At 45.5% G+C, this 57,671-nt stretch carries 59 protein-coding genes and 1 riboswitch (1 of these 60 running past the window's edge); of the genes, 3 read left to right on the top strand and 56 right to left on the bottom strand.

The window, feature by feature from the left end:
- From folK to pth, 32 genes are all read right to left on the bottom strand, one after another.
- Window positions 1-290: the 5' portion of a 2-amino-4-hydroxy-6-hydroxymethyldihydropteridine diphosphokinase gene (gene folK / locus CA598_RS16985; RefSeq protein ID WP_094871974.1), read on the bottom strand. 262 nt of this gene lie to the left of the window's left edge; the window shows 290 of its 552 coding nt (coding positions 1-290); the start codon lies at window positions 288-290; its stop codon lies off the left edge, out of view.
- 11 nt (window positions 291-301) lie between these two features.
- Window positions 302-664, bottom strand: coding sequence for a dihydroneopterin aldolase (gene folB, locus CA598_RS16980; protein ID WP_094877235.1), 363 nt, complete (start codon window positions 662-664; stop codon window positions 302-304).
- A gap of 30 nt (window positions 665-694) precedes the next feature.
- On the bottom strand, window positions 695-1,552 hold the full coding sequence (gene folP, locus CA598_RS16975) for a dihydropteroate synthase (protein WP_094871976.1): 858 nt from the start codon (window positions 1,550-1,552) through the stop codon (window positions 695-697).
- The gene (locus CA598_RS16970; RefSeq protein ID WP_094877234.1) at window positions 1,549-2,430 is read right to left on the bottom strand and encodes an aminotransferase class IV; all 882 of its coding nucleotides are present in this window, start codon (window positions 2,428-2,430) and stop codon (window positions 1,549-1,551) included. The genes folP and CA598_RS16970 overlap by 4 nt, the downstream gene beginning before the upstream one ends.
- Entirely contained in the window at window positions 2,427-3,008 is a 582-nt protein-coding gene (gene pabA / locus CA598_RS16965) for an aminodeoxychorismate/anthranilate synthase component II (protein ID WP_042123170.1), read from the bottom strand. Before pabA ends, CA598_RS16970 begins: the two co-directional genes overlap by 4 nt.
- Entirely contained in the window at window positions 3,005-4,612 is a 1,608-nt protein-coding gene (locus CA598_RS16960; protein WP_094877233.1) for an anthranilate synthase component I family protein, read from the bottom strand. Before CA598_RS16960 ends, pabA begins: the two co-directional genes overlap by 4 nt.
- Before the next feature lie 388 nt (window positions 4,613-5,000).
- Complete coding sequence (gene cysK / locus CA598_RS16955; RefSeq protein ID WP_042123166.1) at window positions 5,001-5,939, bottom strand: cysteine synthase A; 939 nt, start codon at window positions 5,937-5,939, stop codon at window positions 5,001-5,003.
- Window positions 5,940-6,112: 173 nt separating this feature from the next.
- Window positions 6,113-7,057, bottom strand: coding sequence for a peptidylprolyl isomerase (locus CA598_RS16950; protein ID WP_094871982.1), 945 nt, complete (start codon window positions 7,055-7,057; stop codon window positions 6,113-6,115).
- 8 nt (window positions 7,058-7,065) lie between these two features.
- Window positions 7,066-7,950 carry an Hsp33 family molecular chaperone HslO gene (hslO, locus tag CA598_RS16945; RefSeq protein WP_094877232.1) on the bottom strand — a complete coding sequence of 295 codons (885 nt, stop codon included), beginning with the start codon at window positions 7,948-7,950 and terminating at the stop codon, window positions 7,066-7,068.
- A gap of 47 nt (window positions 7,951-7,997) precedes the next feature.
- On the bottom strand, window positions 7,998-8,765 hold the full coding sequence (locus tag CA598_RS16940; RefSeq protein ID WP_094871986.1) for a type III pantothenate kinase: 768 nt from the start codon (window positions 8,763-8,765) through the stop codon (window positions 7,998-8,000).
- Entirely contained in the window at window positions 8,762-9,637 is an 876-nt protein-coding gene (gene nadC / locus CA598_RS16935) for a carboxylating nicotinate-nucleotide diphosphorylase (RefSeq protein WP_094877231.1), read from the bottom strand. Before nadC ends, CA598_RS16940 begins: the two co-directional genes overlap by 4 nt.
- Window positions 9,627-11,243 carry an L-aspartate oxidase gene (gene nadB / locus CA598_RS16930; RefSeq protein WP_094877230.1) on the bottom strand — a complete coding sequence of 539 codons (1,617 nt, stop codon included), beginning with the start codon at window positions 11,241-11,243 and terminating at the stop codon, window positions 9,627-9,629. The genes nadC and nadB overlap by 11 nt, the downstream gene beginning before the upstream one ends.
- Before the next feature lie 39 nt (window positions 11,244-11,282).
- The gene (gene nadA / locus CA598_RS16925) at window positions 11,283-12,221 is read right to left on the bottom strand and encodes a quinolinate synthase NadA (RefSeq protein WP_094877229.1); all 939 of its coding nucleotides are present in this window, start codon (window positions 12,219-12,221) and stop codon (window positions 11,283-11,285) included.
- 259 nt (window positions 12,222-12,480) lie between these two features.
- Window positions 12,481-14,535 (bottom strand): ATP-dependent zinc metalloprotease FtsH, encoded by a 2,055-nt coding sequence (ftsH, locus tag CA598_RS16920; protein ID WP_094877228.1) that lies wholly within the window; start codon window positions 14,533-14,535, stop codon window positions 12,481-12,483.
- A 108-nt stretch (window positions 14,536-14,643) separates the two neighbouring features.
- Window positions 14,644-15,183 carry a hypoxanthine phosphoribosyltransferase gene (hpt, locus tag CA598_RS16915; protein ID WP_094871993.1) on the bottom strand — a complete coding sequence of 180 codons (540 nt, stop codon included), beginning with the start codon at window positions 15,181-15,183 and terminating at the stop codon, window positions 14,644-14,646.
- Window positions 15,184-15,229: 46 nt separating this feature from the next.
- Window positions 15,230-16,672, bottom strand: coding sequence for a tRNA lysidine(34) synthetase TilS (tilS, locus tag CA598_RS16910; RefSeq protein WP_094877227.1), 1,443 nt, complete (start codon window positions 16,670-16,672; stop codon window positions 15,230-15,232).
- Window positions 16,673-16,707: 35 nt separating this feature from the next.
- Window positions 16,708-17,646, bottom strand: coding sequence for a serine/threonine protein kinase (locus CA598_RS16905; RefSeq protein WP_179283689.1), 939 nt, complete (start codon window positions 17,644-17,646; stop codon window positions 16,708-16,710).
- Complete coding sequence (locus CA598_RS16900) at window positions 17,636-18,382, bottom strand: vWA domain-containing protein (RefSeq protein WP_042183866.1); 747 nt, start codon at window positions 18,380-18,382, stop codon at window positions 17,636-17,638. The genes CA598_RS16905 and CA598_RS16900 overlap by 11 nt, the downstream gene beginning before the upstream one ends.
- Window positions 18,383-18,924: 542 nt before the next feature.
- Window positions 18,925-21,432, bottom strand: coding sequence for a stage II sporulation protein E (gene spoIIE, locus CA598_RS16895; RefSeq protein WP_094871997.1), 2,508 nt, complete (start codon window positions 21,430-21,432; stop codon window positions 18,925-18,927).
- 343 nt (window positions 21,433-21,775) lie between these two features.
- Window positions 21,776-22,279 (bottom strand): S1 domain-containing RNA-binding protein, encoded by a 504-nt coding sequence (locus CA598_RS16890; protein WP_094871998.1) that lies wholly within the window; start codon window positions 22,277-22,279, stop codon window positions 21,776-21,778.
- A gap of 124 nt (window positions 22,280-22,403) precedes the next feature.
- Window positions 22,404-22,739, bottom strand: coding sequence for an FtsB family cell division protein (locus CA598_RS16885; RefSeq protein ID WP_094872000.1), 336 nt, complete (start codon window positions 22,737-22,739; stop codon window positions 22,404-22,406).
- 23 nt (window positions 22,740-22,762) lie between these two features.
- Complete coding sequence (yabQ, locus tag CA598_RS16880) at window positions 22,763-23,326, bottom strand: spore cortex biosynthesis protein YabQ (RefSeq protein WP_094877225.1); 564 nt, start codon at window positions 23,324-23,326, stop codon at window positions 22,763-22,765.
- Complete coding sequence (yabP, locus tag CA598_RS16875) at window positions 23,323-23,607, bottom strand: sporulation protein YabP (protein WP_042123140.1); 285 nt, start codon at window positions 23,605-23,607, stop codon at window positions 23,323-23,325. Before yabP ends, yabQ begins: the two co-directional genes overlap by 4 nt.
- A gap of 136 nt (window positions 23,608-23,743) precedes the next feature.
- Window positions 23,744-24,022 (bottom strand): RNA-binding S4 domain-containing protein, encoded by a 279-nt coding sequence (locus CA598_RS16870; RefSeq protein ID WP_042183857.1) that lies wholly within the window; start codon window positions 24,020-24,022, stop codon window positions 23,744-23,746.
- On the bottom strand, window positions 24,022-24,294 hold the full coding sequence (locus CA598_RS16865; protein WP_036678778.1) for an HU family DNA-binding protein: 273 nt from the start codon (window positions 24,292-24,294) through the stop codon (window positions 24,022-24,024). The genes CA598_RS16870 and CA598_RS16865 overlap by 1 nt, the downstream gene beginning before the upstream one ends.
- A 287-nt stretch (window positions 24,295-24,581) precedes the next feature.
- Window positions 24,582-26,081, bottom strand: coding sequence for a bifunctional methyltransferase/pyrophosphohydrolase YabN (yabN, locus tag CA598_RS16860; RefSeq protein WP_094877224.1), 1,500 nt, complete (start codon window positions 26,079-26,081; stop codon window positions 24,582-24,584).
- A 66-nt stretch (window positions 26,082-26,147) separates the two neighbouring features.
- Window positions 26,148-27,830 (bottom strand): putative polysaccharide biosynthesis protein, encoded by a 1,683-nt coding sequence (locus CA598_RS16855; RefSeq protein WP_094877223.1) that lies wholly within the window; start codon window positions 27,828-27,830, stop codon window positions 26,148-26,150.
- A 148-nt stretch (window positions 27,831-27,978) separates the two neighbouring features.
- On the bottom strand, window positions 27,979-28,521 hold the full coding sequence (gene spoVT / locus CA598_RS16850; RefSeq protein ID WP_094877222.1) for a stage V sporulation protein T: 543 nt from the start codon (window positions 28,519-28,521) through the stop codon (window positions 27,979-27,981).
- A gap of 352 nt (window positions 28,522-28,873) precedes the next feature.
- On the bottom strand, window positions 28,874-29,917 hold the full coding sequence (locus CA598_RS16845) for a peptidylprolyl isomerase (protein WP_094877221.1): 1,044 nt from the start codon (window positions 29,915-29,917) through the stop codon (window positions 28,874-28,876).
- Window positions 29,904-33,428 (bottom strand): transcription-repair coupling factor, encoded by a 3,525-nt coding sequence (mfd, locus tag CA598_RS16840; protein ID WP_094877220.1) that lies wholly within the window; start codon window positions 33,426-33,428, stop codon window positions 29,904-29,906. Before mfd ends, CA598_RS16845 begins: the two co-directional genes overlap by 14 nt.
- A 131-nt stretch (window positions 33,429-33,559) precedes the next feature.
- Complete coding sequence (gene fin, locus CA598_RS16835; RefSeq protein ID WP_094872013.1) at window positions 33,560-33,790, bottom strand: anti-sigma-F factor Fin; 231 nt, start codon at window positions 33,788-33,790, stop codon at window positions 33,560-33,562.
- Window positions 33,791-33,873: 83 nt separating this feature from the next.
- Window positions 33,874-34,434, bottom strand: coding sequence for an aminoacyl-tRNA hydrolase (gene pth / locus CA598_RS16830; protein ID WP_094872044.1), 561 nt, complete (start codon window positions 34,432-34,434; stop codon window positions 33,874-33,876).
- A gap of 125 nt (window positions 34,435-34,559) precedes the next feature.
- Here pth and CA598_RS16825 point away from each other — a divergent pair, with 125 nt between their 5' ends.
- Window positions 34,560-34,760 (top strand): hypothetical protein, encoded by a 201-nt coding sequence (locus CA598_RS16825; protein ID WP_094872014.1) that lies wholly within the window; start codon window positions 34,560-34,562, stop codon window positions 34,758-34,760.
- Window positions 34,761-34,947: 187 nt separating this feature from the next.
- On the opposite strand, the gene CA598_RS16820 is transcribed toward CA598_RS16825, so the two are convergent.
- The 13 genes from CA598_RS16820 to CA598_RS16755 form a co-directional block, all read right to left on the bottom strand.
- On the bottom strand, window positions 34,948-35,901 hold the full coding sequence (locus CA598_RS16820; RefSeq protein ID WP_036678796.1) for a ribose-phosphate diphosphokinase: 954 nt from the start codon (window positions 35,899-35,901) through the stop codon (window positions 34,948-34,950).
- Window positions 35,902-35,988: 87 nt separating this feature from the next.
- The gene (glmU, locus tag CA598_RS16815) at window positions 35,989-37,389 is read right to left on the bottom strand and encodes a bifunctional UDP-N-acetylglucosamine diphosphorylase/glucosamine-1-phosphate N-acetyltransferase GlmU (RefSeq protein WP_042183845.1); all 1,401 of its coding nucleotides are present in this window, start codon (window positions 37,387-37,389) and stop codon (window positions 35,989-35,991) included.
- A gap of 272 nt (window positions 37,390-37,661) precedes the next feature.
- Window positions 37,662-37,952 carry a septation regulator SpoVG gene (spoVG, locus tag CA598_RS16805; RefSeq protein WP_042123119.1) on the bottom strand — a complete coding sequence of 97 codons (291 nt, stop codon included), beginning with the start codon at window positions 37,950-37,952 and terminating at the stop codon, window positions 37,662-37,664.
- A 210-nt stretch (window positions 37,953-38,162) separates the two neighbouring features.
- Window positions 38,163-38,990, bottom strand: a complete 828-nt coding sequence (purR, locus tag CA598_RS16800) for a pur operon repressor (RefSeq protein ID WP_042183840.1) — start codon at window positions 38,988-38,990, stop codon at window positions 38,163-38,165.
- A gap of 76 nt (window positions 38,991-39,066) precedes the next feature.
- Window positions 39,067-39,921, bottom strand: a complete 855-nt coding sequence (ispE, locus tag CA598_RS16795; protein WP_094877219.1) for a 4-(cytidine 5'-diphospho)-2-C-methyl-D-erythritol kinase — start codon at window positions 39,919-39,921, stop codon at window positions 39,067-39,069.
- 140 nt (window positions 39,922-40,061) lie between these two features.
- A complete protein-coding gene (locus CA598_RS16790) occupies window positions 40,062-40,238 on the bottom strand; it encodes a small, acid-soluble spore protein, alpha/beta type (RefSeq protein WP_042183837.1) in 177 nt (58 codons plus the stop codon).
- Between the two features lie 135 nt (window positions 40,239-40,373).
- Window positions 40,374-40,649: a biofilm formation stimulator Veg gene (gene veg, locus CA598_RS16785; protein ID WP_019914493.1), complete on the bottom strand. Its 276-nt coding sequence runs from the start codon at window positions 40,647-40,649 to the stop codon at window positions 40,374-40,376.
- 317 nt (window positions 40,650-40,966) lie between these two features.
- Window positions 40,967-41,869, bottom strand: a complete 903-nt coding sequence (gene yabG / locus CA598_RS16780; RefSeq protein ID WP_094872024.1) for a sporulation peptidase YabG — start codon at window positions 41,867-41,869, stop codon at window positions 40,967-40,969.
- A gap of 71 nt (window positions 41,870-41,940) precedes the next feature.
- Window positions 41,941-42,825, bottom strand: coding sequence for a 16S rRNA (adenine(1518)-N(6)/adenine(1519)-N(6))-dimethyltransferase RsmA (gene rsmA, locus CA598_RS16775; protein ID WP_094872025.1), 885 nt, complete (start codon window positions 42,823-42,825; stop codon window positions 41,941-41,943).
- Window positions 42,822-43,373 carry a ribonuclease M5 gene (gene rnmV / locus CA598_RS16770; RefSeq protein ID WP_042183831.1) on the bottom strand — a complete coding sequence of 184 codons (552 nt, stop codon included), beginning with the start codon at window positions 43,371-43,373 and terminating at the stop codon, window positions 42,822-42,824. The genes rsmA and rnmV overlap by 4 nt, the downstream gene beginning before the upstream one ends.
- A 175-nt stretch (window positions 43,374-43,548) precedes the next feature.
- Window positions 43,549-44,712 (bottom strand): resuscitation-promoting factor, encoded by a 1,164-nt coding sequence (locus tag CA598_RS16765; protein WP_094877218.1) that lies wholly within the window; start codon window positions 44,710-44,712, stop codon window positions 43,549-43,551.
- A gap of 281 nt (window positions 44,713-44,993) precedes the next feature.
- Window positions 44,994-45,223, bottom strand: a riboswitch (cyclic di-AMP (ydaO/yuaA leader).
- 197 nt (window positions 45,224-45,420) lie between these two features.
- Window positions 45,421-46,191, bottom strand: coding sequence for a TatD family hydrolase (locus CA598_RS16760; RefSeq protein WP_094877217.1), 771 nt, complete (start codon window positions 46,189-46,191; stop codon window positions 45,421-45,423).
- Between the two features lie 42 nt (window positions 46,192-46,233).
- Complete coding sequence (locus CA598_RS16755) at window positions 46,234-47,517, bottom strand: HD domain-containing protein (protein ID WP_094877216.1); 1,284 nt, start codon at window positions 47,515-47,517, stop codon at window positions 46,234-46,236.
- 305 nt (window positions 47,518-47,822) lie between these two features.
- On the opposite strand from CA598_RS16755, the gene CA598_RS16750 reads away from it, so the two are divergent.
- Entirely contained in the window at window positions 47,823-48,077 is a 255-nt protein-coding gene (locus CA598_RS16750; protein ID WP_042123095.1) for an AbrB/MazE/SpoVT family DNA-binding domain-containing protein, read from the top strand.
- 326 nt (window positions 48,078-48,403) lie between these two features.
- On the opposite strand, the gene rsmI is transcribed toward CA598_RS16750, so the two are convergent.
- From rsmI to CA598_RS16700, 10 genes are all read right to left on the bottom strand, one after another.
- Window positions 48,404-49,318: a 16S rRNA (cytidine(1402)-2'-O)-methyltransferase gene (gene rsmI, locus CA598_RS16745; protein ID WP_094877215.1), complete on the bottom strand. Its 915-nt coding sequence runs from the start codon at window positions 49,316-49,318 to the stop codon at window positions 48,404-48,406.
- Window positions 49,315-50,088, bottom strand: a complete 774-nt coding sequence (locus CA598_RS16740; RefSeq protein WP_042183822.1) for a tRNA1(Val) (adenine(37)-N6)-methyltransferase — start codon at window positions 50,086-50,088, stop codon at window positions 49,315-49,317. Before CA598_RS16740 ends, rsmI begins: the two co-directional genes overlap by 4 nt.
- A gap of 124 nt (window positions 50,089-50,212) precedes the next feature.
- Window positions 50,213-50,578 (bottom strand): DNA replication initiation control protein YabA, encoded by a 366-nt coding sequence (gene yabA / locus CA598_RS16735; protein WP_042123089.1) that lies wholly within the window; start codon window positions 50,576-50,578, stop codon window positions 50,213-50,215.
- A gap of 31 nt (window positions 50,579-50,609) precedes the next feature.
- A complete protein-coding gene (locus tag CA598_RS16730) occupies window positions 50,610-51,410 on the bottom strand; it encodes a PSP1 domain-containing protein (RefSeq protein WP_042123087.1) in 801 nt (266 codons plus the stop codon).
- Window positions 51,411-51,549: 139 nt separating this feature from the next.
- Window positions 51,550-52,524 carry a DNA polymerase III subunit delta' gene (holB, locus tag CA598_RS16725; RefSeq protein ID WP_094872033.1) on the bottom strand — a complete coding sequence of 325 codons (975 nt, stop codon included), beginning with the start codon at window positions 52,522-52,524 and terminating at the stop codon, window positions 51,550-51,552.
- 117 nt (window positions 52,525-52,641) lie between these two features.
- A complete protein-coding gene (locus CA598_RS16720) occupies window positions 52,642-53,085 on the bottom strand; it encodes a YaaR family protein (RefSeq protein ID WP_094872035.1) in 444 nt (147 codons plus the stop codon).
- Window positions 53,086-53,134: 49 nt separating this feature from the next.
- Window positions 53,135-53,464, bottom strand: a complete 330-nt coding sequence (locus tag CA598_RS16715; RefSeq protein WP_042183817.1) for a cyclic-di-AMP receptor — start codon at window positions 53,462-53,464, stop codon at window positions 53,135-53,137.
- A gap of 124 nt (window positions 53,465-53,588) precedes the next feature.
- The gene (gene tmk, locus CA598_RS16710) at window positions 53,589-54,230 is read right to left on the bottom strand and encodes a dTMP kinase (protein ID WP_094877214.1); all 642 of its coding nucleotides are present in this window, start codon (window positions 54,228-54,230) and stop codon (window positions 53,589-53,591) included.
- Complete coding sequence (locus tag CA598_RS16705; RefSeq protein WP_094877213.1) at window positions 54,231-55,772, bottom strand: aminotransferase class I/II-fold pyridoxal phosphate-dependent enzyme; 1,542 nt, start codon at window positions 55,770-55,772, stop codon at window positions 54,231-54,233.
- Between the two features lie 209 nt (window positions 55,773-55,981).
- Window positions 55,982-56,167, bottom strand: coding sequence for a sigma factor G inhibitor Gin (locus CA598_RS16700; protein WP_042123074.1), 186 nt, complete (start codon window positions 56,165-56,167; stop codon window positions 55,982-55,984).
- A gap of 208 nt (window positions 56,168-56,375) precedes the next feature.
- Here CA598_RS16700 and CA598_RS16695 point away from each other — a divergent pair, with 208 nt between their 5' ends.
- Complete coding sequence (locus CA598_RS16695) at window positions 56,376-56,900, top strand: hypothetical protein (protein WP_094872040.1); 525 nt, start codon at window positions 56,376-56,378, stop codon at window positions 56,898-56,900.
- Between the two features lie 72 nt (window positions 56,901-56,972).
- On the opposite strand, the gene CA598_RS16690 is transcribed toward CA598_RS16695, so the two are convergent.
- On the bottom strand, window positions 56,973-57,386 hold the full coding sequence (locus CA598_RS16690; protein ID WP_094877212.1) for a hypothetical protein: 414 nt from the start codon (window positions 57,384-57,386) through the stop codon (window positions 56,973-56,975).
- Window positions 57,387-57,671: the final 285 nt, after the last annotated feature.

Raw genomic sequence — 57,671 nt, 5'->3', positions numbered from 1 at the left:
TAGCGAATATCCCGGATACGACCCAGCTTCGTTTCGATCCCCAGCATTACTTCCAGCAAGGTCTCTGGCGCAAGCGTCGTGCGCAAAGCTGCTGCCATATTAAGAAACTGCGGCTGATCTAAATAACCTACCGGCTCTGTCTCGTAGACTTTGGAGCAGCGAACTACCGATATTTCATCATGATTATTCAGTCTGTTCAAAGCCTCTGACAGCGTGCCTTCACGGTCGCCCAAATTAGCCCCTAAAGCAATATAAGCCTCTGATTCTTCAGAGGTGGAATGTATATTCATGGACTTTGTTCTCACTTTCTAGTTCTGCGCAGCTCCACAGTCACTCCCTGAAAATGAATGTCGAATGGCGGATGCGGTTTAGTTACCTTTACCGTTACTGCATTGATAACAGTATAAGTGTCCAGTACGGAGGATGCAATATATTCTGCCAGAGCTTCAATTAACTTAAAGGACTTTATTTCGACAATGTTTTTGACCAGTTCATGCACATCAGCATAGTTTACGGTTTGGTTCAAATCATCGTTCTGGCCCGCTCCCTGTAGATCGAGTTCCAGCTCCAAATCAATGTAAAAACGTTGGCCCAGCTTACGCTCTTCTTCAAACACACCATGATATCCGTAGTATTCCATTCGATGCAGTGTCATTTTATCCATCTTTAAACCCGCCCTTTTTATAAAATATCTTTATTCACGCACCAATGGAGGTGCAGCATACAACATCGCATCACACATCTTGACTGTTCGTTTTATTAGAGACACATCATGCACTCGTACAATTTGGCAGCCCTGAGCAATACCAAAGGCTACTGTAGCTGCGGTACCTTCCACAACATCATCAGCGGGTAAATCAAGTACGGTACGGATGAATTTTTTGCGTGAAGTCGCCAGTAACAGTGGATAGCCAAACTCAGTCAATCCATCCAAAAGCATCATCGCCTGCAAATTTTCATTACAATCCTTCGCAAAGCCGATCCCTGGATCCAAGATGATATTGGCTGGCTTCACTCCTGCGGCTAAAGCAAGATCAATACTTTCCTTAAGGTCTGCCGACATATCCGCACTTAGATTCGTATAATCACGGTCCTGCCGGTTATGCATCAAAATAATGGGACAGTCTGCAGCAGCTGCCACTGCCGCCATTTCCGGATCAGCCTTACAGCCCCATATATCATTAATGATATGCGCACCAGCAGCAATAGCTTGGCGTGCCACTTCAGCTTTGTAGGTATCTATAGATAACGGGATATGCGGTGCCGCTCGATGAATACTCTCGATGACAGGCAATACACGAGCTAATTCCTCTTCAAGCCCCACTGGTTTATGACCAGGACGGGTAGATTCTCCACCAATATCTATAATATCAGCACCGTCTGCGGCCATTTGTAGCGCATGTTCTACTGCTTTGTCCGGATCATCCCAAAGTCCTCCATCTGAAAAAGAATCCGGGGTTACATTCAGGATACCCATAATCAGCGTTCGATTTCCCAATTCCAAATCAGTATTTCCACAGCGGTATGTCCGCTTGAATATGGCTGGTCTCATTTCGATATTCCCGTCCTTTCTCTATAGAATAAAATCAAATCCGAAGTCATTCTGCCGCAAAGGCCATCGCCTACGGTGAATTTTTTATCTTTTTCCCAAAGCGTTGCGACCGGGACAATTTCTTGTACGGAATTGGTAAGAAATACTTCATCGGCTGTTTTCAACTGTTCCCAATGATATGCGCCTTCTTCTACCCTGATTCCAGCACTACGAGCGAGCTCCATTACCATTTCCCGGGTAATTCCCGGAAGAATCCCAGTTGAGATATCTGGAGTGTGGAGAATATTATTTTTTATAAAAAAGATGTTGCTGACAATGCCCTCTGCCATAACCTCTTGTGCAGTCAACATCAGTCCTTCAGCACCATTGGCCGCAGAGACATAACCTCTAAGCTCACGCTTGGCCAAAATATTATTCATATAATGCAGAGACTTGAATCGAACGGCTCCCTCCGGAGTGTTACGCCGTAAAGACAACAGTTGCAGATCTTTGCCTTCGCTATATATCTTTTCGGATACATTCGGCAGCGCTTTGATGTACAGCAAATGATTAGGTTCGCAATAATCACCTGCGGGTAATCCGAGAATATCTTCACCAGCGGTCACTGTATAGCGTATATAAGCTTCTTTTAATTCATTTTTATCCATTACACGCTGAATCCACTCCTGCAGCTGATCGACATCCTGCGCAAATGGAATGCCAAGCTCTTTGCACCCCTCTGCCATACGCTTCAAATGACGCTCCAGCAGAAAAGGCACTCCCCTATACGTACGAAAGGTCTCGAACAATCCTATGCCGTATAAAAAACCGTGATCCAGTGCGGAAACCACGGCTTGTCTTGCATCAATGACACCATTGTTAAATCCTATATATTTCATGCCGTTTCTCCGGCTCTCCGTTTCAAGAAATTACGCAGCATCGTATGACCATGATCCGTAATAATCGATTCCGGATGGAATTGCACACCTTCGATAGGGTATTCTTTATGGCGCAGTGCCATAATCTCCCCTTCTTCGGTCTCCGCTGTAATCTCCAGACAATCCGGCAGACTCTCGCGCTCTACAATCAAAGAATGATATCTTGTTGCTGTAAAAGGAGACTCCAGACCTTCAAATACCGACGTGCCCTTATGATGAATCGGGGATGTCTTTCCATGCATCAAACGCTCTGCACGAATAACATTCCCACCAAATGCTTGGCCTATCGCCTGATGCCCTAGGCATACACCGAAGATCGGAATAATACCTTTGAAATGATGTAACAATTCCAAACTGATCCCCGCTTCATTAGGTGTACATGGTCCTGGTGAAATTAAAATATGATCGGGAGCCATTTTTTCAATTTCTTCAATGGTAATTTCATCGTTGCGGTGTACTTTAACCTCTTCCCCAAGTTCACCTAAATACTGTACGAGGTTATACGTAAAGGAATCATAATTATCGATGACCAAGATCACAGTGTTTCTCCCCCTTCGGCGCCAATGGCAGTTAGCGATTCCTGCTGTAGTTCACTACAGCGTACTGCCTTCACTACCGCTTTGGCTTTATTATGGCATTCACGGTATTCACGGTATGGATCAGAGTCGATCACGATGCCCGCACCTGTCTGAATATATCCGACTCCATCCTTTACAGCCAGTGTTCTAATAATAATATTTAATTCCATATTTCCGTTATAGTCAATAAAGCCCATAGATCCTGTATACGGCCCACGCCGAACCGGCTCCAGCTCTTCAATGATTTCCATTGTTCTTACTTTGGGCGCACCTGTAATCGTTCCCCCTGGGAACAATGCTGCGATTACAGCATAAGCATCCTTATCCGGTGCGACCTGGCCCTCTACCTGTGAAACGAGATGCATCACATGAGAGTAGCGTTCCACCGTCATCAGCTCAGGCACGCTGACGGATCCATATGCCGCGACACGCCCGATGTCGTTGCGCTCCAGATCGACAAGCATGATATGCTCGGCGATCTCCTTTTCGCTCCCGCGAAGCTCCGCCTCCATGGCGGCATCCTCCGCGGGAGTCAGGCCCCGGCGCCGGGTGCCGGCGATTGGCCGGGCGCTCACTTTGTCCCCGTGCAGCTTGACGAGCAGCTCCGGTGAAGCGCTGGACAGCGCGAAGCCGGGCGACCGTAAGAGCCCCATGTACGGGGACGGATTGAGCCCTCGCAGCCATTCGTAAACATCCTCCGGCGAGGACGTCAGCTGCGCCTCCTGGCGCAGCGAGAGGTTCACCTGAAATACATCGCCTTGACGGATGTATTCCTGAACGTCCAGCACGGCCTGCTGGAACTTCTCAGGCGAGAAGGCCGAGGTCATACCGGGCCACTCTCCTGAGGAATCTGTGAGGGCCTCAATGCTACTTTTGATCTCTTCGTTCAATCCCGAAGCAGTGGATACCAACTGCCACTGCTCTACCATTCGCCCAGCCTGTTCTATAGCACCGAGATAAAGGTTCTGCAAATCCTCCATCCCACATTCTGCTGGAACCGGGACGTGAACAGCACAATAAAGCACATGCTCTTCGTGATCATAAATCCATACCTCATCCATCCTCATAAAGAGATAATCAGGAAAACCGGGATCATCTTGTGCAAGAGACGGTAAACGCTCCAATGAACGAACCACATCGTACCCTAGAAATCCAATACATCCACCGGTAAAAGGGGGAATACCCTGAACGTTTAGACTTGGCGAGGTGAAGCCTGACATCCATTGCTGTAGCAGTTCTAGCGGCTGACCTAGCAGCGTTGTAGTCTCATGTGAACCCTCATCGGCTGTATGAACCAATGATTCGGGAAAAAGGCTAAACACCTCAGCACCTTCTCCCTTGCCCTCTAATATTGATACAGGATTTAACCCTAAGTACGTATAGCGGCCACCCTTGCCACTCTCCAACACTACGGAGTATTCAGAAGCTAGTTCCCAGGCCTTCTTCCAGGATGCGGGCAATTCCCCCGAGCACTTGGGTGATTTTATAATCAAGGGGAACATGCTCCAGTCTTCAGCTGCCCATTGTTCCCACTCATGCCATGTCGTTATGATTTCCAAAGCCATCCTCCTAAAAGTTTTATGGAGCAATTACATCATAGACATCACTACGCAATAAAACTCACTTCGTAAGCATTCACTTAGTTTTGTCTAGCACAACTTACAGTTTAATCTTCGGGACAAAACTCGCTTCGTAAGCATTCGCTTAGTTTTGTCTAGCAACTACTTATTATTAATCATCAGTAGTATATTGCCTGTCAGTATACTGTACTTAAGGTATTATTGAAAAGCCCCCAGCTATAGGAAATTATTATGGCTTTAACTCTTCAGTAATACCACGTCTAGATCGTCATATATCCACAGAACCTTTTGCCCATATAATCAACGAAAAGAGTCTCCATCACCACCAGAAAAGTGGTATGAAGACTCTTATAGATTACGTTATTGCAAACAATTACGCTTCGAAATTATAAAGTGGTGTGCTCAGGTAACGTTCACCATTACTTGGGATGATGACAACTACCTTCTTGCCAGGACCGAGGTCTTTAGCAACCTTAAGTGCCGCAAATACTGCTGCACCGGAAGAAATCCCAGACAAGACGCCTTCTTCTTTAGCTACACGGCGTGCAGTTTCAAATGCTTCATCGTTCTCAACATGAATGATCTCATCATAAATGTCCTGGTTCAGGATTTCAGGAATGAAGTTTGCTCCGATACCCTGAATTTTGTGAGGGCCTGGTTTGCCTCCTGCCAAGATAGGAGAAGCAGCAGGTTCCACAGCATAGATCTTCACGTCAGGATATTTACTCTTCAGCACTTCACCTGCACCCGTGATCGTTCCACCTGTTCCGATACCTGCAATAAAAGCATCCAGTGGGCCACCGATGGACTCAATAGCTTCAACGATCTCAGGTCCAGTAGTCTCACGGTGGATCTTCACATTCGCTTTATTCTTGAACTGCTCCGATGGGAAATAGCTTGGGTTTTCTTTCAGAATTTCTTCCGCTTTCTTAACCGCACCATTCATGCCTTCCGATCCTGGAGTCAGAACTAATTCTGCTCCGTATGCACGAAGTAGATTACGGCGTTCCAAGCTCATGGTTTCCGGCATTACGATAACTGCCTTATAACCTTTAGCCGCAGCCACAAGTGCCAAGCCAATACCAGTGTTACCACTAGTTGCTTCTACAATTGTACCTCCAGGTTTCAGCAGACCTTCACGTTCAGCTTCTTCAACGATGCTGATTGCGATACGGTCTTTTACGCTTGATCCTGGATTCTGATATTCTAATTTCAAATAAATATCTGCGGAGCCTTCCTGTGCCAGACGATTCAAACGAACGAGCGGAGTACCTCCGATCAATTCTGTTACGTTGTTAACGACTTTAGCCATGAGCAAAAACCTCCTTAGAATAATAATGCGATATAAGAACGTAAATTGTGACTTTACTCTTCTGTATGTGTGTCCCTATTATGCAATAATAACTGCTATAAAGGGGTGTAGATATTAGACTACCGTTAGTTATTTCCGACTAAAACGGTAGGTTTTACATTAATATCATATTATCAATCTTGCAGGCTGTTGTCAATATTTATTGCCACATCATATTTCGTGCGCAAATCACTCTCCACTTGTTGTAAAGAGGGGGCTTGCTCCAAAGCCAGCTCTTGACGTACCAGCGCCCGAATTTCCTTTTGGTCCGGTATATTTTGTGTATGAATACTCTCTAGTCGAATGATAGCGAAGTCGTCCTCTGCCTGAATCGGCCCCGCTATATCACCTTCATCCAAACTAGCAGCTGTCTTAAGCAGTCCCTCCGGCCAAAAAGGGTCATCTTCCTCTACTTTACCCAAACGTCCTCCTTGCTGCCGACTCTCTGCATCAATGGAAACTTCCCTGGCTAAATCAGCAAAATTCTCGCCCTGCTCCAAGCGATCCATTACTTGCTCGCCTTCATCATAAGATGCAACCTTAATCATGGAGAGTTCCAATTCCCTTTTGGGCGTGAAACGCTCCGTATTTTGGTCTAAATAAGTATCGATATCAGCTTCCTTAATCGTAATACCATCAGTAGCTATTGCTTGTAAGGTTAGACGATAAGCCGTTTCCGCGAACACTTCCTGACGAGATAACCCCAGCTGAGACTGCATTTGAGCATAATACTGTTCTTCCGATCCGTATCCAATCATAGTTCGTGCAAGTTCTTGTTCAACCTCATCGTCGGTCACGGTAATCCCCAGAGCCTTTGCTTCCATCTCCACAACAATATGATTAATCATTCCAACCAGCACTTCGTGCCCATGCTTTTTTTTGAGCTCATCCATCCACTGCTTATCTGTTATCGGTTGTCCGCCTGCAGTCGCTGCATCCGGTGTTTCGTTTTCTGTTGTATCTCCTTTTAGAAGTGCCATTGCACGTAAGCTCCAGAACAATAGACCCCCGAGCATTAAAGTTGCAACAGCCAGAATAACAACCGTATTGCGAAGTGCACGTTCCTGTCTCGTCATCATCCCATGCCCTACGATTTCGCTTGTTCTAAAATGACCTGTAATTCGTCCTTATTAAAAACATAAGCCTCGTTGCAAAAATGACATACAACTTCAGCCTGCTCATCTTCTGCAATTAATCTCTCCAGTTCATCTTGCCCTAAGCTAACCAATGTCTGCTCTACCCGCTCACGCGAACATTGACAAGCAAAGTTAATATCCATTTCATCCATAACTATCGCATCCGGCAAAAGAATACGCAGCATTTCTTCTGGCTCTAGACCCTGATCAAGAAGTGTTGTCACGGAAGGCATAGCCCCTAGAGCTTTTTCGATCTCCGTAATCTCCGCATCCGTCAGTCCTGGAAGAAGCTGCACGATAAACCCTCCGGCTACAATCACTGACTCATCGGTATCCACTAATACACCTAAGCCAACTGCAGCTGGGGTTTGTTCAGAAACAGCGAAATAATAAGTGAAATCTTCCGCAAGTTCTCCGGAGATGATAGGAATACTACCTCGATAAGGTTCTTTCAAGCCTAAATCCTTTATAATATCAATGAACCCTTCAGTGCCTACGGCTCCAGCAACATCCAATTTCCCCATACTATTGCTAGGTAAGTGAATGTGAGGATGATGTACATAACCGCACACTTCTCCCAACGCATTGGACTCCGCAACGATTTGCCCGATCGGTCCATCCCCTTTAACCATAATGCATAGCTTCTCTCTTCCTTTGAGCATAGCGCCCATCATGGCTGCAGCGGTAACTGTACGTCCAAGTGCGGCTGTAGCCGTTGGATACGTATCATGTCTGCGCCGCAATTCCTCGACCAATTCTGTTGTGCGGACAGCAAACGCTCTCACTTTACCATTCATAGCCGTTCCACGGATAAGTCGATCCTTCTTTTTTTCCATTGGGTGCATAGTCCTCCTATCTCATCGCCCTTTAGGCTTCTTTATCTTTATTGGTTACGGTCATAAATAATTCGTAATCCTTCTAGTGTTAACATAGGGTTTACTTCGTCGATACAATCCGTCTCCCCCGCAATTAGCGAAGCAAGCCCTCCAGTAGAAATAACCTTCAGTTCCGGAGCATTCATCTCGATTTTGATACGCTTTACAATCCCCTCCACTTGGCCTGCATACCCAAAAATAATACCAGCCTGCATAGCGTGAACTGTATTACGTCCGATAACCTTTTTAGGCTTCTCTAACTCAATTCGCGGCAGCTTCGATGCTCGCTGATATAAGGCCTCTGTAGAAATAACAAGACCCGGAACAATCGCTCCTCCGAGATAATTAGCTCCTGCATCGATACAGTCGAAGGTCGTAGCCGTACCAAAATCAACAACAACAAGCGGACATTTATATTGCTCAATCGCAGCAACTGCATTAACAATCCGGTCTGCACCAATCTCACGCGGATTCTCATAACGAAGATTAAGTCCCGTTTTTATCCCTGGCCCCACGAGTAACGGTTCTTTACCTATATATTTTATACACATATCTACGATAGTCTTAACCAGAGGTGGAACTACCGAGGATATAATTACGCCTTCCACATCTTTGACAGAGATCCCTGACATCTGAAAAAGATTGTGTATCAGCACTCCATATTCATCCACGGTGGATTGGCGCGCAGTACTTAGCCGAAAATGATGCAACAATTCGCGCTTTCTGTATACACCGAGAACAATATTGGTATTACCGATATCTACAGCAAGCATCATGATGAGGACCCTTCCTTCTTGGCATTAAGGTCTAGACTAATATCCAGACTGGAGAAGGAGTACGTAAGGCGTCCTACAGAAATCACATCCACACCTGTTTCTGCGATCCCGCGAACCGTTTCTAACGATACATTGCCGGAGGCCTCTGTCTTGACATGTGGAGCTTTAGATTTAATCCTGGCCACCGCTTGCTTCATCATCTCGTTAGACATATTATCAAGCATAATAATATCAGCACCTGCTGCCAGTGCCTCTTCTACTTGCTCTAAATTCTCAGTCTCCACTTCAATACTCATCGTATGTGGAATGTTCTTCCGAGCACGGCCTACCGCCTGCCTAATCCCACCTGCACCTTTGATATGATTGTCCTTGATCATAACCGCATCATATAGACCAAAGCGATGGTTAAAGCCTCCACCAACACGAACTGCATATTTTTCCAGCATACGATGTCCTGGTGTAGTCTTACGTGTATCGACTAGACGAGTCGGTAATCCAGCGAGCACCTGTACGAAAGATGCGGTACGTGATGCAACACCCGAAAGGCGCTGCATCAAGTTCAGTGCAAGCCGTTCACCTGTAAGAATTGCGTGTGTGCTACCCTCCACCTCGATAATTACAGTCCCTTTTGTCACTGCTTGACCTTCTTCTACAAGGGCTGTAAAGCTAAGCGTAGGATCAACAATTTCAAAAACCAGCTCTGCAATCGGGATACCACAAATGACGCCATCTTCTTTAGCATGAATAATCCCTTTAGATTCATGGCCAACAGGTATCGTCATCTGTGTTGTTACATCCCCGGAGCCAACATCTTCCCGCAGCCAAGCCTTGATGGATTGTACTAGTTCTTCATTGTAACCATTAAACATCATCGCTTAATTCCTCCACTATTCCCAGATCGCGAATTTGAAGCAGGTGCTTGCGCCACTGATCATCACTTCGCTGCGGGTAATCCTCACGGTAATGTGCCCCGCGACTCTCTTCCCGTGCTAGAGCAGACTCTGTCACGAGCAAACAGCAGGTCAGCATATTAGCGAACTCGTATTCCTCGCGTTTAGTCAATACCGATCCAAAGATGGGTAGCTGCCGTTTCAATTCTTCTATTCCCTTAGACAAGGTCTCTTCATTACGTCGTAATCCAGCATATCGAACCATTACCTTTTGTAGCTTCAAACGGCGTTCCACAATAGCTTGCGTTGGCAAATCAACACGCCCTTCGTTACTACTAACTGATAAAACATCACGTCCAAGCGGGGATAATTTGCGAATCCGCTCAATAATACGATGCCCAAAAACAACTGCTTCCGATAATGAATTGCTTGCTAACCGATTAGCACCATGTACGCCCGTGGAAGAAACCTCCCCGCAAGCAAACAAGCGAGGTATCGTACTTTCCCCATTCAGATCGGTCTTAATGCCCCCCATCATATAATGTGCAGCTGGAGCTACTGGAATCCAATCACTTGTAATATCCAGTCCATAGCCCATACATGTCTCATGTATTGTAGGGAAACGATGCTTCACCATTTCCGGGGATTCATGCGTAATATCCAAATAGACAAACGTTGATTTTGTAAGCTCCATTTCACTTACAATAGCCCGAGCTACAATATCTCGTGGAGCTAGCTCAAGCAGCTCATGATAACGCTCCATGAACCGCTCTCCATTAATATTGCGCAACACTGCTCCTTCCCCTCGAACTGCTTCGGAGATTAAGAATCTAGGAGCTCCAGGATAACTTAATGCTGTAGGATGAAATTGAATAAATTCCATATCTCGTATATGAGCGCCGGCACGGTAAGCAATGGCTACCCCGTCGCCTGTAGCTACTTCAGGGTTAGTAGTGTATCTAAATAATTGTCCTGCACCACCAGAGCACAAAATAGTCGCATCCCCTTGCAGGAATAACCGTCCGCCGCCGGGACGCTGCAACAATGCGCCTACACATTCTCCACCTTCAGTGATGAGATCAATGACATAGTGATCATCCCACACCTCAATGTTCTCATGTTCAGCTACCTGTTCAGCCAAAGCACGAACAATCTCGTAACCTGTAGCATCTCCATTAGCATGCAAAATACGACGGTGGCTATGCGCTCCTTCCTGCGTCAAAGCCAGTACCCCATCTTCCTTATCAAAAAGAGTACCTAAACGAATTAGCTCATGAACTCTATCTGGTCCTTCATTAACAAGTGCATCGACAGCTGTGGATGAGCAAAGACCTGCTCCAGCCATTAATGTATCCTGCCGGTGATAAGCAGGGGAATCGTCCTCAGCTATTACAGCTGCGATCCCCCCCTGTGCATAGCGAGTATTACTCTCCATTACTGATTTCTTTGTGATCATAATGACACGCCGATCTTCACTAGCTTTAATAGCCGTGAACAATCCGGCAATCCCTGAACCGATAACAATACAATCTGTTTTTACTTTAGGAATATCCCAAAGATCAAAATCAACCAAATATTGTGGAATCATGACCGCGTTTCACCTGTTTCAACGAAAGAGTAGCGCATACTACCGGACTTGTAGCATGCGCTCTAGGGAAGTTCTGGCTTTGTCGGCGACAGCAGGCGGTACATAGATTTGTGGCTTCATCGTCTCCAGGCATTTCACCAGTTTTTTTAGATTGTTAACTTTCATATTAGGACAAACAAGAAATTTTGTAGCAAAATGGAATTCTTTATCCGGACTATCTTTACGAAGCTGATATCCTGTACCGTCTTCAGTCCCAACAATAAACTGCTTGCGGTCTGATTTCCGGCAATATTCGAGAATGGATGTAGTACTACCCACATAATCACCCATGGCTACTACTTCCGGACGACATTCTGGATGAACTACAAATTCTGCTTCTGGGTATTTCGCTCTCATTTCTACTACATCTTTAACGGTCAACATGTCGTGAGTGTTGCAGTAGCCTTCCCAGATAATCAGTTTTTTACCGGTCTGATCTTGTACATATTGGCCAAGATTCTTATCAGGTACCCAGATAATTTCTTCAGCATCGAGGGATTCGATTACTTTCACGGCATTTGCAGAGGTACAACAGATATCAGTCTCCGCTTTAATCTCTGCAGACGAGTTGATATAAGTAACCACTTTAGCATTTGGATGCTGTGCTTTCAGCTTACGCAAACCGTCTACATTGACCATATCAGCCATTGGGCAACCTGCACGTTCATCAGGAATAAGGACGGTTTTATTTGGGGCCAGAATTTTAGCACTCTCCCCCATGAAATGAACACCGCAGAATACAATAACCTCTGCATCTGTCTCCGCAGCCTTCTGAGCGAGTAAGAAAGAGTCGCCCCGGAAATCGGCAACCTCCTGAATTTCATCACGTTGATAATAATGAGCTAAAATAATTGCGTTTCTTTCCTTTTTAAGCTGTTCAAGACGTATCCGAAGTTCTAGATTCTGTTCCTGCTTGCGCTCAAGTGCCAGAGCTTCCACCGATTGTTCTCCCCCTTAAATCTTCGCGGCTTTAAGCCGGCGCGATGTTATCAAATGGCATGAGCCATCATGGTGAAAAAATGAACATACTGATATGAATAGTAAGTAATATTAATCACTAATGTACACAACGTTCCAGTCTCTGTCAATGTAACTGGACAGGCTTTAAGGCTCAAAATCCCTTAAAAATTAAAATAAAAAATCCGGAGAACAGTTACGTTCTCCGGATAAATTTACATCATATGAATCGTGAGACCATTTAGGTAAGGCTAGTGCCGCCACCTTTGTTGTTATCGTCGGAATCATCATTACCCTCAGAATCAGGGTTATTCGGGATATCCTTCGATAGATCGGGGATTGTGGACTGTGCATCCTCAGGTTTGCCTTGAATGCGAACTTTCACATCACCGATATTATCAATGACTGGTTCACCAACTTCAAGTGCAACACCTTCACCATCCTTAGCTTTACCATCTTCGGAAAGGAAGCCTTGTTCAATCAGTTCTTTGATCTGATCAAGCTCAAGTGTTTCCTTCTCAAGTAAGGTATTGGCAATCAAGTGCATTTCTTTAGAGTGTTTGAGCAATAGCTCTTTACAACGCTCGTAGCTCGAAGTAATAAAGTTCTGCATTTCTTGATCAATCTCATAAGCAATGGAATCACTATAATTCTGCTCATGCCCAATATCACGACCCAAGAATACTTGACCTTGAGAAGATCCGAACTGCATAGGTCCAAGCTTATCGCTCATACCGTACTCCATAATCATGGCACGCACGATGCGCGTAGCCTGTTGGAAGTCACTGTATGCACCCGTACCGATCTCGCCAATAAACAATTCTTCGGCAACACGTCCACCAAGTAATCCAGTAACCTTATCCAAAAGCTCCTGCTTCGTAACGATCATCCGATCTTCCTTCGGAAGCATGATAACATATCCGCCTGCACGTCCGCGTGGGATAATAGTAACTTTATGCACCATATCGGCATGCTCTAGGAAGTAACCAGCTATAGTATGACCTGCTTCATGATAAGCCACAATACGTTTCTCGCGGTCACTGATAACACGACTGCGTTTCTCAGTACCTACGATAACACGGTCGATGGCTTCATCGACTTCAATCATGGAAATATCCTTACGGTTACGACGCGCAGCTAGCAACGCCGCCTCATTTAGCAGGTTCTCCAGATCCGCACCAGTGAATCCAGTTGTACGTTTTGCAACAACATCCAGTCTTACATCTTTCGTAAGAGGCTTGTTACGAGCGTGAACCTTAAGTACAGCTTCACGGCCTTTTACGTCAGGGCGGTCAACCGTAATTTGACGGTCAAAACGTCCTGGACGTAGCAATGCAGGATCAAGTATATCAGCGCGGTTAGTTGCCGCAACAATAATAATGCCTTCGTTACCACCGAATCCATCCATCTCAACCAGCAATTGGTTAAGTGTCTGTTCGCGTTCGTCATGTCCGCCACCAAGTCCGGCGCCACGTTGACGACCCACAGCATCAATTTCATCAATGAAGATAATACATGGAGCATTCTTCTTGGCATTCTCGAACAAATCACGTACCCGAGAAGCACCGACACCCACGAACATTTCCACGAAGTCAGAACCGGAAATACTGAAGAAAGGAACACCAGCTTCACCTGCTACTGCACGTGCAAGCAATGTTTTACCTGTTCCCGGAGGACCTACAAGCAATACACCCTTAGGAATACGTGCACCGACAGCTGCGAATTTGCGTGGATCTTTCAGGAACTCAACAACTTCGACAAGCTCTTGCTTCTCTTCGTCTGCCCCTGCAACATCCTCAAAGCTAATTTTCTTCTTCTCTTCATTATATAACCGAGCCTTGCTCTTGCCGAAATTCATGACTTTACCGCCGCCACCTTGCGCCTGGTTAAACAGGAAGAAGAACAAGATGAACATAATGACTAGCGGGATAATAGAAGAAAGGAATGTCAGCCAAATGCTGGTACCTTCCATTTTCTTCTGAGTTAATTCAATCCCATTAACATCACTGGCTTGAATCAGCTCATTAATAGCAGCATCTGTTGGAGGAATATATGTGGAGAAGCTCTTCGATTTAGTATCGGCAGGCAACTCTCTATATTCGCCTGTAACTAAAAAGGCATTACCCTCAAACTGAACCGTCAAATCCTTCACATTGTTGCTCTTGATCTCCTGCCGTAACTCGTCGTATCTAGGGAAATCGGCGGCTTCATTTCCATTGCTCACAAACTGGACAATACCCACCACGACTAAAAATAAAATCAAATAAAAACCAGAATTCCGGATGAACCGATTCATCCCCTACCTCCTCTCGCAACACTCAAGTTATTGTACCATAGCCTCTTGGGACACCTCAAATAAAGGAAGCCAAGGGTGCCCGATCCGTAGATCAAGGCAATCAATAGTTCAATTGGAATAAATCTCAGGCTTCAGTACTCCAACATATGGGAGGTTCCGATACCGCTCGGCATAATCCAATCCGTAGCCTACTACAAATTCGTCTGGCAACACGAAGCCTGTATAGCTGGCTTCCAGATTAACCGTACGACCTGAGGGCTTATCAAACAAGGTAACCACATTGATAGAAGCAGCATTGCGGTTGCGGAGCAGCTCAATCAAATAGCTGAGCGTAAGGCCACTGTCAATAATATCTTCAACGATCAAGATATCACGGCCTTCTACCGATACATCTAAATCCTTAATAATTTTGACAACACCAGAGGACTTGGTGGAAGCTCCATAGCTAGAAACTGCCATGAAATCCATCTCAACAGGTACTGTAATGGCTTTAACCAGATCTGCCATAAATATAAACGCGCCTTTTAGTACACAAATGACTAAAGGGGTACGTCCTGCGTATTCTTCGCTCAGTTTTTGGCCGAGCTCCTTAATTTTCTGCTGAAGTTCCTCTTCGGTGATCAAGACTTCTTGAATATCATTTTGCAACTTGCGAAACCTCCTAAGTTATACTATGAAAGACTTACATCGACCATTACGTTTCTTCACGGTCATCCAGCTCTGCTAGAGACAATAGAAGTATCGAGGTCGTTTGCCGCCCTACTGCGGCATGCATCGAGCGTCTTACGCCCGGAATCCAGACGATATTGCCCAAACCATCACAAACGAGGGGGATCATTGAGCGTTCAGCAGCAGGTATTTTATCATCAATATAAATATCTTTTACCTTTTTGCTTCCGTTTAATCCCATGACTCTTATGGTATCTCCAGGCAATCGGGAACGAATCGTTAGTGGAAAGACCAGTTCATCACGGTCAAACCAAGCCGACATCTTCCCATAATCCTCCCCCTGTACAAAAAAGTTTTCTCTCTCCAGCACCGCCATCGACATCACCTTACCTATTTCCTCCAGCTTAAGCTCGGAGTCCGGTAAAAACAGACGATATGTATAGCTTGCCTGTTGCTGCGCGGGCTTGGACGAGAACAAGATGATATCGTATTGCCGCACACAAGTCAGGCCTCCACCTAAATCCAAACTCCAGGTGGTGGGATAGCTCTGCAGCGTTCCCCGACGTACAGATTCAATCTTGGAGAAATCAAGGGCAGATAGATCCGCCGACAGATAATTTAATATTAGTTTAATCAAACGCCGTTGTAAAGCGGAGGGTGTGGCCGCAAATGAAGCTCTGTTAAAGGTATATTTCCCTTCCCCTTCCGAAACCAGCTCCTCAAAGCATTTTACCGCAGATGCCTCCATATATTCATCCTCAGCTCCTGCAATTTCCGCAAGCTGCACAAGTGACTGCCTCACTCTGCTGCTATACCTTTCCAGAAAAGGAAGAACCTCCAATCGAACAGCATTCCGCTTGTATTTGGTCAGCAGATTAGTCGCATCCTCGGCATAGGTGAAACCTTCATTCTGACATAACCCAAGAAGAGCCGTTTTGTTAATACGTAGGAATGGACGAATGAGTTCCACCTTTTTTTCTGTTCTTTTCCACTTGATACCCGACAGCCCCGATAAACCGCTTCCTCGCAATAGACGCATAATCACTGTTTCTGCCTGATCATCCGCATGATGAGCCAGAGCAACGGAGCGTGCCCCATAACGGTGTGCGGTATCAATCAGAAATTCGTATCGTTTCTCGCGTGCTGTCCCCTCAGGACCGAGTCCACTCTCTTTGACCAAAGAAGGAATATCAAATTCGGCCAACTCAAAGGGCAGTCCCAATTGTTGAGCCATACCACGTACTAGCTCTGCCTCTTCCTTAGACTCCGGTCTAAATCCGTGATTCACATGAGCGCATATTAGGGTAAGTGGCATAACGTTTAAAGCTATTTCATGCAAAACATGCAAAAGAGCCACAGAATCCGGGCCGCCGGAAACTGCGACTACAATGGTGTCATGGGGCGCCCACAGCTCGTGCTCGGCTGCTGACTCCAATACTGACTCCACCAGTCCATTCATTTGCTCCATATGCGGCCCCCCTTCTCTCTACTATATGTATAAGTTCAAAACCGAAATACCCAATAAATTGTAAAGGCAAGTACGAACAAGGATAACCCAAAAGCATTTTTGAGCCAGCGAGGTGTGTCCATACTATCAGGACGCTTTCTACGCGAATTGTAAATATGGTTTCGCCAGAGCTCTGTAGCATCTGCGGAACCGGAGAAACCTCCTTTTAACGCCAAACAAATCCAAGAGGATAGTTTCTTGTCGGGTAGATTTCTAGCCAGCTTAAACAGCTCATCTACACTTCTTGTCTGCGGCAGCTGTAGCGCAGCTTTCTTGAGCCCCTCTTCATTCAAAAGACGGAGGCACAGTACTGCAAAAGCGAATAGATCATAACCCTCATCACTCGTACGGCTGCCTGCGTTCCAAAAGCCACGGTCATGCCATTCAGTAAACTGCTTCACACTGCGACCCATAGGACTTGTACCCCCAAAGTCGATCAGCTCCACTTCGCCATACTTTGATACCATGACGTTCTCCGGCTTCAAATCCCCGAACACAAAACCGCATTCATGCAGTGTGCGCAGCTTATCAAGCAGACCAAGCCCAACCAGGCCTAACCAGTCGGGACCGTTTTTCGATAAAAAATGATGCAGAGGTTTGCCTTCAACATACCTCATTACATAGAAGGGGACATTATCCCCGTTCGCAAAATCATCCGCTTCCAAAAAATAAGAAGACAATGGATTCTCACGACGTGCACGATGTTCATTCCGTTTTCGCCGTGATTGCAGCGAGGTTAGTACATTGATCTCCGATTGAAGTTCAAGTGTATCGTATCCGATTTTTAGCGCGTACCTTTCCCGTCTGCCTTCTCTTTGCACAAGATATACGGTTCCGTTCGCGCCCCTTCCCAGCATCCGTTCAACGACATAACGGTTACCCCGCCATTTGCCGTTAATTAAGGTACCAGTAGGATAGGACGGATTAGACGACATACCCACCAATCATCCCTTCTCTTTCGTCGTGGTCATCACTTAGTCGGCGTCCACGATGTTCATCCAGTGTATCATAACGATAATGTTCAAGCACCTTGAAAATAGCTGGACCCGTCGGTGTCGCGCCTCTCATGTGTAATTTAGAGAATAAAGTACGAATACCTGACATGTCATGGGTCCAATCTAGATCAAGCTTGGCATCTTCACTGCTGTTATTTCCAGGATAATGGAACACAGCGATCTCACTTTTACCTTCCCGTGCTTCCAAACTTAGCGCCAAATCGCGGATAGCATCTTCCACGGCACCCAATTTAGGTTTCATACTAGCACTGGCATCGATAAGAAGTGCAATGCGCAGCGGTGTTGTTTCTGTCAGTTCATCTACAACTGTAACAACCTGTGAACGTTGAACAGGAGGTAACTGATCCAGTGAGCCATCGCCTAGTATCTTTTTTACCTCTTTATTAACCGCCTGCTGGATCGTCTGAACCACGGTCTTGCGTGTCATCATTTGAATCGTCTGCGCCAGTTGTGGCGTTCCGACTATCCGGCTAAGGCCTCCCCCGGCCTTGGCAATGTCGGCAATCTCCCGGCTTCCGAGTTCGCCGATCGTACCATAATCAACTACACCAACCACATTTACGGTGATTCCCTCCTGCAGGGCATGCGCCGCTGCCAACACCGGACTTTCTCCTACATTCGAACAACCGTCAGTAATGAGCATAATTTGCTTCATAACCCTCAACTCCCCCTTTGTTTGAACCTCTGTTTCTAGCATATCCAGAAATGAGAGATTTCAAACGGTCGATATTAAGTGGGGAAATTTAGATCAAAATAGAGGGGTTAGTGAATAGGGGAACTGCGAGAAATGTTTGGGCTTTCGATCGCTGTTATTATTTGATTTCTCTATTAAAACCGCCCTCTGCGGTTGAAATCAAATAATAAAGGCGAACGCTCCGCTTCTACAGCTCCAAACTTTCTCTCCGTTCCGTACCTTCACTAGTAAACAGTTTAGATCTAAAAAATTACGCTCCAAAGTCAGCGAACCTTTGAAACGTAAATAGTAGAGGCCGGCGAGTTACACATCACAGACTCGCCTCGACTTCCAAGCACGCACGACGCTTCGCGCGTACTTAAACCTCCTATAGCAGCACGGCGCATTGCGCTCACTGCAAATATATAGGCAACACGACACTTCGTGCGTGCTTAAACATACAAGCAATACGGCGCTTCGCGCGTACCCAACATTAAAACCTACTAAACCTAAACCTAAAATAACTAGCTCACCGTACGCGGACGCTCCATTCGCCCGACACCAGGCATATGCAGGCTGGACCACTCTGGGTGGAAATGATCTACACGACTTACGACAATGGTCATGTCATCATGGATCTCATTGCCCTGATAACGGATTACCTTATCTAACAGATTATCCGCCAAATCTTGAGGATCATCCCCCTCAAGCTCTTGGATCAACCGTTTCATCCATATCTCCTTATTAACGGCATATCCAGGCGCATCATAAATACCATCCGTCATCATAATCAAAATATCACCCGCCCGAAGCTGCATGCTGATCAGATCCACATCGATATCTTTAATGATTCCTATAGGCAGATTGCTAGAGGTTATTGGAATAACCTCACTACCCCTGCGGATAAAGCTCGGTGCGGAAGCAATCTTCATAAAAGTTGTCTGCGCGGAATACTGATCGATTAAAGCCATGTCAACGGTAGCATAAAACTCGTCAGGAGAACGTAATAAGAGAATAGAGTTTACCGACTTTACAGCCAGCTTCTCATCCATACCGGATTGCAGTAGCTTTTCTAACATGCCGAGGGCGGCACTACTCTCCATTCTCGCCCGCTCACCATTTCCCATTCCATCACTAATGGATACAGCAAAGGTGCCGTTTCCAAGCTCTACGGTACTGAAGCTATCGCCAGATAGCATATCTCCGCCTTTAGAAACAACGGCCACTCCTGTGTTTATCTCAAAGGCTTTGGCTGAACCGAAGGTAACCATCGACAATCCTTCCCGGGGATGGACTGCCGTCTCGCTCATGACAGCAATATTCTCATCTAGTATGTCAGAAAGGAGCGGAGCGATCATTTTACGGCATTCATCAAAACCACGAGTATAGGCATGTACCACCTCTATTTCTACACGCCCAGGATCTAAACTTAGGATTTCGATGCTATGAATAGACAACCCTAACTTCTCCAATGTCTCACGGATTTGAGCTTCCTGACGATACATAGCCTGTCCCTCGCGTTTTATTTCACGCGCTAGATCCTCCATAACCTGTGACACGCCCGATAACTGCTCGGCAACAAATTGACGACTATCGTATATTTGTCTTTTCCATCGCATATCATGTTGGTAAAGATCATATTGTCCTTTCATGACTTCAAGCACTTCGCCAGTTTTACCGCAAATCCGGCTCCATTCCGGAGGCAGCTGAGCTGCCGTAATATCAGGGCATTCCTCAACAGTAGTCATCATATCTGTCATGTATCTATACGTCTGATAGAATTTTGCATCCCAGCAGTGGGAACGCCGAATGCATCCTGCACAGGCGCCCTCTGTCACCGTACTCATGAAATCCTCCATCTCACGGTCTGACTTCCCTACTTCTCCGGCACGTGGAATCTGCCCAAAGCTGCTCGACAGCTGCTGGAATACCTGTGAGAATTGCGTCACCCGTTCTGCTGTTAAATCTCTGACCCTTCGCGCATATTCGTGTTGAGTTCGGCTATGATCTGACGTGCCCGGAACATATTTAGCAATGGCAGATATCATCGCCTTAGGCGTTATAAGAAATAGCACTACAGCTACGCAGGTTTCCCATGTCGAGGCCATCATATCACCCGGACCCGTAAAATAGACGGAAAGGATCGTGGATCCTAGCAACATCCCGATGGATACTGCACCTTTTCTACCCCCCTGCATCATTCCCGCTAGCATTCCAGAAAAAGCAAGCAGGCTCATCTGATAGATGGCACTGATATCCGCCAAACTGAGAATCAACCCAGTCACAACCCCGACAGCCGCACCAAGTGGAGCCCCCCCTGCCATAGCGAACAGTAGAATTAAATATCGTGACAATATATGTTCTAAAGACAAACCATTAAGGGTCCAACCCACAAGACCAGTCATTACAGAGGCAAGCAAGATAATAAGGCATAGAACCTCTTCGTTCCTGAGCGCTCTACTCTTTTGCTTATAGGTTAGTAGAGGAAGCGCTTGAATGAAGACCAGTGTAAGTACAAAGCCTAATAAAGCATCTAGTGTTATCATCATAAGCGGATACCAGGAAAGAGACGGTCCAATAACGATCTGGAACAGACCAACCATAAACGAAGACACGAACACCATCAGTGGTGCATAGGACAAATCTATTCGTTCATAACTTTCCAGCCCTTTGTAGACTAGATAGAAAATAATCAGTTCAGCAGTAGTAACTAAAGCTCCGGGGAATGGAGTGAAGAGACTTCCAGCTATAATCGCTGCAGCCACAGGTAAAATGGAGTCACGACGCATAAACACAATGACGGCGAAATATGCGACAGCAAAAGGGGATAGCTCGTCCAAGATCATGGCTCTACCCAGCAAAAATCCCATGAAACTGAGCAAAACCATCCATTTCTTCGCGGCTATAAGCTGCATATACCGCTGTTTCTGAACCCAAGCTGTAATGCGCGTACGTAAGGCTTGTCTTTGTTTCTTATCTTCACTTCCCACTCTTGTCCACTCTGGCAAATTTACCACATTGCTTTTACTCATTCCCCTACACCACCCGTTTAAGAATTTATGCTACTCATTATATAACCGGAGATTTGAGAAAGTTTGTCAAAAATGGAGGGACACACATAAGAAATTTCCGACAAAAAAGCCTTCATTCATGATCTGTAAAAAAGTGGTTCTATCCCTTGCGGGACGGTAGGTTGATTGGTTTCAAGATTGTTTGCAACGTAATTTCACGCGCTAACGCGGCGGTCATTCGTCAGCGATTGCCCTAGAGTTATGTGAGAATGACATGGATGCTGTCGGCAATTTTATATGACATGACAAAAAAACCGCAAGGGCGAAATGCCCCTGCGGTTATTTATGATGTACAGGTATTGGATTATACGCGTTTAGCTCCACGGCCTCCGCGCTTTCCTTCTGTGTTCTTCTTAATCGAAGATATCCGTTCTTCGCTGTCTTTCAGGAATCGCGACATTTTATCCTCGAATGAAGGTTTACCGGCTGCAGGCTTAAATGGACGCCCACCCCGTTCACGATTGAATCCACCGCCGCCTCCACCACCACTGCCGCCACCGCCGCCGAAACGGTCTCCGCCGCTAGGACGTTCTGGTCTTGGAGCTCTAGGCGGACGTACTTCCGATGCTGGCTTGTCAACAGCCTGCTTAATGGAAAGTCCGATCTTGCCGTCCTTATCGACGTTGATCACCTTGACTGTTACTACATCACTAATCTTCAGATGATCGTTAACATCCTTGACATAATTATCGGCGATTTCCGAGATGTGAACGAGACCTGTGACACCTCCTGACAGATCCACAAATGCTCCGAAATGCGTGATGCCTGTCACTTTGCCTTCTAACTTGGTGCCCACTTCAATTGCCATAGAATAAAATGATCCTCCCTTAAAAATATACAGACGAATATTAAGGTCATCCTGTCTGCGGTGATTTGATTATACAGTAAAGAGCAAAGCAAGGCAACAGAGTAAAAGCCTCTTTTAGCCGCTATTATTGCTCTGATTGCTCTGTTCGAATAGGAGTTTCCCCTTGAGGATAGATATTGTACCATTTACGTGCTAATTGGCCAATATACTCGTCATCATTAAGTCTGGATAATTCATATTTTAATTGAGTTAAAGATGCCATGACATCCTCACTAGTCTCCTGTTTCTTTGCAAGCTCCTTGCCCTTGTCCGCAATGACCGCGCTTTGATCGAAGTAAGTATAACCCGCCCAACCAAAAAATATTGCCACAAAGACAATCCACATAAATCTTCTTCTCTTCGCGCCTGCGGCCGAATTTTTGCTATGATTACTCTTCTCTTCCGCAGTAAATCTGTTCATGTAACGTACCCCCTAATTCAAGGTCAGCGTTTCCGCCATTTGGTAATCCATCCAGTGATCTTCACAATCCAGGCGCTATGTGTCAGCCGAGATAACTGTGGAGAGATCCACCTAACAGGTAATACCCAAATTGGTTTGGTCAGACGCAGCAGAAGCTTAAAGATGAACCGCAGAATACGACCTAGTAGCTTTAGCAGTCCTAAAACAAATCGCCAAAGCCAGCGAAGAGGTGTACCTATCAGGATCTCCACAAGTCTCCAAAGCAGCCTGCACATATACTGAACCGATTGAATTAACCTTAACACAAAACGCCGCACCGTAACACTGAAGATTAAAAAATAGATCCATACTCCTAGAAACAAACCTAGAAAGACATAAAACCGCAATTGTCCTTGATTTCCGGCATAAAGCATACGAAAAACGAGCAAGGCAGCCCAAAGCCAATACAGTAGATCTAGCATGGCATTCAGCCATTTGGGAAAATTGAACTTCAGCGACAGCACCCGGTAGCTGTCATAGGCCAGTCCCATTGCCAACCCGGCCATGATCATGTAGAACAGCGTCACCCACTGGACTGCAGGATTCATTTAAATAGCTTACCGAGCAGACCTTTGTTTTTGCCCTGCGATCCGGGATCGAGATAAATCAGGGAATGTACATTGCCCTCTAAGGACAACATTCCGTTCTCCAGACTTAAATTTTTGATATGTAAATGATTCCCGCGAATGGTGAGATGGCCGAGTTCTGTACGAAGCAAAAATTCCTCGCTGTCGAAGCTCTCCACATTTTGCACGCCCGTCAACTCTAACTGCTTCCGACTGCGCATGTGCAGATCATGCTGTTTGTTTACCTTTCCTGGCTCGATCATAGCATGTACCCCTCCTTCTTACCTCTAATCTATGGCAGAAGTAGAAGTTATAGAACATCCCGTCCCTCTAAAATAAGAGAGAAAAAAAGAAGGCACAACTCTACAAAATGTAAAGTTATGCCATCTTCTATTACTCTTACCAGTCCAGTCCGCTGCTTTTGGCAACAGGCTCTTCCCGAACTAGAGTATACATACCAGCGGCCTCGTCCTTGCGAGTCGTTTCGACCAGCTTTTCTACTTTGACCGTTACAAGCTTTTGTCCAAATTGTACAGTAATCTCGTCACCGATCTTAACTGCACTACTAGGTTTAGATTCCCGCCCGTTAATCAGTACCCGGCCTTGTTCGGACACATCCTTGGCCACTGTACGGCGCTTAATTAAACGGGACACTTTCAGGAATTTGTCAAGACGCATTAGTTAACGGCTTCTTTAAGCTTGTTACCAGCTTTGAAAGCCGGTACAGTCGATTCTGGAATTTCAATCGTTGTGCCCGTTTGCGGGTTGCGACCAGTACGTCCTGCACGTTTGCGAGTTTCAAAAGTTCCGAAACCGATCAGTTGGACTTTATCACCTTTTGCCAAAGCTTCTGTAATCTCACCCAAGAATCCGTTCAATACTGCTTCTACATCTTTTTTTGCCAATCCGTTTTTCTCGGAAATGTTGTTTACCAAATCTGTCTTGTTCATAATTTAAAGTTCCTCCTAGGATACGAAAAAATAAATGAAACGAGAATCACCGCCATAATATGGGGCGAATCGCATTTCGTCTTTATGTTATTCTTGATGTCACCTTAAAATCCTGCCACGATTCGTCGTTTTTTTAAAAAAGAAGCAGTTATTTCTCAGAAATCGTCGCAGAATCTATTCTATAGCACTATTAAACTACTGGCCACATTCTAAATCAGAAAATAAAAGCTACATCCACAGCATTGCCTCATTGTGGAGTCCATATACCGTAAAGGGGTTGTGAAATACTAGACTTTACGCTCCTCAGCCTTAGCCTCTTGCCACAGTTCTTCCATCTCTTCCAAACTACTATCCTTTACGCTCGTTCCCTTGCGCTGCAAGCTTTGCTCAATATATTGAAACCGGCGCACAAATTTGCGGTTAGTCCGGGTTAATGCCTCTTCCGGATCTGCACCGATAAAACGAGCGACATTCGTAACTGCAAACAACAAATCCCCAAGTTCCAGAATTTGCTCATCTGTCGCCGCATCTGTGTCAATCGCCTCCTGCAGCTCATCGATCTCCTCACGAATCTTGGCTATGCAATCCGTAGCATTGTCCCAGTCAAAGCCCACCTTGGATGCTTTTTTCTGAAGCTTATATGCCTTCATAAGGGCAGGCAGGTCACGCGGAACACCACTAAGAACGGATAATTCCTCTGGCTTCACACCTTTACGCCGCTTCTCTTCTGCCTTCATGCCTTCCCAGTTCTTCAGCGCTTCTTCGGCATCATTCGCATGGGTATCCCCAAATACGTGGGGGTGACGGAAGATAAGCTTATCATTCAGCCCTTCAATGACGTCATACACGTTAAATGTGCCTAGCTCCTCCTCCATTTGAGAGTGAAGCATAATTTGCAGCAAAAGGTCGCCCAGCTCCTCTCTCATATGATCGGGATCATCCTCATCTATCGTTTCAAGGACTTCATAGGTTTCTTCGATTAAATTTTTGCGCAGGGATTCATGTGTCTGCTCCCGGTCCCATGGGCAACCTTCCGGGCTTCGAAGAATATCAACAATTTCATGCAGACGGGCAAAGGTACGATTTCTTAGCTTCTCATCACGATTCGCAGGTACATAAACTAATGACAGGTTACCATAACCGTCGAGTCGATCCAGTTCGTACAGTGGCACTCTTACAATACTTTCTTCGTTCTCAACACCGAGTGCATGCCCCACAACAACTTCATATTCAGGCGGGTACAGCTCCATCAGACATAATTTTGTTTCCGAGGCTGTAAAGCTATCGTACACCTGACCAATCAGGGTGTGAAGTTCAGGCTGAAGCTGAGCACTGCGAATGCCTGAAGCATCTAGTAACTGAAACCCTTCAATGGGGTCAAACCCCAGTCGAACAAACGCCTCGTCGAGAAAGCTCTCTCCACCCAATATTTGCAGTTCAATGCCTTCCTCAGGACACCGCTCGCGCAGCTGGGAAACCGCTGATTCCGCAACCATAGGATGACCCGGAACCGCGTAAACAATATCTGTACCGTCTGCTGCTGCCTGAGCCTCTTCAATCAGTTTTGAAGTAATCGCTGCATACACCTCTGGAAACGAGGATAATGATTCATACAATCCATCAAAGGACTGTGAAGTTATTTCAAGCTCGGAGAGGGCAGCCATGACTGGATGCTCTTTTGTGCGGACATAGACAACGGATGCTGCCTTCAGCTTCTTTATAATTCCTAGCGTCAATCGATCAGGGTTACCTGAACCCAGACCGACGACCGTTAATGTTGCACTCATGTCTGTTCCTCCTCTTAAGCGGCTGTCTCAGCAGACCGCATTTTTATATTGTGATATAGAAGTTGATTAAGGGAATAAGCGCAGCTTCTTCAGCTTGTCTGCCAGGGACGGGCCGAAGCCCGGAAGCTGGCGCAGCTCGCTCTCGCTAAGGAGCCGCAGGACTATAGCCCCTACGGCAAAGACAGCGCAGCCTGCGAGCACTCCGAGCAGGCTCTGCGCCAAGCTGGCAGTGCGCCCGCCGCCGATGCCAGCGGCCGTAGCCACAGCGCCCACGCCCCAGCTGGCGGCTGCGGCGGCAAGAGCCAGGCCCGCTGTAAGCAGCGCGGGCCGTGCCAGGGCATCTGCGAGGCGAACCCGCAGATGGCCCTGGCGGTACAGCAGCAGCACGTTAAGCGCTGCTGCGAACGAATGCGCGGCCACGCCAGCGATGGCTGCGCCGGTAATGCCCTGCTGCGGAACCAGCAGCAGGTTCAGGGCCGCCTTGAGCAGCGCGGCGGCCAAAAGGTGCAGGGCCGGGGCGCGCACGTAGCCGAGGCCCTGCAAAAGCGCAGCTGAGATGATGCTGACCGTACCGCCAACAGCGGTTAAGGCCAGCCAAGTCATAGTGCTGCTGCCGGCCGTATCGCCGTAAAGAGCCATATTAATCGGCTCAGCAAGCACCGCTAGGCCCGCCGAGGCTGCTAGCCCTAGAAGCCAGAACCAACGCAGCGATAAGCTGCAATGGTTCTCAATCAGCTTCGTATCTCCATTGTACTTCGCCTCTGCCAAGGCTGGAATGAACACGACGGACAATGAAGTGGCAATCATCGTTACAATTTGCACTAGCGGTAAACCACGATTGTACACTCCAAACTGTATCATCGCCTCCACTTCGCTTCCTACAGAGGATAGCAAACGAGGTACGGTGAATACATCTACAAGCCCGATAAGGGGCATTGCCAACGCGCCAAGCATCACAGGAATGCCATAAGCCAGCAAGGCACCTGCTTTAACGCCCATAAACCGTTGATTGGCTCGCCCCTTAATTTCCGCGTTAGGCAGCTTTAAATCCTGGCTTTCGACAGAAGCAGCAGCATCTACAGAGGTGCCCTGTCTTAACCTCCGCCGATGACGTCGGAGGAACAGCAGCATAACCACAAGACCTGCTGCCCCTCCCCCGGCTGATCCGAGCAATGCGCCAGCAGCAATGCTCTCAGCGCCTGCACCCAGTGAGGCCAGGTATAAGAGCAGTACAATCATTACCGTAACACGTACGGACTGCTCTACAATTTGTGACACAGCCGTCGGAACCATATTATGAAGACCCTGAAAATAACCGCGAAGAGCTGACATGATTGGAACAACCGCAAGTCCCCAAGCACTTGTCCGCAAAGCGGGCATCACATGCGAGTTACCGACCCACCCAGCTATAATGGGCGCACCTGCATAGGTGATTACTCCGATAACCAAACCGCTTATGGCTGTTATAATTGCAGTTAACCGCAGAATCCTTCGACCCTCGTCATCACGCCTTCCTGCAGAGGCTTCAGCGACAAATTTGGATATGGCCGCTGGCAGACCTAGCATTGCTACCGTCAACAACATCGTGTATAAAGGATAAACTGTGTTGTATATACCAAATACCGCATCTCCGCCTAGATTTTGCAGCGGGATTTTTTGGAGTGTACCTATAAGCTTTGAAATAATGGCTGCTGCACTTAGAATAAATGCCCCTTGTAAGAGCCGTGATGTTTGTGTGTTAGATTTCATAAAATACCTGCTTCTACAACTTTAATGGGATGAGTTTCTATATTATAACGTATGTATACCCACAAGTAGAAACGGTTTTGTAAGAACGACAAAACCCCGTTTACCCTTTGTATATCTTACCAAAAGGAAAGCGGGGTCTTCATTACGGTTACTGCTCCATTTGCTTGCCAAGGAATGCGGCGGCGGTTTCGGCCATTTTCACTTCCATTGTCGACATTTTCGCCGAATCATCCTTGCTTACCATCACTACACAACCTATAGGATCTCCACCGGAAATGATCGGTGAGGCTACATATGAGGACACCAAATCTGGATGATCTTTAGCGATTTCATAACTGCCTTCGTTGGTTTCCAGTACAGTCTTACGACTATCCATGACCTTCTCCAAAAGAATTCCTACTTGTTTTTCCAAATAGTCTTTCTTGGAGCCCCCAGCAAGTGCAATAAAGGTATCACGATCAGCAATCATCGTAATATGTCCAGTACCTTCGAACAAGGACTCCGCATACTCTTTTGCAAAGTCACCGAGCTCGCCAATCGGGGAATATTTCTTGAGTATGACTTCACCGTCCCGATCGACGAAAATTTCCAGTGGGTCGCCTTCTCTAATCCGTAGAGTACGTCTAATTTCTTTGGGAATAACCACTCGTCCGAGATCATCAATACGCCGAACAATTCCAGTAGCTTTCATTTCACATGTGCCCCGCTTTCTTAAGAAGTATGGTCTTACTACTGTCCATTATGGGAAAGGATAATCCCAGTGATTTATCGTAATATCTGACCATAGTATTCATCTCTTCCCAGATCCTTATACATAAGCTGACATGTATTAATATCTGTATCAAGATAAAGGCCGTTCTGAAGATGTTTCTTCGAACAAGCATAAGCGCCTTCGGCGTCCTCAAAGACGGTACGCGCTTAAGCGAGAAATATAAGGAAAAAGTATAGCGTGAAACTTATACTCCTTATATTTATAAAAAAGCCATCTTCACATTAAGTGAGGATGGCTTTTCTAAGGTAAGCTTGTCCATTTTTACCGATGTTTATTCAGCAGCTTTTGTAGCACTTGGGGATGCGCTTGGCGCTGTAGTGGCTTCTGTTCCGCTATTTTTTGTTCCGGATTCGTCTACAGCAGCAGAGCTCTTCGGCAGATTGATGCTCTCAATAATGCCTTCCAGATCTTTCTCCATGAACGCTTCCAGGTTCTTGGACACAATGGAGCTCTTAATGCCTTCTTTTTGTTCATCCGTTAACTGGTCAAAGGTTTTGTCGGTGCGGGACTCCACCTTGATAATGTGGTAACCATAAGAAGTCTCTACAGGATCACTAATGGTATTCAAAGGCAGGGTTTGAGCAGCCTTCTTAAACTCATCTACATATGTTCCTACAGCTTTATCTTTATATTCTCCGCCCGTTTCCTTAGAGCTTGTATCGTCAGTGTATTCTTTAGCGATGGCTGCAAAATCAGCTCCGCCGTCCAGCTTTGCCTTAACTTCCTTCGCGATTTTCAGTGCTTCTTCGCTAGTGCGCTCTTTGTTGTTAGCATCTGTCAGACCGATTAGCACATGACGCAAAGTCGCTACCGTAAAGTCACCTTTTGTAGCTTCAAATTCTTTGACAACCTGATCGTCTGTCACTTTAAGCAGCATATCCTGATAAACCGTCAGCACACGCTCCATATAACTATGGATATCGCCTTCTGTAACGTCAGCGTCTTTAAGTGTTTTCTTATAATTGTCGCCCAGGGCTTTCTTCAAGTCAGCAATTTGGCTATCTGCCTCTTTCTTCGCCTGCTTCTTCGCTTCATCCGTTGCTTTGGAAGCCAAATATTCAAAGCCCACTTCCTGCTTCAAAATAGACTCCTTAAACGCCTCAATCTCTAAATATTGCGCTTGCTGTGGGGAGAGGAATTTCATGATTTTTTGATCCATAGCAAATTCCTTCTCTGTAATTGTTCCACCTTTATAAGTCGCAACTGCCTTGCTATCATCAGCACTACTACCGCATGCTGCTAGCATAGAAAAGGAAACCGCTGCTACCAATGAAACGAGCAGTACTTTCCATGATTTTTTTTTATTTAACGACATTGTGTAGTTCTCCCTTCGATTTAAAAGACTGTTTAGCTTCCTTAAGAAACTGTTCAAGCAAGTCAAGCAGTTGTTTATCACTTAAGTCTTTCGATTTCACTCGGATACTGGCTTTAGCATCTCTATCGAATTGTACACGTCTTTCGAAGCTATTTCCAACTTTGGCGAGTTTCGCCGTATCCAGAGCGCCCAGACTCCCCTCATAGAAATTCAGGGTAACATCATCACCACGTCTGATCATAGAATCAATGCCATACATTTTTCCATATACTTTCAGACGAGCCACGGTTAATAGATTAACGACTGCTTCAGGCAATTCTCCGAACCGATCCAAGAGCTCATCCTCAAGCTCAGAAGCATCATCGAAAGAGGTAACTGCCGCAACTTTTTTATAAATTTCAATTTTCTGGATACTGTCGTAAATATACTCGGACGGCAGATACGCGTCAATCGACAAATCAATGACTGTATTGCCTTCTTTGAGCGAGGTATCTTCCTCTCCAAGCACAGTAACCTTACGCTTGCGGATCTCCTCCGCCAGCATTTGTGAGTATAAATCAAATCCTACCGATGCAATAAAACCATGCTGTTCTGCACCAAGTAAGTTACCGGCACCACGAATAGACAAATCCCGCATCGCTATTTTGAAACCCGAACCGAGTTCCGTAAATTCCTTAATAGACTGCAGCCGCTTCTCTGCCACTTCAGTCAGAACCTTGTCCCGCTGATAGGTAAAATAGGCGTACGCAATCCGGTTGGACCGGCCTACACGTCCACGTAATTGATAGAGCTGAGATAAGCCCATCTTATCCGCATCATGCACAATAAGTGTATTTACGTTAGGAATATCTACCCCCGTCTCAATAATGCTTGTGCTGACCAGTACATCGTATTCTCCATCAAGAAAATCAAGGATCGTCTTCTCCAGCTCAGCTTCCGACATTTGGCCATGTCCGATACCTACTCTAGCCTCAGGAACAAGCATGGAAATTTGAGCGGCCATTTCTTGAATGCCCTGCACACGATTATACAGATAGTAGACTTGCCCCCCACGGGCTAATTCGCGCTCTACAGCTTCCCGAGTAAGTGTCTGACTATGCTCAACAACATAAGTCTGCACGGGAAAACGGTTCTCCGGCGGTGTCTCAATGACAGACAGATCACGCACTCCCAGCATCGACATATGCAGTGTACGAGGAATTGGCGTTGCTGTCAGGGTGAGAACATCTACATTCGTTTTTAACTTTTTCAATTTCTCTTTATGAGTCACGCCAAATCGTTGTTCCTCATCCACAATCAATAAACCGAGATCCTTAAATACAAGATCCTGAGACAACAAACGGTGGGTTCCAATAACCACATCGACCGTTCCTGCCCGAACGCCTTTAATCGTCTCATTCTGCTCCTTACGGCTGCGGAAACGACTTAAGACTTGAATATTAAGAGGATGATTAGCGAAGCGTTCCCGGAAGGTCTCATAATGCTGCTGAGCCAAGATCGTTGTCGGTACCAGCACAGCCACCTGTTTACCTTCAATCGCTGATTTAAAGGCTGCTCGTATAGCTACCTCCGTCTTCCCATAACCAACGTCTCCACAAAGGAGTCGGTCCATTGGACGGTTCTGTTCCATATCCTTCTTAATCTCTTCAATCGCTCGAAGCTGATCCCGAGTCTCCTCATAAGGGAACATCTCTTCAAATTCACGCTGTTCCTGTGTATCCTTCTCAAAACCATACCCTGCTGCACTTTGGCGTTCGGCATACAGTTTAATTAGATCATCAGCAATATCCTGAACGGAAGAACGAACCTTATTCGTTACCCGTGTCCATTCATTACCGCCTAATTTATATACTTTCGGCTCTTTATCTTCTGAACCGACATATTTCTGAATCAAGTCAATTTGCTCAATCGGAACCGAGAGCTTATCGCCACCCGCATATAAAATATGCATGTAGTCGCGATGAATACCGCTGACCTCCAGCGTACCGATCCCCATATACTTACCGATACCATGGTTCTGGTGAACAACATAATCACCAATTTTCAGCTCAGTATAACTCTTGATCCGTTCAGCATTATCTATCCCTTTAGAGATCTTCCGTGCCTTCCGCTGCTTCTGAGAGAACATCTCTCCTTCAGTGATAACGGCTAGATGAATAGAAGGCAGCTCAAAGCCTGAACCCAGGTTTCCTTGTACGATCGTTGGCTCATCAATACCATAGTCATAAAGGACTCTGCGTACACGTTCAATCCGTTCTTCACTGCTCGCAAGCATCATTACCTTTACACCAGACTTCTGCCAACGCTCCATTTCCGATTTAAGCACATTCATCTGACCATGGAAATCCTGCATCCCACGACTAATAAACCCAAGAATATTCTGTGGTTGAATGTGTGGCACCTGGCGCAAAAAGATCGACATAAACAGGCTTTGGAACGGACGTTTGTACATCACAACATCTGTCTCGACAGAGAGATCCAGATCCGGCAATGTTTTGCCGTTTTGCATCAGATGGAGGTTCCACTCCGATTCATCTCTTTCGAGCTGTTTTGCCGTTTCAAGCAGTCTTGTCGGCTCATCGAGAATAAGGATCGTATCCTGGGCCATGTAATCAAATAAATGAGAGCGTTCAGGGTATAAAAGACTGATATATTTATAGATTTCAGGAAAATAGGTTCCTTCGCGCAGCATTTCTAGCTCGCGTCCAATTTCTTCTTTTAGACGCAACTTAGCCTGCCGATCCGCCATTTTCTCAAGCTGTCGTTCCAGCATAACAGATGCTTCAGCAGAAGCGGATTCCTGGCGAAACCTGCTCGCAATGATCTCTTTAGCCGGTGTAATCTTCACACTTCGTACTTTATCAATAGAACGCTGATCCACTGGATCAAAAGTTCTGATGGAATCAACCTCATCATCAAACAACTCAACACGATATGCCAAAGGAGAAGTCATTGGATAAAAATCAATAATTCCACCTCTAACGCTCAGTTCACCGCGATTCTCAACCCGCTCTACTCTTTCATAACCCATTTCGATCATGGACATCAAGAATTCGTCCAGAGCAAGCGTTCCATCCTGAGAAACCGTAACCTGCGCCTCTGCCATAACCTCTGGTGCAGGGAGCAGTCTGCGCACTCCCGAGTAGGGAACTACAACAATACCTCGAAAGCCCTGAGCACATTTGGTCAGTACATCAATACGCTGGGCTAATGTCTCTGGACTTGAGACAGCAGCTTCCGCAGCCACAAGTTCATTAGCAGGATAGAGCAGAACTCGTTCCGGGGAAAGCGCTTCCTGTAAATCATCGGCCATTTTCTGAGCCGAAAACATATTATGAGTCACCACAAGCAAGGGACGAGCTGTCTCTTCATGCAGTGCTGCAAGCATGATCTGTCTAGCTGAACCTGTAAGCCCCGATATGAGCTGCTCTTTCATACCTGCAGCTACACCCTGGGTGATAGACTGGAAATCGGGATCCTTGGAAAAAGCTTCTATAATACCTTGTAACAACAGGCGCACCTCTCTTACTAAACAGGCTAACGGAAGTCAAAGCGACCGTCACCTATTATGATTGGAATCGAAAAGAAGCCTCAGCTGTAACGCCAAGGCTTGCGGATGACGATAGAGACAGGCGCTATCACCTACTGAAGCGGACTCGTCAGCAGGCTAAGCTCCGGATTATGCTCTAAAGCCTCCTTGCAATAGTCGCAAGTCACCTTTATCGTGATCTCACCTTCTGAATTATACGCTATTATATCTCTGCGCTCCGCAGGGGTCAAGGAATGAAGGCCCAACTGCATTTCTGTAACATCACTTCTATTAATGCTGCCTAGAGATGTCTTGCAGTGCCTACATACATAGTTTATTGCCATCTATATGCCTCCTGAAGGTACTATATACCTTCAGTATGTCCGGGGAGCTTCATCTTTAGCCTCATAACAACAGAGTTTACAGATCAACCATTGAATTTTGCCATCGTCTGTTCGAATGAATTCTTTAAGCTAAACTCCAGTGCATCACAAGTATTAAGGATCATCTGCTTCAGAGGATCCCCTTCTTTTTTAGGAAAAGAAGAGAGAACATAATCCACTATTGCAAAACCCGGTTCAGGACGAGAAATACCCATTCGTACCCGATTAAAGCTTTGTGTACCTACATGCTGAATGATCGATTTAATTCCGTTATGTCCACCAGCACTACCTTGATAACGCAAGCGAATTTTCCCAATTTCGGTATCCAGATCATCGTAGACGACGATCATATCTTCTAGTTTAACTTTGTAATAATCCATATAAGCTCGAACAGCCTCACCGGACAAATTCATAAAGGTCATCGGTTTAATCAATACGGTTTTGACTCCCCCGATAACGCCTTCACCGATCACAGATTTACATTTGCTTTGGTTGAAAGAAATCCCGTTCTGAGCCGCAAGCTCATCCAATGCCATAAAACCAACATTATGCCTGGTTTTCGCGTATTGTGTTCCCGGATTTCCCAATCCGACAATCCATTTCATTATCGAACCTTTCCTTTCCATGCGGGCTCTCCGGCAAGAGAAGTCCGTTTTTGGTACAATAGATCTTATCTGCATACTCTTAAGCAACCAGAGCGAAATTATACTCCGAAGACAGGTGATAACCTATGCAACATCAAGGTGGAATCTTAACACATCAGCGCGATTTTCAGTACCATATCCAATATGCTGTGCCTGTGGAAATATACAGAGGCGACGTGCACATTGACATTGGTGTATTGACAGCAGTGGACGAAGGATTCGTGGAGCTGCAAGGGACACTCTATAACCGCAGCATATTCACCTTCGTCTCCCGCGCCGGGTATTGAAGCCAGCGCTTCTACCTGCATCACGCCGATAAGGGTTACATCTCCGAGAACGGAGGTGTAACCCTTTTTTACAAATATAAGAAAGTATAAGCTTCACATTATACTATATGTCTTATATTTCTCGCTTAAACGCTTACCGACCTTATAAGGACGGTAGAGCATTTATGCTTGTATTTATTGATTATATTTATTCAATTTCAAACAATTTACTAATCGACAACTCTTCATGAACGCGGATAATTGCCTCACCCATAAGTGGAGCCACGGACAACACTTTGAGTTTAGAAGTTGGGTTCGCGCTGCGAATTGGAATCGTATCTGTCACGATAATCTCTTTAATTGGAGAATTCTCCAGACGTTCATGTGCAGGACCAGACAATACCGGGTGTGTACAGCAAGCGTATACTTCTTTCACGCCGCCTTCCATCAAAGCATTAGCACCAAGTACAATAGTTCCGGCAGTATCGATAATATCATCGATCAGAATGGCTGTTTTACCTTCAATATTACCGATAATGTTCATGACTTCGCTGACATTCGGCTCTGGACGACGCTTGTCTATAATTGCAAGCGGAGCGTTCAGGAAGTCAGCAAGCTTTCTTGCACGTACTACACCGCCGTGATCTGGCGATACGACAACTGGGTTCTCGATTTGTTTGGAACGGAAATACTGAGCCAGGATGGGAACACCCAGCAAGTGATCCACTGGAATATCAAAGAATCCCTGAATCTGCATAGCATGGAGGTCCATCGTAATTACACGGTGAGCGCCGGCTTTTTCAATCAAATTTGCTACCAGCTTGGCCGTAATAGGGTCACGAGAACGAGCTTTCCGATCTTGACGAGCGTAACCATAGTAAGGGATAACCACATTGATGCTTTTTGCTGAGGCGCGTTTGAGTGCATCCACCATAACTAAAAGCTCCATTAGGTTGTCATTAACCGGGCCGCAGGTGGATTGAACAATATACACATGACAACCCCGAACGCTCTCTGACAGCTTGACCTGGATTTCTCCATCGCTAAAACTTGTAGTATGCGATTCACCCATCGGAATTCCGATGTAATCAGCGATTTGACTAGCAAGCTTTGGGTTGGAGTTACAGGTGAAAATCTTTAATTTGGAATCACAATAAGTCATAAAATTTAAACCCTCCGTGACGGAATTTAGCTTTCCAAAGGCGCCGGCGCGGAAATATAAGTCCGTCCGGCGCTTCTTAGCAACGCTTTACGATGGACTCGAGTGGTCTTTCTTCGCTTTTGCACGGGAACGGATCTTCTCTGCATATCCCGGTTTATTCTCCTGCCGCACTCTGGCAACAGCCAGATCGTTCTCTGAAACGGAACGCGTAATTGTCGAACCAGCTACAACAAAAGCCCCCTTGCCCACAGAAACCGGTGCAATAAGGTTAACGTTACTGCCGATAAAGGCATCGTCTTCAATTGTTGTCGTAAATTTATTATACCCGTCGTAGTTAACAGTAATCGCACCGCAACCGACGTTTACATTCTTACCCACAGATGCGTCGCCAATATAGCTAAGATGTGACACCTTAGAACCATCACCAATCGTAGCATTCTTGATCTCGACGAAATCTCCAACCTTCACTTCTTCTCCAAGTATAGAACCTGGACGTAAATAGGCAAAAGGCCCAACGGTAGTCCGTGCGCCAACTTGTGCTTGATTCAATACGGACTGCTTAATCGTCGCGTCATCCATGATCTGACAATCTTCGATTTCACTTGCCGGTCCGATCACACAGTTCTCACCGATTACAGTTTTACCCTTCAAGATGGTTCCTGGATAGATCGTTGTATCTGACCCAATGACTACATCTGCTCCGATATATGTGGAGGCAGGATCGATTATGGTTACGCCACCCAGCATATGTTTGCGGTTGATACGTTGACGCATAATACCTTCCGCATCAGATAAAGCTAAACGGTCATTAACACCAATAGACTCGTTAGCATCCTCAGTCTGGAATGCTAGAACAAGATCACCTTGCTCACGCAGAATACTGATAACATCTGTCAAATAATATTCCTGTTGATTATTGCTGTTAGTAACCTTCTCTAAAGCCGAAAATAACTTGATGTTATCAAAGCAATAAATTCCTGTGTTGATTTCATGAATAGCTGCCTGTTCGGCATTACAATCTTTCTGTTCTACGATCTTCATTAAGCCGCCATCTTCACTACGTATAATCCGTCCTAATCCAGATGGATCATCCATTACTGCGGTTAATACAGTCGCTGCCGCCTGACGCTCCTCATGCAGAGCCATCAATCCTATCAGCGTCTCCGATGTAATAAGCGGAGTGTCACCATAAGCAACAATCGTCGTTCCTTCTTCGCCACCGAGCAAATCCTTAGCTTGTTTGACAGCGTGACCCGTACCGAGCTGAGTTTCCTGCAGCACGTATTCCGCACTTTGCCCTACATAGGCCTTAACCTTCTCTGCGCCATGCCCAACAACAACAACGGTGCGCTGGCATCCGGTCGCTTCTACTGTATCAAGCACGTGCCCTACCATTGGCTTACCGCAAACGGGGTGCAGCACCTTATATAATTTAGATTTCATTCGCTTGCCTTGACCTGCGGCAAGAACTACAGCCATTCTTTTCAAGAATGCCAACCTCCTACTCTTGAACTCACTACTGAATATATCTCATTCCGGGCAAAAAGAAAAGAGAACCATGAAGTCATGGTTCTCTTTTCTATAAACCCCATGTTAGAAAAGCATTTATCGCTGCCTTTCGAAGATGTCGTCAAATCCTTCACTAGCGCTAGCTTTTCTTGCAAGATCAAGCTGCTTAAGTCATGAAGTATATTCGGTATGATCTTATCAAAAACGGCGGATCCTACGCCACCCAAAAGGTAGCCGTCTTCCGAGGTAGCCTAAGCTCCCTCTTCAATAACTTCTTCTTCTTCTTCAGTAGCGGCGCGATCGTACTCGGCCAGAACCGCGGATTGAATCTTCTCGCGTGTTCCCGAAGAGATCGGGTGAGCGATATCGCGGAATTCGCCATCCGGTGTACGCTTGCTGGGCATTGCAACAAACATCCCGTTATTACCATCGATGACGCGAATGTCATGAACAACAAACTCGTTATCGATTGTAATGGATGCGATTGCTTTCATTCTCCCCTCAGAGTTAACGCGGCGGAGTCTGACATCCGTAATTTGCATGTGTGTGTTCACCACCTTTTTCCATCAGAGACTTGGTGTATAATTCCACACAGCAAAGCGAATTCCTTCTTTTTGATTCCATAAAATACCTAAAAAAGAAATATATTTTTTAGGATTTGTTGTTTTCGACACGCATCGGGTCATTTTCTTAATATCTCTTACGTTTTCGACAATTTCCACGCTTTTTGAAAACAAAGAAATACCAATCTATCAAGAGGAAAAGTAGTTGCCCGGATGCGCGGAAATCCGCCGCTCTTTCGAGTCTACCTCGCTGAGCTTCACTAAAGAAACATAGTCATGCAACAGACGCTCTTCCGTCTCTACTGCGCCTGATTCGACCAATACACCCACTCCAGCAACTTCGGCATTGAACTCACCGAGTAAATCAACCATCCCTCGAACGGTTCCGCCTGCCTTCATGAAGTCATCTACAATGAGTACCCGCGATTTCTCCTTGAGTGCTCGTCTAGAAAGAGACATGGTGTGTATGCTCTTATGTGATCCAGATACATAATTAATGCTTACTGCTGAACCTTCTGTAACCTGATGGTCACGTCGTACCAGCACTACTGGCAAGCCGAGCTGCGCTGCCGTTGCATAGGCTAGCGGAATCCCTTTAGTTTCTACTGTCATCACCACATCGATTTCCGATCCATAAAAGGCCGTTGCGATGATCTTCCCCGCTTGCTCCATCAAAGATGGCAGTCCAAGCAGGTCCGACATATACAAGTAACCACCAGGCAGTATCCGATCTGTCTGTTCCAACTGCACACATAAACGTTTAACAAAAGAGAGCGCCATTTCTTTAGGCATCACAGGAATATAACGTACTCCACCTGCTGCACCGGCCAAGGTCTGAAGCTCACCAATGCCCTCACCTTCAAATACTTCTTTTATGATCGCCAAATCTTCACTGATGGAGGACTTAGCCGCTCCATACCGATCGGCAAATATAGACAGCGGCAGTAGGTCATGTGGCCGCTCAAGTAAAAACTGAGTCATGTCTACCAAACGTTGGCTTCTTTTTAATTTCTTCACGGAATGCTCCTCGCCAAAACCGAATATTTTATGAAAAATATATCACTTTTGTACGGGTTTACACAAGAGAAGCATACTAATTGAGTGATCTCACTGCATAGACTTCCTTGCAGAACCCACGCAGTCCATTATAAATTCTTGCTACTTTAGACTGCTTGGACACTAAACCGAATACAGTAGGTCCGCTGCCGGACATTAACACTCCGTCTGCTCCGAGCTTAACCATCGCCTCTTTGAGCTGCTGGACCTCTGGATGAAGCTTTAGGGTAACATCCTCAAGCACATTGCCTAAATGATTACATACGCCCCCAAAATCTCCAGCTTCGATCGCATCCTGCATCCTTCTAGCCGAAGGATGCACAGCTATATTATTGCTCCGAACACGTCCGTATATTTCCGCTGTCGATACATTGATAGGTGGCTTAGCCAAAACTACCCAGCATTGCGGAGGGTTCTTAATCGGCGTCAGCTTCTCGCCACGACCTGTTGCCAAGGCAGTACCACCTGTAACACAGAAAGGCACATCTGAGCCAAGCTCAGCGCCAAGCTCCTGCAGCTCCTGCGCAGGTATTCCTAGGCGCCACAGTCGGTTCAGGCCACGTAACGTAGCCGCTGCATCGCTGCTGCCGCCAGCCAGGCCAGCTGCAACCGGTATTCTTTTATCCAGATGGATATGTACACCACTCTTCACGTTATAACGCTCTTTAATAAGCCTAGCCGCTTGAAAGGCCAGGTTCTTCTCATCTAGAGGAATATAACCCGCTTGACTTGATATTATAATAGTATCCCTTGGCAGCTCAGACAGCTCTAAACGGTCTGCTAGATCTACCATGGTCATAATCATCTCCACCTCATGAAAACCGTCAGCACGCTTGTGCAGCACATCCAGCATCAAATTGATTTTAGCTGGTGCCTTCTCATACATTTTCAAGGCGTTCACCCACCTTCAGCTTTTCCCGTAAAAACAACTTAACATATTATATGAAAAACTTCTAATGAAGTCCAATAATAAAAGGGTGTCGCCAGTTGGACGCACCCTTTTTCGTTAAATAATTGTTCACACGCTAAAGATTAAGATTTCCGCGCGGCCTCTTCAGCGAGCTGAATCGCTCTTTTTACCATATTGCCGGCATCCTTCGCCCGTATTCCTCCCCAGCCTTCACGTTCCACAGTTTCGTAAAAACCAAGCTCCTTGGCTAACTCTGTCTTTAGTTCTTCCGACATCATGCCTCGTTTTCTGCGGCTCATTACGGAATTCCTCCCTTATGAAAGATAATGATAAACCGATTGCTCAATTAGTATGCTTGCTAAGAACAAGGATCATTCACTGAATGTTTATCTGCAAATAAAAAACAGCCCCCAAAGGAAGCTGCCCGTGAAACATTAAGCTTTAATATACATAATCCGCATCTGCCCATCATCTTCACATACTGTAATTTCCACAGATTCAGTAAGGATATCGGCATAGCTATAGGAGACTCGCTTGAATGTTTGCTGCTCCTGATCCAGTTTGACAATAAATACAGAAGGGTACGTTTCTTCCAGGACACCGGTGCGTTCTACGGTTTTACGACGACCTCCGTTTGCACGCAACGTGATCTTATGACCGACGTGAGCTTCGAGACTGCGTTTGATTTCCAACAGCGCGTTATTAGCCATTGCCTGACGACCACCTCTTTTCTTGTCCATTATACAACTTCCCCAGGTGTTTGTCAAAGCAAATAAATAATTATAGATGATGAATATTTGGTTGTCAACGGAATTTTTTTGCGGAGAATCAGAGGCGAACTAATATCCTTGTTATCTGTAATAGGTTCAGCACAAAGCAAGAAAAATAACATTGTAGATTTTTAAAGATAACTACCATTTCACGCAAAAAAAGGGTTAAGCTCATCGCTCACCCTTTCTTCGCGTTACTCTATTCGGCCACTCCAAATTACCTATTAGCTTTGAAAAATATGATCAGTGCATGTCGATTAAATTGCGGAAGGTGTCACTTTTAGTTCTGACAGGTTCTGCAGACGCGGCATCCCAATACGGAAGCTGCCACGGGTCTCAATACCGCCGATTCCCTGATTACCACTAATGGTGTTGTTCAAAACCTCACTCAGATTCACCGTATCCCTAATGGGCGTGAACGACGATTTTGCCGCTACATAAACTGGGTCTAAGGCATGGATCAATATCCGTCCAGGAGAACTGGCGAAATTGGCCCCTGCCCCCAGCAGTGCTTCAAAATGTGACTGACAAGCACCTGCAACAATCGTCAACGCATCAAAATTTCGCTCATAGTCCCTAGCCACCCTAATAGCAGCTACGAAGTTTTGCGAATTTTTATAGCTGCTCAGACTGTGAAGATCGTAAGTATGCTGTTGCTTCAGCACCCCGTCATGACCGGTAATCACCACAATGTCTGGACGCACGCGGGGCAGCAGCCGGTATAAAGTGTCAGCCATTGCGGACTCATGAACATGATGACCTTCAGCAGGGATCCGCAATTGTTCGTATAAGCTAAGGCTCTTATTCAAATACGCTGGATCGCCATCCAGATGCAGTACTTTCCCCGGTACTTCAAAATAAGCAGCTTCCTTAGGCGATGGAGCCCATGCGCCTTCTGATAGAGCGCTCCCGCTCCGCTGACTTTGCTCCTGTCGGTCTTTCCGCAGCTGTGTCAGTGATTCATTCGCTTTAATCTGTGCCTGCTGTCCTCGTTCCGTAATCCGGGTAGGAGGCACTTGAACCAAGTCATTCAGAGGAGAATCCGCCAACAGACGGAAATCTGTGCCTTTGATGACCGCTCTGTCCTGCACAATATGATCTACACGAAAAGTCAAATCTCCGCCATAAGATTTACGAACGACCAAGTCTCCTAAATTCATTACAACCACCACCTCTACCCCATCGTATGGGCAAAGGCCTCAGTTGGTTCATAACTAGCTATGTTTTTAGCTTATTCAATTCCAGCAGCCAACAGAACACCGCTCAATCGGGCGTATTCTTCTAGACTTAACGTTTCTCCACGACGGGTTGGTTCAATCCCAGCTTCTGCGAGTAAAGCCTCCAGACGCTCACGTCCCTCTCCAGGGAAGTAACGAGCCTTGAGATTGTTAGCAATCGTCTTACGGCGCTGTGTGAAAGAAGCTTGGACGACCTCAAAGAAGTGCTTCTCACTCTCAACTTCTACCGGTGGACGCTCTCTTACCTTTAGACGGATTACAGCGGACTCCACATTAGGTTGAGGAATGAACACCGTACGCGGCACAATGCAGACGAGCTCAGGCTCGCTGTAGTACTGCACGGCAATGCTAAGGCTCCCATATTCCTTTCCTCCCGGAGAAGCAGCCATACGCTCCGCAACCTCTTTCTGAATCATTACAACGATGTTATCAAGTGGAAGCTTCTCTTCGAGCAGCTTCATCAGAATCGGAGTAGTCACATAATACGGCAGATTGGCAACTACGCTTACCTTGTTCACGGATGCAAAATCTTCTTTGAACAACTCCTGCAGATTTACATTCAGAACATCATCATTACGAACCTTAACATGCGGATAAGGGGAAAGTACGTCTCTTAAAATAGGAATCAATCTACGGTCGATCTCCACAGCGGTTACCGCTCCAGATGTTAGCGCCAAACGTTCTGTCAGCGCCCCAATGCCGGGACCGATCTCCAATGCCCCAGAGCCACTATCTAGCCCGGCAGCGTCTACAATCTTGTCCAATATATTTTGATCAATCAAAAAATTCTGTCCTAAGCTCTTCTTGAACTTGAATCCATAACGTTGAATAATTTCTTTCGTCCGTTTTGGAGTTGAAATTTCCTCTCTACCACTCATGAAGTAATGCCCCCCTGATCAATTTGGGCGAGAGCTCCGGCAAATTCCTCCCGCGTAATTCCAAACATCGCCAGCCGCTTGTACAGCTGCTTGCCATTACAATATCCGATTCCAAGCAAATTACCAAGTGCCATACGTCTTTCAGCTGCCCGAGGGTGTACAAGCATTCCAGCGGCCATTAGATCATCAAGTCCGATTAAAGCAGGTGCTCCTTCAAAAGAGGTATGTACATTCCGCAGCGCATGACGAATCGCCTCTGGAGAAGCGTTCTCCACACCGATATCTCCTTTGCGGGTTGCGTCCTTCTCCGGAATGAAGGCATGCTTGCAGCCCGGCACCTTTGCAGACACAATCTTGCGGATTCGTTCACCGGCGTGATCCGGGTCCGTAAGAATAATCACCCCTCTACGCTCCATAGCAAGCGCGATCTTCGCAATTACGGTCCGGTCTACAGCCGAGCCCCCTGTTTCGATCGTATCTGCTTCTACAGCGCGTTTAACAGCGACGGTATCACTCTTACCTTCGACGACAATTAGTTCCTTAATCATATCTCTGACTCCTTCCAAAAAAAGCAAAAAAGAAGAGGTTTCGCTCCTCTTCTTTTGGTTAAAGAATGTATAAGTGATGAGCGGTTGCTCTGCGATCAACGAAATGATCATCTGGCGTTCCTTAACGGTTATCATCACTATAGCTTATCAAAGAATAATTTGCAAAAGCTTCAGCCTAGTTTAACTCCGGCTTCACAGGTCCAATCACATAAACGGTTCGTGATTTACGACCGAAATTACGAACATGGCTCAGTGAATCGTAGTAGACATCTACTTTATTGCCCTTAATGGCACCGCCAGTATCTTCTGCTCGGCGGAATCCAAGTCCCTCGATATATACCCACCAGCCAATAGGAATTACATTCGGATCTACAGCAATTGTGCGACCTTCCGTTACGCGTGTTCCGGAAGCCGTTTTGGTACCTATACCTGCCTCTTCTGACGAATAAGCTGTCATGGAGACATTCTTAATCATCTTCTTGTACTCAAAGTCTACGCCAGCCTTGCTTGTGACGTTATTAGTCTTGGCGCTAACTTTAGCCGTTTTTGAAGTGGTGTTTGATTTGGAAGTTGTTGTAGTCTTAGCTACAGCCGGCTTAGGAAGTGCTTTGGTACCAACGGCAATAATCTTATCTTTCGTTACCGTTTGTACTTCCTTACCAATCATGCGCATAGAGGCCAGTTCTCCGTCTTGGTAGATCTTTTCAATATGCTGAATCATGACGCCTGGTTTGCCTGCCTGTGCCACTCTAACTGTTCCCACAGTAAGGGAGGGGTCTGCTGTCTTGATGACTCTGAAGGGTAAGTTAGTTGTTCGCTGTACGGTCTGTTTGTTGATGCGAACAATCTTAACCTCCATGTTTGCAGAAATGGTGGTGTCTAACGAAGGGAAAATCTTATCATGACCTTCTAGGGTAATGCCCATTTTCTCAATTGCTTTACCAATTGTATCCTCGGTCGTATATAACGTTTTTGTTGCTCCATCCGCAGTAAGACTAATTTTCTGCGCACGATTGATAACGACACGGTCACCGTCTTTTATTTCATCACTCAGACCTAAAGATAGTTCATCATGCGGCTGTAGCGAAATTTGCTCTTTCTCCAACACATCACCAAGAAGCGCTTCCCGCGTTTCAAGCGTCTGTGTTTGCCCGTCTATTACTAAAAATAATTGTTTGTTACTTTGACCGTGTACGTACAGCAGAATAAGTAACGCGATAGCGACTGAAATCACGCCTGCAAGTAAAAGTACGCGAGTATTTACTTGCTCCCACCGTAATGCGAAAGACCTGCTGGATGACTGCGAATCATGGGATACTTCTGGTTGGAATACGCCCATTCTCTCCATCCTCCTTACATAGCCCCGTCGTCAATTGTATATCATGAGGACTGAATTCCTTTGACGAAACTATTTGAGATTGTCACAGGACACGCACGTAATAACTTAGCGTCTCCTGCTCATGGATCGCCTGCTCGGCACAGCTACTCCCACCCCTGTTATATAACAGTATGTGGGTAACATTCTATTTATTCAAAAATAAAAAAGCCTAAAAAGAGTTCAACTGAGGACTCTTTCGTGGCTTCTCCAATATCAGAATAGAGAATGCTTGTGCACGAGGTTGCCTCTCTTACTTGCGCTTACGGGGTTAGCTGTCGGGTTCGGACGAAAGAGAGACGCCCTATTTCAGGTCACCCGCTCATGGCGGTTGCCCTTAAATTCACCCCAAAGACCACGTGAAGAAATCAAATACTGTCCTACGGCACGTCTAAACCGTATTTTAAATACAGGCATGCGGCAGGTCAATATTGGTTCCCCCGTTCTCCATACGGAGACTCAGCGAGACGATCCATGAATATATGGCTGTCACTGTAACACAGCTCACATCACTGAAAAGATGATATCCTGTTTTGATGCATGTTGTAAAGGACGATTCAACCACGTTTAAGCAAAAATATGGTTAAAATATTGTAATATTCAGCCGTTTTTATATTAAAAAAGTTTAATATATCGGCCATTCTCTATTTTTCGCCTGTTTTTCTCCCGTTTTCACTCAATCCCAAATCGTTCCAGTGCGTTCGCATACGTTATTTTAGCCAATTTTTCCCATGTTAACCCTTTAATTTCAGCTGCTGCCTCTGCTACCAGCTTCACATGAGCGCTCTCATTTCGCTTTCCGCGGAAGGGGTGCGGAGTCAAATATGGAGCATCGGTTTCGATCAATAATCGGTCTAGAGGGGTCTGCGCAAGTACTTCTTTTGGAACTCTTGCATTTTTGAACGTAATAGGTCCTCCAAAGGATAAATGAAAACCAAGATTCAAGCACATCTTAGCTGTTTCCCAGCTTCCAGAGAACGAGTGCATTACGCCTCCAACCTCATTTGCTTTTTCCTCCCGTAAAATCCGTACAACATCCTCATGGGCATCACGATCATGAATACAAATCGGCATATTCAGTTCGCGGGCTAGTCCAATTTGCTTGCGAAAAACTTCATGCTGCACATCCTTGGGAGAAGTATCCCAGTAATAATCCAGTCCGATTTCACCGATCGCCACCACTTTCTTATGACTGCATAGAGAAGCGATCCAATCGAGATCTCCATCTTTCATATCAATCGCATCCTGAGGATGCCAACCCACTGCCGCATAAATATAATCGTAAGATTCCGCCAGCTTCATCGTTGAGGGAATCGTCTCCCGATTAAATCCGATATTAATCATCTTGCTGACTCCTGCTTCTACAGCACGAGCGATAACTTCTTCGCGATCCTCGTCGAATTGAGGCGCATCCAGATGCGTATGTGTGTCAAACAGATACATTTTAACCTTCACTCCTTGTCAAAAATGCTATATTTTTTTGTATTATTTTGCAAAAATCTCTGCGATAGAAGAAGGCAATCGTGTAAGCACTTTTCTCAACTTATCCTGAGGAAAATAAAGATGATATCTGCCACGGTGAATGCCGCTAATAGAACGTACAATATCGGATACCTCTGAAATTTCCCGCAGATGATCATGCCGATCAAGCAGCAGAATTTGTTTATTGTCAAAAGCTTCTCCCGGACGGAACACATCATAGGGCAGATCTGTCGGAAAATCAATCTCCAAATCATATTCTGGGTGAAGACCCGCTGCCGCAAAACTGCTGCGAATTTCAGTAATCATATCTGTATCGAGATTCTCCATCTCAACGTATTTATACAGTTTACGATGAATAAAACGGGTGCACAAGTCGCTTAGTAGCTCATCTTTTTCAAGCGTCCACTGCATAAAAGCCGTCTGTACCAGTGCTTCATCCAGCATTAAATATTGCTTTACTGTCACCTCACCACGGAATAAATCCTCCAGCGGTTTAATCATGAAACTAAAATTGTACCCCTCTTGGAAAAGCTCCTTGGCTCTACGGAAAATTTGTCGCAAAATAATCTCTGAGCTACGTGTCACCGGATGAAAATACACTTGCCAGTACATTTGATAACGCGACATTAAATAATCTTCAATGGCATGCATTCCCGATTCTTTTACAACAACTCGACCATTATAAGGACGCAGCATTCTTAAAATCCGATCAATGTCGATCGTTCCATAGTTTACACCTGTATAGTACGCATCACGCAGCAAATAATCCATGCGATCAGCATCTAGCGGACTTGAAACCAGATTTACAACAATTTCATGCTCATAAGTTTTAGCGATTACTGAGGCTACTTTACGAGGAAAATCCTCCTCCACATCACGCAAGATCTCAGTAATCTCTGTGTCCTCCAGAATAATTCGACAAGTCCAATCCTCATGATTCATTTCAAAAGCTTCTTCTATAGAATGGGAAAATGGACCATGCCCTAGATCGTGCAGCAAAGCCGCACACAAGGTGAGCAGACTTTCTTCAGGAATCCAATCCTTATAACCGCTTCGTTCAAATTGCGAAATAATTCTACGTGTAATTTCGTATACCCCTAGAGAATGAGAAAACCGACTATGCTCTGCGCCATGAAAGGTGAGATACGAGGTACCCAGCTGGCGTATCCGGCGTAAACGCTGAAATTCCTTTGTATTTATTAGTCGCCAAATAATAGTATCCTGCACGTGGATATAATTGTGAACCGGATCTTTGAAAACCTTTTCTTCTGTGAGCGGCTGCTTCATGAGATCAACTCCTTTATTAAATTTAATATGATTTTAACCAATATAAGTATATAATAAGTAATTATGTCGTACTTTGTCGAATGATGACGTTTTTAGTCTTGGTAAATCGACAAAGTTTATTTTTACTTTTTTTTTAGAATTCGCAATTGGTATAGGCAATTCAAAGTTTTAGTGAAAAAGTTCTTAATTCAACCTATGAAAAAAGGTTGACTGTTTTGGGAATCGTTGGTATTATGAATATCATAAAACAGTGAACAATGTCGAATAATGACGTTTTTGGAACATTGAGAGGAGTAACGATTGGTATGATGAAATCAACAGGAATTGTAAGAAAAGTAGACGAACTTGGACGGGTAGTTATTCCCATCGAATTGCGCCGTACTCTTGGCATTGGTGAAAAAGACGCACTTGAAATTTACGTTGATGGTGAACGCATTATGCTTAAAAAATATGAGCCTGCCTGCATTTTCTGCGGCAACGCTGAGAACGTAACTTACTTCAAAGGAAAAATAGTTTGTCATGAATGCATTTCTACTATCCCTACCCCTGTGACAAACTAAAATAAATAGTATATAATAGAACTAATCAAATTGTTAATTCTAACCTTTTCATATCTCCTTGACCTCCCGTGACCGCGGGAGGTATTTTTTTTCTGCAATTACCTGTGTTTCCCGCCCCAAAAGGTGTCTAAAGGATTTACTCCCCCCCATGACACCTATTAACGATGGGTAATACGGTGAGAGCATGAAGTAAAACGAGTTTTTACCATGATCTGGTCTATAATGGGCTTCCTTTTGGGAACCACCTTCAGGCTAGAATCTCGTCAGCTTCGTAATACCCCTCCGCACCTTGTTAACCTCTTAGAATTAGAATCCGTCAATAACACTTACTGCTGCTCCGCTTTATCCAGAAGTGCGTTATAAATATCCCGCTTTGACACACCACGATCAGAGGCTGCTTTTTTCATAGCTTCTTTACGCGGCATGTCTGCTGCTTCGTAATGAGCAACATGTTCTTCAATACTTAACTGGCGCCACCAAGCCGATTCCGCCATTTCAGCATCTTCCTTGCTCTCGCCTTCAACGACGATAACATACTCACCAAGCGGTGGATGTTCAGCGAGCCAATCCGTACATTCCTCGATCGTCCCCCGTAGAAACTCCTCATATCTCTTCGTCAGTTCACGAGCAAGCACAATTCGCCGATTACCAAATGCTTCATGGAGATGAGCCAGTGTCTTCACCACGCGATGTGGAGATTCGTAGAACAGTATAGTCCCTTGCGCCGAACGAAGTGGACTTAAAACCGCACGGATATCTTTACGTTCTCGAGGTAAGAAGCCGATAAAGGTGAAAGTAGTCGTAGGCAGACCAGAGGCAATTAATGCTGACAAAGCTGCGTTAGCTCCAGGTATAGGAATTACTGGTATACCGTGACTTATGGCAAGGCCTACAAGGTCTGCACCAGGGTCGGAAATGGCTGGTAAACCGGCATCGCTGACGAGTGCCAAATTTTTTCCTTCTATTATATAGCGGATAAGTTCAGGTCCACTGGCAGCCTTATTATGCTCATGATAACTGAACAGCATAGAGGGTGTAATTTCAAAATGACTCAACAATTTTCGGGTTTGTCTTGTATCCTCAGCTGCAATAATATCGCATTCCTGCAAAGTACGAACAGCACGATAAGTCATATCCTCTAAATTACCGATGGGTGTTGCCACCAAAAAGAGTGAACCGGTTGATTCCTGCTTATGTGTATTGTTATTGTTCTGAAAACTGCTTTGGCATGATATCGTCATGATTTACCCTCTTTAGCACCATAGTAGATGTCCATAATTTCTGGACAGTATTGATTGTCCTCATTATATACAATGAGTGGTGGATGTAAACGAACCTCCGGCTTACCATCACGTATCGCTTCGATTAATACCATGTTAGCCTCCAGATGCGCACGTGGATGTACAAAGCGGATAATTTTGGGCTCGAGCCTATATTTTCTCATCAAACTAATAATATCGACCAATCGTTGTGGCTTGTGAACCATACTTACCTTTCCTCCGGTGCGAACCAGTCTCACACAGGCTTGAATAACCTCCTCCAGTGTACATCCGATTTCATGACGAGCCATAGCCTGATGAGTGTTCAGCTTGAGGTCACTGCCGTTAAGCGGCATATAAGGAGGATTGACTGTTATTGCATCATATACGCCATGTCCTGCTACTTTATATAACTCACGTAAATCGCCTTCATGGATCACAACCTGATCCTGTAGCCCATTTAGAGCCACGCTACGTCGAGCCATATCCGCTAAACGGGGCTGAATTTCAATCCCTTCTATAGAAGCTTTAGTTCGGGTCGTCATCAAAATAGGAATTACACCATTTCCAGTACAAAGATCCAGGACTCTCCCACGGGGCGGAACGCTGGCGAAACGGGCAAGCAGTACAGCATCCATAGAAAAGCTGAATACTTCATCACTTTGAATAATTCGCAAGTCATGCGTTAATAAATCATCCACCCGCTCCGTCGGCAGCAAAGGAACAGATATATCGTTAAAAGAATTTGTCATGTAGTAATCTCCTAAAATTTTTGTTGAGCTAAAATCTCTGTGCATAATCATCGAAACAAGACTATCTTCATTCAGCTGAAATTCAAAAAAAACCGTAGGATCAATCTCCTACGGCTGGATATCCTCATTTATTAAGAAAAGAAAGACAGAACAGACAATCACCTTCCGTGCGTAAATGTCCAAAATAAACATTACAGATGTGAAAGCCTTCATGGTAAAGCCGGGCCAAGTTGTCATAACCTTCCCCGACAACCTCTTCTGTTCCCTCTCCGGCAGCTAAAAGAGCTTCCGCCTCCGCAGAATCTACGGTAGGATCCAAAGGTGCATCCCGCTTTAAAATTTTGCGAAGCTGTTCATTTTCCAGAGTTAACCTCTGATTCGCTTCCATCAGTTCTTTTACCGTCTGTTTCCATTCTCCAAGATTGGCGCGCATCGTTTCCATCTGTGCTTCCATATCCTGCATGTGTGCAAATATATTTTTCTTCTCCAAGTTTCCACCCCGAAAGTAACCTTATAATGGTTTACTTGACGACAACATCATCCATTGGAAGTTCCTTAACTTTGCCCACTTCAAACAACTGTACATGAACCGTACGGCTTCCGGCATTAAGTCCTACTACTTTGCCATCACCCAATGAGGTCACGACAATCTTGCCGACCGCTGGCATTTCTTCCTTCACACTCTCATAATTGTCATGCTCAAATTTCAAACAACACATCAGACGTCCACAAAGTCCTGAAATCTTCGTCGGATTAAGTGACAGGTTCTGATCCTTCGCCATTTTAATGGATACGGGTTCAAAATCCCCTAACCAAGATGAACAACAAAGTACTCGCCCACAAGGTCCAAGTCCACCTAGCATTTTAGCCTCATCACGCACCCCAATTTGCCGTAGCTCAATGCGGGTCCGGAAAATACTTGCTAGATCTTTAACCAATTCTCTAAAGTCGACCCGTCCTTCGGCCGTAAAGTAAAATATAATCTTATTACGGTCAAAAGTAAACTCTACATCGACGAGCTTCATTTTGAGACCATGGTCGCGTATTTTATTTAAACAGGTGGTAAAAGCCTCTTTAGCGGCCCCTTTGTTCTCTTCAACTACGCGTGCGTCGGTTTCTCCGGCAATACGCATCACTTTTTTGAGGGGCAAAACTACGTCGGATTCTTCCACCTCTTTTTTACCTACGACAACTTTACCGTATTCAACCCCACGTGCTGTCTCCACAATAACATATTGATCCCGTTCAATCGGAAAATCAAGTGGATCAAAATAATATATTTTACCCGCTTTTTTAAAACGGACACCTACTACGCTGTACAAAAATTAACCCCCTTGTTTGCCGGTAAAAGGAACCTATGGGCATGTCCGCTCCCTGATGATCCATGCTTGTCCTTCCTCGTCTGTTAAAACGATATTTCCAGGTAAAGCGACATCCGGAGGATATATCATAACTAATCCTTTAACTTTCCAGTCGGATTAAAAACTGCTCCAGACACAACTGGGCATTGGCATTGGATCGCAGCTTCTTCGAACTCTCTGCAGCAAATCCCATATAAGCCACCCATTGTTCCGCACTCCGCTCACGGGCATGCCTGGAAATAAAGTCTAACTGATCTATGAAAACGATACTCTCATGCTTACGATACAGGAAGTAAAGCATATCTTTAAACCACAGATGGAACATGCTGAAGAAGATATCCAAATGTTCAGCGAGTCCGGTCTTGAACAGCTTCTGCCCAGCAGTTGCTACAGCGGAGCTGCCCTTGCCTAAGGACTCCTTAGCTAATTGTAACATTACATTTCTCATTTCTGCAAACCAATTCTGTTCCAAAAGTTTCCTGCAACCATCAAATCCTGAACTAAGTGATACTGCACATCGAGCTAAGGGTATGGGAACGCCCTCACTTGCCAGAGCTTGGAGCATAATATCCGGGTTTAACGGACTAAATGGAATCCGCTGGGTCCGCGACTGAATGGTTGGCAATAAGGAACGGCTATTATCAGAAATTAAGATTCCAACAGCCGGAGCTGGTGGTTCCTCCAGAAATTTCAGCAGACTATTGGCAGCTTGTACCGTCATTTTGTCTGCTCCATCTATAATATATACTTTCGGATTCACACCCTCTGACCGATAGGAAAAGACGCGCTGCAGCTCACGGATTTGATCTATTTTAATACTTGCCCCATCTGGCTGCAGCAGTGACAAATCAGGGTGGTTTCCATGCTCTACTTTGCGGCACTCCAGGCATTCCCCACAGGCATCGTCCTTGCTCTGGGTACAAAATATAGCTTGGGCAAACATCAGCGCCGTTTTCATTTGTCCACTGCCTGCTGGCCCTGTAAATAAATAAGCATGACTCACAGCTTCTTTGCGCAAGGCATTTTGGAGTAGCCGCGTGGCGTTCTCCTGGCCTACTATATCATGAAAAGGCATAATTTCCTCCCAAAACTTTCAAACATAAACGCCTTCGGCGCCCTTATAAGGACGGTAAGTGTTTAATCAAGAAATATAAGGATAAAGTATTGTGTAAAGCATATACTTTCTTATATTTTAAAAAGAAAGGTTGATTAACAACCCGCGGATTTCTCCAACACGTCCCAACAAATCTATCCGGCCCTGCTCGCTATTCAGCAAATCATCTGCCATAGATAGCAAAGCCGAATCAATTTCCTCAAGCAGCTTGTAACGCTTGCCACGGCCACGCCGATCCCATCCGCGTGTTTCTTTCAGAGTAACGCCTCTTCGAGCCGTTTCTTCCAGAAACCTTTTGATCATCATCCGGTATATAGTGAGTTCACGAATCGTCATGGACTTAGATAAACGATCCCCTTGAGACTGTATCTCTTTGATCTGGCGATTTAGTTCGTCTTTGGTTTTCTGTTCACTTTGCTGCTGAAAAACATCAGAGAATGTTTTTTGCTGAACGGGTTTATTAGCCCCTTCTGCATTTGTCATTTCACTCTTCAAGGGCCTATACCCCGGATTGATCTTCAAAGGTTATCTACCGCCCTTTTTGTAAATGACTTGCTACTCTATATTATACTTAATAATGTTCAAAACGATCTACAGGAAGTACGAATACAGTAGCTCCACCGACTTGTACTTCGACAGGAAGTGGCAAATACGAATCCGTTGTTCCACTCATCGGTGTTACCGGAGTAACTAATTGCTCACGGACTTTACAGCTGTTTCGGATTACGGTTAATACAGATTCAATCTGACTGTCTTCTACCCCGATCATAAATGTCGTATTCCCTGCCCGTAGAAATCCACCTGTACTTGCAAGTTTAGTAGCACGGAAATTGGCTTTGACTAGCTCGCTGGACAACCGGTTACTGTCTTTATCCTGGATAATTGCAATGATCAACTTCATCTTCGCATTCCCTCCCAATAATTTTATGGTGTATTACTACTGAAAGCCCTCTCGTAGTAACCCTTACATCATAAGCACATGCCTAATTATATGTCACTTCTCTTAGTATATTAGACAAAACACCCTAAAAACCCTTTAATACTCTCTCTTCAAGAGTTCTCACAATATCTTGTTCTACCATATGGATCGGGCGATTAGCATCCAGAACTACTATTCTGTCCGGATTGTCCTGGATTAATAATTGATAGCCTTCACGAACCTTTTGATGAAAAGAAAGACTTTCCAGATCCAGGCGATTGATTTCCCGTTCTTCATTCGCTGCAATTCGTGACAACCCTATCTCTGGATCTACATCCAGATAAAAGGTTAGATCCGGCATCCGGTTCCCAATCGCAAAACGATTAATACTCCATACCTCATCCATTCCGAGCCCTCTCGCATGCCCTTGATAAACAAGGCTGCTGTCTACAAAGCGGTCACAGAGCACAGTGAGCCCTTCTCTAAGAGCCGGTTCAACGACTTCAGCGAGATGTTGGCTTCTTGCTGCAGCGTATAGCAATGCCTCTGTACGCGCATCCATAGCTGTATGGGAAGGATCAAGAATAATGGAGCGAATCTTCTCAGCAATCTCAACGCCACCCGGCTCACGTGTAATTCGATAAGGCATGGACCGGTTCTGTAAATAGGCTGCTACTCTACCTAGTACCGTTGTTTTTCCGGAGCCTTCGCCCCCTTCTAATGTTATAAAGAAACCTTCTTTTCCCACTTATGCTTCTCCGCCCTTCTTAATGTTATATACCTCAATACGCTGCAAGACCGGATCAGCACAAGCCTGAAATTTGGCGCCTCCTTTAGCTAAACCTGCCAGTCTTCTTTGGATCAGATCTGTGATCACTTCACCCGGATATAATATTGGGATGCCTGGTGGATAGGGAATAACCATCTCTGCCGCCACTCTATCCACACATTGTTTAAGATCAATGCTTTCAATCTCATTCGCTGACACCGGCTTCAATGAGAAGGGGACAGGATTTGAAATTTGCAAAGAATGGAAATTGTTCCACGTGGAAATATTGCGAGAACCTGATAAGTCGGGAGCGTTCAGTGATTCGTAAGGTTCCTCCGAATCTATTTCTCGCAGCGTCTGCAGCAGTTGATCTGCGTCTCCAGCCTTTGATCCAAGGCTGAACAACAGCACTACGTGCCGTTCGTCGCTCATCTCCGGCACGCAGCCCTTTGCTTCGAGCTTGTGCTGCAGCTCGAAGCCGCTCAGGACCCCGGTGGCGTCATAAATGACGACTTTAAAGGGGTCCTGTGTCACGTACGCCGCCAAAGAATCAGGCGGCGTATTCGGGTGCAGCGGCTTTGCCGGCTGCACTAGTCCGTAGCGCGGCAGCTCCGCGAGCCCGCGCCTCAGGACGTCCACGGCGGCCAGCCCCGCCGTGAAGGCATCATTGCCCCGGCTGTGCAACAGCCGCCGGGCAAGATCCAGCGACGCCATCATAGGATATGATGGGCTGGAGCTCTGCACCATAGCGAGCCGCTGCCGGAGCAGGGCGCGGTCGAGCCGCGGCCCCTGAACATGCAGCATAGCGCCCATGGTCATCGCTGTGAGCATCTTGTGCGTGGACTGCACGACACCGTCCGCGCCACAAGCAAGTGCCCCGGCTGGCAGCGCCGGGTGCTGCCCGTAATGCGCCCCGTGCGCCTCATCCACAAGCAGCGGTACACCGCTGTCGTGACAAATACGCGCGAGGGACGTAAGATCACTACCCATGCCATAATAATTCGGCATGGTAACAAGCACAGCTGCGGCTTCAGGATAGGCTGCAAGTGCAGCCTTAACAGCTTCTGCCGCCGGCGCAACTGCCAAACCGCTAAACGGGTCTATCTGCGGTTCCAGAAAAACAGCACGCACTCCGGCCAACATCAGTCCATGAATGACTGACTTATGCACATTGCGTTGAAGAATCATAATCATTCCAGGCTCGGGACAAGCGGTTAGAATAAGAGCCAGATTGCCTGCTGTACTCCCTCCAACCAGAAAAAAGCTTTCCTCTGCTCCAAAGCAATCTGCGGCTAGCTCTTGCGCTTCCTTGATAACTCCCTCAGGATGATGAAGATCATCCGTTCCGGAAATTTCCGTAACATCATACTTCATTACCTCATCTAAAAAGCCAGCGCCTTCAACGCCATCATATGCCTCTCCATTCTTATGACCTGGCACATGATATGATGTATTACCCATCATTCTATATTGTTCCAGCATTTCGTATATAGGCGCCCTACAACGTTGTAATTTATTCATATTAAATTCCTTCCCATAGGGTTCCTTCTATTTTAACGTAAATATTCGAAAACGCCTACGCTTCAGTGTAAAAGCAGCCCTTTGGACAACAAAACGGCTCCTCCCGCCTGAAGAACGAGGAAGCCGTGTATTGAATATTACTAATGCAGCCTTCGTATCTTTCATCCAGACCGCTCTCTTAATTGCATCATTTAACAGAGTTACTCTACTTAAGCATTCTTTTGCAATCCGATCTTCTTCATCCGGCCGATAAAAAAACGGTACTTGGCATCTTCAGCCTCGGTACGTATCATCTCTGCCTCACATTCCTCGCAAATAAAATGCGAGACAATCACAATACCTTCCTCTTTTACCTGTCCACAAATGATACAAGCTTGCCCGGTTTGCTGTTCCATAACCATCCCACCTTGACTCTTTTAAGAACAGTATGATACACCTTCTATCATTTTAAACCTTTTCATAGTTTTTTCATATCCTTTGTATCGTGCATTATATATATTCCGTTGCAGTTATATCGGTGAATTTCCGCCGCAGTTTAATAAAATACATCCAATCGCCGATATTAAGAACATACGAATTCACGAGGAGGTTAGACTATAATCTATGGAACCCACTACCAAAGGTGCAGCTACATTCTATCAATATAAACTAATTAAAAAAGTCAATCTAACGGTACGCCTGCTGCCTATTTATATTATGCTTCCCTTATTAGTCCTTGTGCTCGAAACCGTATTTCTTTCCTGGTGGAGCATTCTCTACATAATCATAGCAGCGCCTGTAGCCTTCTGGGTTCAATATGTCATTTCACGCTCAGTTCTTTTAATCTCAGGACACCCCATTTCAAAAAGATGGTCTGTCTCATTTAAACTGCCTTGGTTAGGGTTTATGCCTGATCAACACATTAGCTACCGTATATTCCGTAAAGTACAGCTACATAATTTCTATATCGGTCTTTGTATTGCAGCACTCTTTATTTTCTGGTCACCGCCAGCATTTACAGTATCACTGATCACTTGCCACTTATGGCTCCTACTGCCTCGTCTTTATACCCTGTTCAGACTGAATCGACAGGATCAGGGGGGTATGCTAAAATTCAATCCGACCGATGTATCCTATTACTCTCAATAAAGTGCATCAGTACAGCTCATATTATTTTCACTTATTAAAAAATAAACCGCCATCCTTAGGGATGGCGATTCTTTATTTTGTCTTAAGGCCTTTAATGGAGGTCTTCTTTTCTTTAGGAATCATCACTACAAAATAATCATCATGCACTGTTAAATGAACCGTTAACCCATCCTTCAGAAAAACACCCGAAGAATCACTATCATCATCTTCCTGTTCTGTCCATCCCCAGGCTTTAATAGCTTCCAAATAAGGATCCGGAATACCATTCTTCTCCTTTAATCCAGGTAAAGAATAACGTACATAATCCATAGCAACGTTAGTAGTAGTCTGGTCTGGTGAGTTTGCTTCATGCGGGACAGGAAAGCTTTTCTCAATGAGTGCACTCTCAAAAGTATCCCACTTAGGTTCTTTAGTCCCGCAGCTTGCCAGTATTAAAGTTAAAATACAAGAAATCATTATTAACTTAAATATTTTTAATTGTTTCATGCCTTAAATCCTCCCTACCTCTACAATGCATCTAAAGACACAAGAAAATTCAAAGTTAGAATTTATGAGTAGTTCCTTCGTATTAAAGATCTGCTAACTATTAGCACTTTTCTATTATACTTGTATCCACCGCAGCGTCGGTAACAAAAATGTCATTCCACAGTAACCTATACTAATGTTATTACTATCCTTAAATACTTGCATAATAAAAAAAGAAAAAAAGCCACTGCTGATATTATCAACAATGGCTTAATCTGCTTGGCAACGTCCTACTCTCCCAGGACC

Source organism: Paenibacillus sp. VTT E-133291 (assembly GCF_002264395.1).
In the GTDB taxonomy this organism is placed as follows: domain Bacteria; phylum Bacillota; class Bacilli; order Paenibacillales; family Paenibacillaceae; genus Paenibacillus_AQ; species Paenibacillus_AQ nitricinens.
This window is presented reverse-complemented; position numbering and strand designations above follow the sequence as displayed.

Coding starts and splice junctions, on each gene's coding strand:
- veg (WP_019914493.1), bottom strand. CDS start 40,649: ATGGCTAATAACGCGCTGTTGGAAATCAAACGCAGTCTCGAAGCTCAC.
- CA598_RS16940 (WP_094871986.1), bottom strand. CDS start 8,765: ATGATGCTTGCTGTAGATATCGGTAATACCAATATTGTTCTCGGTGTA.
- yabQ (WP_094877225.1), bottom strand. CDS start 23,326: ATGAATCCTGCAGTCCAGTGGGTGACGCTGTTCTACATGATCATGGCC.
- CA598_RS16855 (WP_094877223.1), bottom strand. CDS start 27,830: ATGAAATCTAACACACAAACATCACGGCTCTTACAAGGGGCATTTATT.
- CA598_RS16705 (WP_094877213.1), bottom strand. CDS start 55,772: ATGAATAAATTACAACGTTGTAGGGCGCCTATATACGAAATGCTGGAA.
- pth (WP_094872044.1), bottom strand. CDS start 34,434: ATGAAATGGATTGTCGGATTGGGAAATCCGGGAACACAATACGCGAAA.
- CA598_RS16820 (WP_036678796.1), bottom strand. CDS start 35,901: ATGACTTATTGTGATTCCAAATTAAAGATTTTCACCTGTAACTCCAAC.
- spoVT (WP_094877222.1), bottom strand. CDS start 28,521: ATGAAAGCTACTGGAATTGTTCGGCGTATTGATGATCTCGGACGAGTG.
- rsmA (WP_094872025.1), bottom strand. CDS start 42,825: ATGAGTGGTAGAGAGGAAATTTCAACTCCAAAACGGACGAAAGAAATT.
- CA598_RS16715 (WP_042183817.1), bottom strand. CDS start 53,464: ATGAAGTTGATCATTGCAATTATCCAGGATAAAGACAGTAACCGGTTG.
- CA598_RS16950 (WP_094871982.1), bottom strand. CDS start 7,057: ATGATGACGAGACAGGAACGTGCACTTCGCAATACGGTTGTTATTCTG.
- CA598_RS16700 (WP_042123074.1), bottom strand. CDS start 56,167: ATGGAACAGCAAACCGGGCAAGCTTGTATCATTTGTGGACAGGTAAAA.
- rnmV (WP_042183831.1), bottom strand. CDS start 43,373: ATGATTAAGGAACTAATTGTCGTCGAAGGTAAGAGTGATACCGTCGCT.
- CA598_RS16740 (WP_042183822.1), bottom strand. CDS start 50,088: ATGACAAATTCTTTTAACGATATATCTGTTCCTTTGCTGCCGACGGAG.
- CA598_RS16900 (WP_042183866.1), bottom strand. CDS start 18,382: ATGAAGCAAATTATGCTCATTACTGACGGTTGTTCGAATGTAGGAGAA.
- CA598_RS16695 (WP_094872040.1), top strand. CDS start 56,376: ATGGAACCCACTACCAAAGGTGCAGCTACATTCTATCAATATAAACTA.
- cysK (WP_042123166.1), bottom strand. CDS start 5,939: ATGGCTAAAGTCGTTAACAACGTAACAGAATTGATCGGAGGTACTCCG.
- CA598_RS16845 (WP_094877221.1), bottom strand. CDS start 29,917: ATGTCGTTAAATAAAAAAAAATCATGGAAAGTACTGCTCGTTTCATTG.
- CA598_RS16865 (WP_036678778.1), bottom strand. CDS start 24,294: ATGAACAAGACAGATTTGGTAAACAACATTTCCGAGAAAAACGGATTG.
- CA598_RS16790 (WP_042183837.1), bottom strand. CDS start 40,238: ATGAGCCGCAGAAAACGAGGCATGATGTCGGAAGAACTAAAGACAGAG.
- hslO (WP_094877232.1), bottom strand. CDS start 7,950: ATGGAAAAAAAGAAGGATCGACTTATCCGTGGAACGGCTATGAATGGT.
- CA598_RS16825 (WP_094872014.1), top strand. CDS start 34,560: ATGCAACATCAAGGTGGAATCTTAACACATCAGCGCGATTTTCAGTAC.
- CA598_RS16870 (WP_042183857.1), bottom strand. CDS start 24,022: ATGCGTCTTGACAAATTCCTGAAAGTGTCCCGTTTAATTAAGCGCCGT.
- yabG (WP_094872024.1), bottom strand. CDS start 41,869: ATGAATTTAGGAGACTTGGTCGTTCGTAAATCTTATGGCGGAGATTTG.
- folP (WP_094871976.1), bottom strand. CDS start 1,552: ATGAGACCAGCCATATTCAAGCGGACATACCGCTGTGGAAATACTGAT.
- yabN (WP_094877224.1), bottom strand. CDS start 26,081: ATGAGTGCAACATTAACGGTCGTCGGTCTGGGTTCAGGTAACCCTGAT.
- rsmI (WP_094877215.1), bottom strand. CDS start 49,318: ATGACGATATCATGCCAAAGCAGTTTTCAGAACAATAACAATACACAT.
- ftsH (WP_094877228.1), bottom strand. CDS start 14,535: ATGAATCGGTTCATCCGGAATTCTGGTTTTTATTTGATTTTATTTTTA.
- holB (WP_094872033.1), bottom strand. CDS start 52,524: ATGCCTTTTCATGATATAGTAGGCCAGGAGAACGCCACGCGGCTACTC.
- CA598_RS16960 (WP_094877233.1), bottom strand. CDS start 4,612: ATGGCTTTGGAAATCATAACGACATGGCATGAGTGGGAACAATGGGCA.
- CA598_RS16765 (WP_094877218.1), bottom strand. CDS start 44,712: ATGGGCGTATTCCAACCAGAAGTATCCCATGATTCGCAGTCATCCAGC.
- spoIIE (WP_094871997.1), bottom strand. CDS start 21,432: ATGAGTAAAAGCAATGTGGTAAATTTGCCAGAGTGGACAAGAGTGGGA.
- CA598_RS16760 (WP_094877217.1), bottom strand. CDS start 46,191: ATGTATCTGTTTGACACACATACGCATCTGGATGCGCCTCAATTCGAC.
- CA598_RS16690 (WP_094877212.1), bottom strand. CDS start 57,386: ATGAAACAATTAAAAATATTTAAGTTAATAATGATTTCTTGTATTTTA.
- yabP (WP_042123140.1), bottom strand. CDS start 23,607: ATGATCGAGCCAGGAAAGGTAAACAAACAGCATGATCTGCACATGCGC.
- CA598_RS16755 (WP_094877216.1), bottom strand. CDS start 47,517: ATGAAGCAGCCGCTCACAGAAGAAAAGGTTTTCAAAGATCCGGTTCAC.
- CA598_RS16905 (WP_179283689.1), bottom strand. CDS start 17,646: ATGTCGTCTAATCCGTCCTATCCTACTGGTACCTTAATTAACGGCAAA.
- spoVG (WP_042123119.1), bottom strand. CDS start 37,952: ATGCAAATTACGGATGTCAGACTCCGCCGCGTTAACTCTGAGGGGAGA.
- CA598_RS16885 (WP_094872000.1), bottom strand. CDS start 22,739: ATGAACAGATTTACTGCGGAAGAGAAGAGTAATCATAGCAAAAATTCG.
- CA598_RS16750 (WP_042123095.1), top strand. CDS start 47,823: ATGATGAAATCAACAGGAATTGTAAGAAAAGTAGACGAACTTGGACGG.
- nadB (WP_094877230.1), bottom strand. CDS start 11,243: ATGATTCCACAATATTTGGTTGATTTTGATCTTTGGGATATTCCTAAA.
- folB (WP_094877235.1), bottom strand. CDS start 664: ATGGATAAAATGACACTGCATCGAATGGAATACTACGGATATCATGGT.
- fin (WP_094872013.1), bottom strand. CDS start 33,790: ATGGCAATAAACTATGTATGTAGGCACTGCAAGACATCTCTAGGCAGC.
- CA598_RS16970 (WP_094877234.1), bottom strand. CDS start 2,430: ATGAAATATATAGGATTTAACAATGGTGTCATTGATGCAAGACAAGCC.
- nadC (WP_094877231.1), bottom strand. CDS start 9,637: ATGATGTTTAATGGTTACAATGAAGAACTAGTACAATCCATCAAGGCT.
- CA598_RS16890 (WP_094871998.1), bottom strand. CDS start 22,279: ATGGCAATTGAAGTGGGCACCAAGTTAGAAGGCAAAGTGACAGGCATC.
- tilS (WP_094877227.1), bottom strand. CDS start 16,672: ATGGAGCAAATGAATGGACTGGTGGAGTCAGTATTGGAGTCAGCAGCC.